The following is a 55749-nucleotide window of genomic DNA, read 5'->3' on the forward strand; positions in this document are numbered from 1 at the left end:
CTCTGCAGGAGAGCCTCGGCCTCCTCGCGCTCCTGGCGCTCGATCTCCTCGCGCACGCCGCTCCAGTGTTCGAACTGGGCGGGCGCGATGACCTTCAACAGCGCCACGTGGCCGCCGGTCGAGCGGGCGCGGCGACAGGCGTATTTGAGGGCGGCCGAGAATTCCGGGGTGTCGTCGGCGACCACCAGGAACTTGCGGCGGCTAGAAGGCGCGGCGTCTGTCATCGCCTGACAAGACGCCGCTTCAGAACCAACCTCAAGCCCAGTTTCTAGGCGCCCCAGAAGCCGACCAGCTTCTTGACCTCGGCCAGGGTCGGAGCAGCGGCCTCGCGGGCCTTTTCCGCGCCCTTGGCCAGGATGGCGTCCAGCACCGCAGGATCGCCCAGCAGACCACGCATGCGCTCGCCGACCGGGGCCAGCTTCTCGACCGCCAGCTCGGCCAGGGCCGGCTTGAACGTTCCGAAGCCCTTGCCGGCGTATTCGGCCAGCACCTCGGCCTTCGAGCGCCCGGACAGGGCCGCGAAGATCCCCACCAGGTTGTCGGCCTCGGCGCGAGCGGCCAGCTCTTCCAGGGTCTCGGGCAGCGGTTCCGGGTCGGTGCGGGCCTTCTTGACCTTGGCGGCGATGTCGTCGGCCGTGTCGGTCAGGTTGATGCGCGAATAGTCCGAGGGATCGGACTTGCTCATCTTGGCCGAACCGTCGCGCAGGCTCATCACCCGTGCCCCCGGGCCCTGGATCAGCGGATCGGGCTGCGGAAAGAAGCCGGGCGCGTTGAAGTCGTGATTGAACTTCTGGGCGATGTCTCGGGTCAGCTCCAGGTGCTGCTTCTGGTCCTCGCCGACCGGCACGTGGGTGGCCTTGTAGACCAGGATGTCGGCCGCCTGCAGCACCGGATAGGTGTAGAGGCCCACCGAGCTCCGCTCCTTGTGCTTGCCGCTCTTCTCCTTGAACTGGGTCATGCGGTCGAGCCAGCCGAGGCGGGCCACGCACTGGAAGATCCAGGCCAGTTCGGCGTGCTCGCGCACCGCCGACTGCGGGAAGATCGTCGCCTTGTCCGGGTCCAGGCCCGAAGCGATGTAGGCGGCCGCGATCTCGCGGGTCTGCTGGGCCAGGGCGGCCGGATCCTGCCAGACGGTGATGGCGTGCAGGTCGGCCACGAAGATGAAGGTGTCGATCTCGTGCTGCAGGCGAGCGAACTTCACCAGCGCGCCCAGATAGTTGCCCAGGTGCAGGGCGCCGGAGGGCTGGACGCCCGAGAGCACGCGGGCGGGGCCCGTGTAGGTGACGGGGGCTTGGTCGGTCATGGGTTCAGCCTTGGCTGTAGAATTTCAAGAGATTGGCGGGCGCGGAAGGGCGCGAACCGCATCGCGGAGATGCGGTGATCAGGGTCAGTTAGAGCCGCGCCATCGCGACGCGAGGAGACCGATCGGAGCCATGGCCCGCTGGTTATCCCTCCCCGCGACACGGATCAAGCCTTGCCCCGCTTGAGCGCCGCCCTCAGCTCGGCCGGCTTGACCCCGCCGAACAGGAACAGCAGCGGCGGATAGACCGCGACGCCGGCCAGGCAGGTCAGGGCCAGGGCGAATTCCTTGGCGCCGATCGCGTGGCCCGTCAGGCCCAGGCTCCGCAGCGGCGCCTCGATCAGGTCGCGATAGTGCGAGGCGGCGGCCATCAACAGGCCCATGCCCAGGCTGGCGACCAGGATCCGGGCCAGGCGCGACCAGGTCTGACCGGTCGGACCGTATTCCTTCTTGGCGGACAGCGCCCAGGCCATCTGGCCGACATTGATCCACGAGGCGATCGCGGTGGCGGCCGCGATGCCCTTGACCCCGACCAGCTGGAACAGGGCGACGCCGAAGACGATGTTCACCGCGACCGAGATCAGGGCGAAGCGCATCGGGCTCTTGGTGTCGCCGCGCGCGAAGAAGGCCCGCGAATACAGCTGCTGCAGCACGAAGGCTGGGGTGCCCAGGCCATAGAAGAACAGCGCCGCCGCCGTCTGGCTGGCGTCGAAGGCGGTGAACTGGCCGCGCGTGTAGAGACCGTCCGACAGGAAGCCCGGCATGGCCACCAGGGCCGCGGCGGCCGGCAGGGTCAGGGCCATGGCCAGGGTCACGCCCTGGTCCATGGCGCTCTGGGCGTCCTCGCGGTCGCCCGAGTGCACGGCGCGCGACAGGCGCGGCAACAGGGCGACCCCGATCGCCACGCCCACCAGGCCCAGCGGCAGCTGGTACAGGCGGTCGGCGGTGGCCAGCCAGGTGCGGCCGCCGGGGACGTGGCTGGCCAGGTTGCCCGAGATGAAGATGTTGACCTGGGTGGCGCTGGCCGCCAGGGCGCCGGGGATGGCCTTGCCGATCAGCTCTCGCACCTCCGGCGTCAGGCGCGGCAGCCGCCAGTGGACCTTGGCCCCCGACTTGTTGACGCCCCAGGTCAGCAGGGCCGCCTGGGCCACGCCCGCCACGACCACGCCGATCGAGCCCCAGGTCGCCGCGCCCACCGCCGAGCTCTGGGGCAGGATGAAGGCCAGGGTGAAGATGTTCAGCAGGATCGGCGCCCCGGCCGACAGGATGAAGCGGTCGCGGGCGTTCAGCACGCCCGACAGGTGGGCGACGATGGCCATGCACGGCAGGTACGGCATGGTGATCTGGGTCAGCAGCACCGCCAGCTTGTACTTCTCGGTGCCCCAGCCAAAGCCCGGGCTGATCAGCATCATCAGCCACGGCATGGCCAGCTGGCAGACGACGGTGATGACGATGGTCGAGGCCGCAAGGGTGGCCATGGCGTCCGCCGCCAGGATGTCGGCCTTCTCCTCGCCGTCGCGCTGCAGCGACTTGGCGTAGGCCGGCACGAAGGCGGCTGCGAAGGCCCCCTCGGCGAAGAACCGACGGAACAGGTTCGGGAAGGCCAGGGCGGCGTTGTAGGCGTCGGCCGCCGGCGTGGCGCTGGCCCCCATCCGGTACGAGACCGCCAGGTCCCGCGCGAAGCCCATGAACCGGCTGACCAGGGTCAGGCCGGAATAGATGGCGGACGACTTGAGCAGGCCCCCGCCCTTCTTGGGCGCAGGCGTGATGTCTTCGGCGGGAGCGGGGGGGACGGCGTCGGTCACTCGCGGCTTCTGAGGTCTCGGCGGGGAAGCGTCAAGGGCGGCGTCGAACACCCCTCCCCTCGCCGGACGACGCCCCCTTGCGGGAGACCGCTCGGCGCGCTAAACACTGAACTAGATGGTTCAGTTTATGACAGCCCGCCTCGACGCCTCCTTCGCCGCGCTCTCGGACGCCACGCGACGCGGCGTGCTTGAGCAGCTCGGCCGAGGTGACGCCTCGATCACCGAGCTCGCCGGCCGCTTCGACATGACCCTGACAGGGATGAAGAAGCACGTCGGCGTCCTGGAACAGGCGGGCCTGGTCACCACCGAGAAGGTCGGTCGCGTGCGGACCTGCAGGCTCGGCCAGCGCGGCTTCCAAGAGGAAATCGCCTGGATCGAGGAGCGCCACCGAATCTGGAGCATGCGCTTCGACGCGCTGGACGAGGTCATCGAGGCCTTGAAGCGAAGGGAGAAAGCCGATGGGTGAACGCGTGAGTGACGGCCGCACGACGGTCGAACGGACCTCCGATCGCGAACTGGTCGTGACGAGGATCTTCAACGGCCCGGTCCGGATGGTATTCGACGCCTGGACCAAGGCCGAGCTGTTCCAACTGTGGTGGGCCCCGAAGTCCAGCGGCGTGCCGATGCTGTCCTGCGAGATGGATGTGCGCACCGGCGGCGGCTATCGCGTCGTCTTCGGGAAGGACGCCGACAATTCCATGGCCTTCTACGGCAAGTACCTGGAGGTGACGCCGCCGTCGCGGCTCGTCTGGACCAATGACGAAGGCGAAGAGGGCGCCGTCACCACGGTGACCTTCGAAAACGAAGGCGACGACAGGACGCTGCTGGTCCTGCAGGAGCTCTATCCCTCCAAGGAAGCGCTCGACGAGTCCTTCGTCGGGATGGAAGACGCGATGCCCGAGCAGTTCGCGCAGCTGGACGACCTGCTCGCCACCCTGGGCGCGAGGTAGCGCCGCCCCGCCGGGCGCGGACCCTAGCGCGCCACGCTGGCGCGCGCCCGGCGCAAGCCCGCGCGCGCCGCCGGGGCGGTGGCCTCGTTCTGCTCCAGCGCCGCCAGCAGGTCGGCCTTCAGGGCGTTGACCTTGCGGGTCTCGGTGACCTTTCCGCCCTGCGAGGTCTGGACGTAGAAGGCGTCGACGGCCCGCTCGCCATAGCCGTCGATATGGGCCGACTGGATCGAAAGGCCGCTCTCGGCGAGGGTCTTGGCCAGGGCGTGCAGCAGGCCCGGCCGATCACGGCCCGAGGCCTCAACCACCGTGGCGTCGTTGGAGGCCTCGTTGTCGACCACCACGGTCGGGGCGATCGCGAAGGCGGCGGCGCGCGACTGCTCGGCGCCCCGGCGCGGCTCGACCGCCAGGGTCTCGCCTCGGCCGGCGGCCTCCAGCGCGTCGGCCAGGCGGCGCAGAGCCCGGGGATTCTCGCAGCCCAGCGGCGCGCCGGTCACGTCCTGCACATAGAACACGTCCAGAGCCTGGCCCTGGCGGGAGGTGAAGACCCGCGCCCCGACGACATTGCCGCCCAGCGACGAGATGGCCAGGGCCAGATCGGCGAACAGGCCGCGCCGGTCCTTGGCCGCGACGACGATCTCGGCGGCGTTCTGGCCCGAGCGCACCCGCCCCTCGGCGGCGGCCCCGCCCTGGATGGCCGCGCGGCGCGCCAGGGCGGCGTGCTCGAACAGGTCCTCCTGGCTGAAGGCGCTGAAATAGGCGTTTTCCATCGCGGTCGCCCAGCCCATGGCGGCCGGATCGGTCTCCAGCAGCGCCGCGCGGGCGGCCTCGGCGGCGCTCTCCTGGTGGCGCAGGACGTTGGCCGCGGCGTCGCTGCCGCGCCCGCCCCGGAACACCGCCTCGGTGGCGTTGTAGAGCTCGCGCAGCAGCTGGCCCTTCCAGCCGTTCCAGACCCCCGGCCCGACGGCGCGGATGTCGGCGACGGTGATGACCAGCAGCAGGCGCAGGCGTTCGGGGTTCTCGACGATCCGCGCGAAGGCCGCCACGGTGCCGGGATCGGAAACGTCGCGCTTCTGGGCGAAGTCGCTCATGACCAGATGGTTCTCGACCAGCCAGGCGACCAGCTCGACCTTGGTGCGCTCGACGCCCAGGCGCTCGCAGGCGCTGCGGGCGCTACGGGCCCCCGCCTTCTCCTGGCCGCCCACCCCGCCCTTGCCGGTGTCGTGCAGCAGCATGGCCAGGAAAAGCGCTTCGCGGTCCTCGATCAGGGGCATGATCGAAACCGACAGCGGATGATCCTCCACCAGCCGCCCGGCGGCCATGTCGCCGATCACGCCGACGGCCCGCAGGGTGTGCTCGTCCACCGTGTACGAGTGGTACATGTTGAACTGCATCTGGGCCACGACCCGGCCGAACTCCGGCACGAAGCGGCCCAGAACCCCGGCGTCGTTCATCAGGGTCAGGGTGCGATAGCTGCGCTTGCCGCGCGCCAGCAGGTCCAGGAACGCCCGGCAGGCGTCCGGATGGCGACGCACGCGCGAGGTGATCAGCGACAGCGACCGCGTCACCGCCGTGAAAGCGTCGGGATGCAGATCAAGGTCACGCTCGTCGGCGATCTTGAACAGGCGGATCAGGTTGACCGGATCGGCCTCGAAGATCTCCTGGCCGGCGATGTTCAGGCGGCCGTTGTCCTCGAAGAAGCCTTCGACCTCCAGCGCCTTGCGCTTGGGTCGTCCGCCGGGAAGGAACCGCGAGATGCCCTTGGGCTCGTTCTTGAAGTGCTCGGCTTCCAGCTTGGCCGAGAAGGCGCGGGTCAGGGCCCCGACCTCCTTGGCGATCAGGAAGTAGCGGCGCATGAACCGCTCGACCGCCGGCGCGTCGCCCCGGTCGCCATAGCCCATGCGGCGGGCGATCTCGGGCTGCAGGTCGAAGGTCAGCCGCTCTTCCGGCCGGCCCGTCGTGAAGTGCAGGTGGGCGCGCACGGCGTGCAGGAAATCGAAGGCGCGGATGAAGGCCTTGGTCTCGCGGCTGGAGAACACCTCCATCTTGAAGACGTCCTCGGGCCGGTCGACTGGGTGCAGATATTCGGCGATCCACATCAGGGTGTGCAGGTCGCGCAAGCCGCCCTTGCCCTCCTTGACGTTGGGCTCGACCATGTAGCGGCTGGCCCCAGCGCGAGCCTGGCGGTCGTCGCGCTCCTTCAGCTTGGCGGCGACGAACTGGGCGCCCGTGCCCTTCATGACGTCGTCGCGGAAGCGCTTCTTCAGGTCATCGGCCAGGCGCTCGTCGCCGGTCAGGCGACGGGCCTCCAGGATCGAGGTGCGGATCGTGTAGTCTTCCTTCGAGAGGCGCACGCACTCCTCGATGGTCCGCGAGGCGTGGCCGACCTTGAAGCCCAGATCCCACAGCGCATACAGCATGAACTCGATCACGCTCTCGGCGTGCGGCGTCTGCTTGTAGGGCCGCAGGAACAAGAGATCGATGTCCGAGAACGGCGCCAGGGTGCCGCGCCCATAGCCGCCGACGGCCAGCAGGCACAGGCGCTCGCCCTCGGTCGGGTTGCGGGCCCGGAAGACGTGGACCGTCGTGAAGTCATAGAGGGCGGTGATCACCTCGTCGGTGACGCCGCTGATCAGGCGAGCGGTCTCGACGCCGCTGGCCCCGTTCTCCAGCCGCTCTTTGGCGATCATCCGGCCGCGAAACAGCGCCTGCTTGAGGATCTCGATGGCGCGGGCGCGCTGCTCGGCCTCGTTGCCGATGGAATCCAGGGCGGCGGCCGAAAGGCGCGCTCTGAGCGCGTGACCGTCGACGACGTGTTCCAGGCGGGTGGGGCGAAGGCGACGGGGCATGTTGACTATATGGGTACCACAGCGTGACAGCGAAAAGTGGAAGCCGGTTTTCGCGACCGTCACGCTGCCACTAATGACTCTAGGTCTTCAGCAGACCCTTAAGACGATAGAGTGCTTCCAGGGCCTCGCGCGGGCTCATGCCGTCAACGTCGAGGTCGCTCAGCGTGTCCTCGACGACGCTGGGCGCCGCTTTGGCGGGCGCCGGAGCCGCCGCCTGGCTGACGGCGAACAGCGGCAGGTCGTCCAGCTTGGCCGGCGACTGGTCCTTGCTCTCCAGGCGATCCAGAACCTCGCGGGCGCGGTGGACGACCGGACCGGGCACCCCAGCCAGCTTGGCCACCTGCACGCCGTACGAGCGGTCGGCCGGGCCGGGCGCGGCCTCGTGCAGGAAGACGAGGTCGCCGTTCCACTCCTTGGCCCGCAGGGAGAGGTTAGAGACGAAACTCATCCGCTCCTCCAGGGTCGCCAGCTCATGATAGTGCGTGGCGAACAGGGCGCGGCTCTTGTTGGTGTCGTGCAGGGCCTCGGCGCAGGCCCAGGCGATGGCCAGGCCGTCATAGGTGGCCGTGCCCCGGCCGATCTCGTCCAGGATGACCAGGCTGCGTGGGCCGGCCTGGGTCAGGATGGCGGCCGTCTCGACCATCTCCATCATGAAGGTCGAGCGGCCCCGGGCCAGATCATCGCCAGCCCCGACGCGGCTGAACAGGCGATCGACCACGCCCAGGCGGAAGCTGGCGGCAGGCACATAGCAGCCCGACTGCGCCAGGATCGCCAGCAGGGCGTTCTGGCGCAGGAAGGTCGACTTACCGGCCATGTTCGGGCCGGTGACGATCGACAGCCGCGCGCCGGTCTCGCCGGACGCATCCAGGCAGCAATCGTTGGGGGTATAGGGATCGCCGGCGCGCTTGACGGCGGCTTCGACCACCGGGTGGCGGGCGCCCTTGGCGTCGAAGGCGTAGGAGGCGTCGACGATCGGCCGCACCGCGCCGGCGTCCTCGGCCCATTCGGCCAGCGCCGAAGCGACGTCCAGGCGGGCCAGGGCCTCGGCCGCGATCTGGATGGCGTCGGCCAGCATGCGGGCCTGTTCGCGCCAGTCCTCGAAGGCGGCGACCTCCATGGCCAGGGCCCGCTCGGCGGCCTGGGCGATGCGGGCGTCCAGGTCGGCCAGCTCGACCGTAGTGAAGCGCACCTGGTTGGCCAGGGTCTGGCGGTGGATGAAGGTGGCGTTCAGCGGCGGCTGGAACAGTGGGTCAGCCTTGCCGGCCGTGGCCTCGACGAAATAGCCCAATACACCGTTGTGGCGAATCTTCAGCGGCACGCCGCTCTCGGCGGTCAGCTGGGCCTCCAGGGCGACGATGATCTTGCGGCTGTCGTCGCGCAAGCCCCGGGCCTGGTCCAGCTCCGGACGGATCCCGGCGGCGACGAAGCCGCCGTCGCGGGCCAGGGCCGGCAGGTCGGGGCCCAGGCCCTGCTCCAGGATGTTCAGATATTGCGACAGGCCCTCGTGAAGCGACGGGGTCAGGGCCTTGAAGGCGTGCTCGAGTTCGAACGGCGGCGGCGACAGCGGATCGGGCGAGCCGCCCGCCATGCCGGCCAGGCGCTCGCCGACTTTCAGGGTGTCGCGCAGGCAGCCCAGATCGCGCGGCCCGCCCCGGCCGAGGGCCAGACGGGACAGCGCGCGGGCCATGTCGCCGGCGCCCTTCAGCACCTCGCGCAGGCGCTGGCGCAGCTGGCGATGCTCGACGAACCACTCGACGGCGTCCAGGCGCTGGTCGATGGCGGCCACGTCCAGCAGTGGCCGCGCCAGACGCGAGGCCAGCATCCGCGCGCCGCCGGCCGTCACCGTGCGGTCGATGCAGGCCAGAAGCGAGCCATTACGGTCGCCGGTCTGGGTGCGGTCGATCTCCAGGCTGCCGCGCGTGGCCGGGTCGATGGCCATGACGTCGGCGTCGGCGGCCCGTCGGGGCGCGCGCAGGGCCGGCAGCTTGCCGGCCTGGGTCATCTCCAGGTGGGCGGCGATCAGGCCCAGGGCCCCGATCTCGGCCGGGGTCAGCCCGCCGAAGCCGTCCAGGGTGTCGACGCCGTAGAGGCGCTTCACCCGTTGCTCGGAGGCCTGCGGTTCGGACAGCGCCGAGGGCATCGGCTGCACCAGCCCGCCGCAGATCTTCAGGGTCTGGGAGAGGCTGTCATCCGACAGCAAGCGGTCGGCGACCAGGGTCTCGGACGGCGCCAGGGCCGCCAGGATCGGCGCGACGGCCTCCTTGGCGAGCGCAAAAACCTCGACCTCGCCGGTCGACAGCTCGACCGAGGCCACTGCGGCCTGGCCCGCGCGCACGGCCACGGCGGCGAGGCGATTGGCGCCGCGCGCGTCCAGCAGGCCGTCCTCGGTCAGGGTGCCCGGCGTCACGACGCGGACGATGTCGCGGCGAACGACCGACTTGGAGCCGCGCTTCTTGGCCTCGGCCGGGTCTTCCATCTGCTCGCAGACGGCGACCTTGAAGCCCATGCGGATCAGCTTGGAGAGATAGGCCTCGGCCGCGTGCTGCGGCACGCCCGCCATCGGGATCGGCTGGCCGGCATGGGTGCCCCGGAACGTCTGGCTGATGCCCAGGGCTGCAGCGGCCTTGTAGGCGTCCTCGAAGAACAGCTCGTAGAAGTCGCCCATGCGGAAGAAGATCAACGCATCGGGCTGCCGCGCCTTCATCTCGAAGAACTGCTGCATCACCGGCGTCGCGCCGGTGGGATCGAGCTGAGCGGCCGGGGTCGGCGTCGTGTGCGCGTTCATGACGCGCGAAAGTACAGAGCGTCGCGCCTCGCGTTAAGAGTCGGCGTTAAGGAAATCGGGGGATGAAGCGCCTAAATCCGGGGCTTTCACCCGCTTGACCCGCGCCGACGACCGGCTGAGCCTGTTCGCATGACGGAAGCCCAGCGCCCCAAACCGCCGCCGCCGAAGACCGAGAAGCCAAAGGCGACGTTGGTGGACATTCCAGGCGTCTTTACGGTCAGCATCGAACGCGTGGAAACCGTATCGCTGCCCAGACCCAAACCGGCGCCGGGACACTACGCGCCTGGCGCACTTGCGTTGGTCGCCTTGATCTCGGCGATCCTGCTGCTTGGACTGTTCCTTGGCTTAGGACGGCGGAAACGACGGAAGCCCTAGCTCCCCGTGACCTCTTCCCAGAAGCGCTTGGCCTTGCCGACGAAGTTGGCGGACTTGGGATTCTGCTTCTCGCCGCACAGGCCCGCCAGTTCGCGCATCAGTTCCTTCTGACGGGCGGACAGGTGGGTCGGGGTCTCGACGAAGAGCTCGACCACCAGGTCGCCGCGCTGGCGGCTGCGCAGGGACGGCATGCCCTTGCCCTTGAGGCGGACGGTCTTACCGGTCTGGGCGCCTTCCGGCACCGAGACACTGATCTTGCACTGGCCGTCGCAGGTCTCGCCGCCCAGCAGGCAGGGAGCCTCGATCTCGCCGCCCAGGGCGGCCGTGGTCATCGGCACCGGCACGGTGCACAGCAGGTCGAGACCGTCGCGCTCGAACAGCTCGTGCGGGGTCACCGACAGGAAGATGTAGAGGTCGCCGCGCGGACCGCCGCGCGCGCCCGCGTCGCCCTCGCCCGCCAGACGGATGCGGGCGCCGTCGTCGACGCCGGCCGGGATGCGAACCGACAGGATGCGCTCGCGGCGCACCTGGCCGTGGCCGTTGCAGTTCTGGCAGGGATCCAGCACCAGGCGGCCGGAGCCGCCGCAGCGCGGGCAGCCGCGCTCGACCGCGAAGAAGCCTTGCGTCGCCCGGACGCGGCCGGCGCCGCCGCAGGTGCCGCAGACGGTGGGGTTGGTGCCGGGCTTGGCGCCCGAGCCCTCGCAGACCTCGCAGGTCATGGCGGCGGGCACCTTGATCTCGACCTCGGCGCCGGCATAGGCCTGCTCGAGAGAGATCTCCAGGTCGTAGCGCAGGTCCTGGCCGCGCTGGGGACCGTTCGACTGGCGGCGACCGCCGCCGAACATCTCGCCGAAGACGTCCCCGAACACATCATTGAAGATATCGCTGGCGTCGAAGCCCTGCTGGCCACCGAAACCGCCCGCGCCGCCGCCGTTGACGCCGGCATGGCCAAAGCGGTCATAGGCCGCGCGCTTCTGCGGATCGGAGAGGACCGAATAGGCCTCGTTGATTTCCTTGAACCGACCGGTCGCGTTCTCGCAACCGCCGTTGCGATCGGGGTGATGTTCCATCGCCAGCTTGCGGAACGCGGACTTCAGACCAGCTTCATCGATGGTCCGGGTCACGCCGAGAATTTCGTAATAGTCGCGCATCGTCAGCGTCTGGCGCCCAAAAGGCCCACGAAAGTGGCGTTGATAGGGGAAGAGGTGGGATAGCACGCGGCCCGGCGCAAGGCGTCCTCGGGCGGCGAGACAAGACGTCGCGGCCGCGGAACAGGTCTGTCGAGCATGTTCCGCGGCGCGCGCATGGCGATTAGTTCGCCGGCTTGTTGTCGTCGACTTCTTCGAACTCGGCGTCGACGACGCCATCGTCCGCGGATTCGGCGGATTCACCGCCTTCGGCCGAGCCCTGCTGGGCGGCGTACATCGCCTCGCCCAGCTTCATCGAAGCCTGGATCAGGGCCTGGGTCTTGGCCTGGATAGCCTCGACGTCCTCACCTTCCAGAGCGGTCTTCAGCTCGGCGATGCCGGTCTCGATCGCGGTCTTCTCGGCCGCGCCGACCTTGTCGCCGTGCTCAGCCAGGGCCTTCTCGGTCGAGTGCAGGATCGCCTCGCCCTGGTTCTTGGCCTCGACCAGCTTCTTCTTTTCCTCGTCCGCGGCCTTATTGGCCTCGGCTTCCTTGACCATGCGCTCGATGTCGCTGTCCGAGAGGCCGCCATTGGCCTGGATGCGGATCGAGTGCTCCTTGTTGGTCGCCTTGTCCTTGGCGTGGACCTGGACGATGCCGTTGGCGTCGATGTCGAAGGTGACCTCGATCTGCGGCACGCCGCGCGGCGCCGGCGGGATGCCGACCAGGTCGAACTGACCCAGGATCTTGTTGTCGACGGCCATCGGGCGTTCGCCCTGGAACACGCGGATCGTCACGGCCGACTGGTTGTCGTCGGCGGTCGAGAAGGTCTGCGAGCGCTTGGTCGGGATCGTGGTGTTGCGTTCGATCAGCGGAGTGAACACACCGCCCAGGGTCTCGATGCCCAGGGTCAGCGGGGTCACGTCCAGCAGCAGAACGTCCTTGACGTCGCCTTGCAGCACGCCAGCCTGGACCGCCGCGCCCAGCGCCACGACTTCGTCGGGGTTCACGCCCTTGTGGGGCTCGCGGCCGAAGAAGTCCTGCACCGCCTGCTGGACCTTGGGCATGCGGCTCATGCCGCCGACCAGGATCACTTCGTCGATGTCGCTCTTCTTCAGGCCGGCGTCCTTCAGGGCCTGTTCGCACGGACCGATGGTGCGCGAGATCAGGTCGTCGACCAGGGCTTCCAGCTTGGCGCGCGACAGCTTGATGTTCAGGTGCAGCGGACCCGAGGCGTTCATGCTGATGAACGGCAGGTTCACTTCGTACTGAGCGGTCGACGACAGTTCCTTCTTGGCCTTTTCGGCCTCTTCACGAAGGCGCTGGAGAGCCAGCTTGTCCTTGCGCAGGTCGACGCCCTGCTCCTTCTTGAACTCGTCGGCCAGGTAGTCGACGATCCGCAGGTCGAAGTCCTCGCCGCCCAGGAAGGTGTCGCCATTGGTCGACTTCACCTCGAAGACGCCATCGCCGATTTCCAGGATCGAGACGTCGAACGTGCCGCCGCCCAGGTCGTAGACCGCGATCTTCTTGCCGTCGTTCTTGTCCAGGCCGTAGGCCAGGGCCGCCGCGGTCGGCTCGTTGATGATGCGCAGGACTTCGAGGCCGGCGATCTTGCCGGCGTCCTTGGTCGCCTGACGCTGGGCGTCGTTGAAGTAGGCCGGAACCGTGATGACCGCCTTGGTCACCGGCTCGCCCAGATGGGCTTCGGCGGCTTCCTTCATCTTCTGCAGGATGAAGGCCGAGACTTCCTGCGGGCTGTAGTCCTTGCCGTGGGCCTTGACCCAGGCGTCGCCGGTCGGGCCCTTGACGATCTCGTAGGGCACCATGCCCTTGTCCTTCTCGACCACCGGATCGCTGGCGTTGCGGCCAATCAGGCGCTTGATCGCGAACAGCGTGTTGGTCGGGTTGGTCACGGCCTGACGCTTGGCGGGCTGACCGACAAGGCGCTCGCCGTCTTCCAGGAAGGCCACGACCGACGGCGTGGTGCGAGCGCCCTCGGCGTTCTCGATCACCTTCGGGTTCTTGCCGTCCATGATGGCCACGCACGAATTCGTGGTGCCAAGGTCGATGCCGATAATCTTGCTCATCTTCGTACCTGTCGCTCCTTTAGGCGGACGGCGGTGACAAGGGCCTTCTCGGAAGCGCCCCGGTTTTTCTCGTGACCGTCCCCAGTGGGTTCGCTCTCTCTAGGTTCCAGTTCCACATCCGTCCCACTGACAAAAAAGTCAGCGGGCGAAATGCGTTGTTCGAAGTTGACGAGCCCGTCAACCCCGCTTCGCAGCCGGATATGGGGGATAGGCGTCGGCGCGCAAGACCATAACCCCATGCCAACAAGGGGAAATTGCCGCGAAACCGCGAAAAAATGGCCGCGCCCCAGGAGAGCGCGGCCACGAGAAACATAATGCCGGCCGGGTTTTAGCCCGCCTTGGCGACCCAGGCCGTGATCGCCGGGAGGCGTTGCTGACGGATCTGGGCGCGGTTCAACACCGCCGCCGCGGCCTTGTCGGCCTCCTTGCGCGAACCCTCGGCCAAATTGGCCGCGGCATAGGCCTTGATCTTCTCGGCCGTGGCCGGGGTCGACGAGGCCGCGCCCAGCCCGGGGATGAACCGGGTGCGGGCGCTGTTGTCGACCTTGTCGTTGACCGCGTCCTTGTTGGCCACAGCCCAGTCGAAGGTCAGGTCCGGATGGTTGCTGGCGACCTTGGAGATCATGGTCGACGACAGGGTCTCGCCCGGCTCGGGGGTCAGGGCCAGGGCCAGGGCCTTGCGGGCCAGGGCCTCGTCCTCGGTGGAGGCCAGCAGGGTGTAGAGCTGATTGCGGACCAGCGGCGTCTTCTCGGCCTGGGCCTGGGCGTGGATGGCGTCCCAGGTCGCCGCGTCGGCGTGCTTGGCCACGACGCCCAGGATGGTCTTGCGCAGCGGGCCGGGGATGGCCGACGGATCGGTCTTGTCGGCGTTGAACCGGCGCGTGGCCTCAGCCACCACCTCGGGGTCGCCCAGGCCGCCCTGGGCCCCGATCAGGTCGGCGCGCAGGATGGCGACGTTGTCGGCCTCGCCCGGCTTGGCCGCCCAGCCGGCCTTGGCCAGCAGCGGCCGCAGCTGGGCGATGGCCAGCTTGCGGAACGCGGCGCGCTCGGCCGGCATGCCCTCGTAGAGGCCGTCGATGGCCGAGAAGGTGCTGGCCACCTTCGACAACACCTGAGGATCGGTGTCGGACGGCGTGGCCTTGGCCAGATCGAGGAAGTCGGTGGCGGGCTGGTAGCCGGCCAGGCCCATCGACCAGGCGTCGCTGATCACGCCCAGCTGATCGATCGCCGGCAGCTTGGCGAAGTTCTGGACGATGCCGGCGAAGCGCTCAGGGCCATACTGGGTGCGGAAATAGCCGCTCTGGCCCGCGTTGACGACGACCGGGCCGCAGCCGTCGACCGTGACCGCCCCCTTGCCGCCGACGACCAGGGTCTTGGCCGTCCCGCCACCCAGCGCTTGCACCGTGACCGGCACACGCCAGGCCAGGGGCGTCTTGCCCTGCAGGTCCTTGCTGAACTCGCCCTGGGTCAGGGCCAGGGTGGTCTTGCCGGCCGCGCAGGTCGCGCTCGTCACCGTGATCAGCGGCACGCCCGGCTGCAGGGTGAAATCGTGGGCGATGGCCTTGATCGGCTTGCCGGCCGAGGCCTCGACGGCGCTCCACAGGTCGTCGCTGACCGTGTTGCCGTGGGCGTGCTTCTTCATGTAGGCGCGCACGCCGTCACGCCAGGCGTCGTGGCCCACATAACCTTCCAGCATGCGGATCACGGCCTCGCCCTTCTGGTAGGTGATGCCATCGAAAGCCTGGCTGGCCTGCTCGACCGTCTCGACGTGCTGCACCACCGGGTGGGTGGTCTGCAGGGCGTCCAGGTTCATGGCGTATTCGCGTGAACCGACGGCGGTCAGCGAGGCGTTCCATTCGGGGTGGAAGTGCTCGGTCGCCCGGCCTTCCATCCACGAGGCGAAGCCCTCGTTAAGCCACAGGTCGTCCCACCAGGCCATGGTCACCAGGTCGCCGAACCACTGGTGAGCCATCTCGTGGGCCACGGTCGTGAAGACGTTCTGCTTGTCGGTCTCGGTCGAGATCTTCGGGTCCAGCAGCAGGGCGTACTCGAAGTAGAAGATCGCGCCCCAGTTCTCCATGGCGCTGAAGAACTGGCTGCGGCCCGGCGCGGCGATGTTGTCCAGCACCGGCAGCGGGTACGGCGTGCCGAAATAGTCGTTGTACCAGGGCAGGATGTCGGCGGCCGACTTCAGGGCGAAGTCGGCCTTGGCCGTGTCACCCTTCTTGGTGACCACGCCGACGTCGGCGCCGCCCGACTTGACCGAGGCGCGGTCGAACTCGCCCAGGCCGAAGAACAGCAGATAGGTCGACATCTTCGGCGAGGTCGCGAACTTCACCAGGGTCTTGCCGCCGCCCAGATCCTTGGAGGACGCGATCGGCATGTTGCCCAGGGCCACCTGGCCGGTCGGGATCGTCGCCTCGACGGTATAGGTGGCCTTGTAGAACGGCTCGTCCCACGAGGGGATGAAGCGGCGGGCGTCCGAGTTCTCGAACTGGGTGTAGAGCGCCCGCTTCTTGCCGGCCTCGGTCTCGTAGTCGAGGGCGAACAGGCCAGCGGCCTGCTTGTAGATCTTGCCGGCATAGTCGATCGACAGGACGTACTTGCCCTTCGGAAGCGCCTTGGCGAACGTGAAGGCGGCGGTCTGGGCCTCGTCGTCGACCTTCACCTTCGCGGCGCCAAACCCGGCGATCTCGGCTTTCGAGAAGGTCAGGTCGGCGGCTTGCAAGGTGATGGTGCTGGTCGGCTCGACCACCTCGATGGCGATCTTCACGCGCGCCGTGAAGGTCAGCTTGTCGGCGTCGGGCGTGAAGGCCACATCATAGTGCGAGGGGCGGACGTTGCGCGGCAGCTGGGTCGTCACGGTCGCGAAGGTCGCGCCCTTGGTCCCGACTTGAGCCGCGACGGCGGGCTTGGGCTTGCTCTTGGCGGCCGGGGCGGCGGAAACGCTCCCGGCGGCGAACAACATCACGGCCACGGCCGCGGAGGACATAAGACGACGCATGTTCGGTCCTAGAATGGAAAATTCATCCGGCCCCCTCAGCCGGCGGCGCAAACCAACACCTTCCGTTCCTAAGGCGCGCGTTAAGTTTCAGTAATGTTTCAGCCCCTGTCAGTCATTCCGGGTTTCGATCTCTGGCCGGGTCTTCTGGACGCCCAGGCCCAGAAGGGCTTGCTCGAAGCGGTCCTCGCCGCCGCCGATAGCGCGCCGTTCGCGAACTACGCGACGGCCTATGGCAAGCCGATGAGCGTGGCGATGACGGCGTTCGGCCCGCTGGGCTGGACCAGCGACGCGGCGGGATACCGCTATGCCGAACGCCATCCCGGCACGGACCAGGCCTGGCCCGCCATGCCGCCGGCGCTACTAGACCTCTGGGCCCGCCTGGGCGACCCGGAGACGCCGCCGGACTCGTGCCTGGTCAACCTCTATCGAGAGGGCGCCCGTATGGGCCTGCACCAGGATCGCGACGAGGCCGACCCGCGCTTTCCGGTGCTGTCGATCTCGCTGGGCGACACGGCGGTGTTCCGCATCGGCGGGACCAGCCGCAAGGACCCGACCCGCAGCCTGAAACTGAGCTCGGGGGATGTGTGTCGGCTTTCTGGCCCGGCGCGCCTGGCGTTCCACGGGGTGGATCGGATCGTGGCGGGCTCGTCCAGCCTGGTTCCCGGCGGCGGCAGGATCAACCTGACCCTGCGCCGCGCACGGTAGACGAGGCTATTCCGCCGCGACTGCCAGGCCTTTGGCGGCGGACAAGGCCTGGTCCAGATCGGCCAGGATGTCGTCGATGTGCTCCAGGCCGATCGACAGCCGGACATAGCCGTCCGAAACCCCGGTCGCCAGCTGGTCCTCGGCGCTCAGCTGCGAGTGCGTGGTCGAGGCCGGATGAATGGCCAGGCTGCGGGCGTCGCCGATATTGGCCACGTGGTAGAACAGCTTCAGCCCGTCGATGAAGCCGCGCCCCGCCTCGCGCCCGCCAGCCAGCTCGAAGCCGACCAGCCCGCCGTAGCCGCCCGACAGATAACGATCGGCCCGCTCGCGGCGCAGGCCGTCCTGGGCCGACGGATAGATGACCTTGGTCACTTCGGGGCGGGCGGCCAGGAAGTCGGCCACGGCCCGGGCGTTCTGCGAATGGCGGGTGATCCGCAGCGGCAGGGTTTCCAGCCCTTGCAGGATCTGGAAGGCGTTGAACGGCGACAGCGCCGCGCCCAGGTCGCGCAGCAGCACCGTGCGGGCGCGCAGGATGTAGGCGATGGGGCCCAGCGGCTTGGCCGCCTCGGCCCAGACCGCGCCATGATAGCTAGGGTCGGGGGTGTTCAGAGTCGGCTGGCGCTCGGGATGGGCCGACCAGTCGAAATTGCCGCCGTCGATGATGACCCCGCCGATCGAGGTGCCATGACCGCCGATGTACTTGGTGGTCGAATAGACGACGATCGCCGCGCCGTGCTCCAGGGGCCGGGCCAGCAGCGGGGCCGCGGTGTTGTCGACGATCAGCGGCACGCCCAGCTTGCGGCCGATCGCGGCGACCTCGGCGATCGGGAAGACGGTCAGCTTCGGATTGGGCAAGGTCTCGGCGTAATAGGCGCGGGTGCGATCGTCGGTGGCGCGGGCGAAGGCCTCCGGATCCTCGGGATCGACGAAGCGGACCTCGATCCCCTGGTCGCGCAAGGTGTTGGCGAACAGGTTCCAGGTGCCGCCGTAGAGGTCGGTCGAGCTGACGACGTTGTCGCCGGCCCGCGCCAGGTTCTGCAGGGCGAAGGCCGAGGCCGCCTGGCCCGAGGCCACGGCCAGGGCCGCGGCCCCGCCCTCCAGCGCGGCCAGGCGCTGCTCCAGGATGTCGATCGTGGGGTTGCCGATGCGGGTGTAGATGTTGCCCAGCTGGCGAAGCGCGAACAGGTCGGCGGCGTGCTCGGTGCTCTGGAACTGATAGGACGTCGTCTGGTAGATCGGCGGCGCCACCGCGCCCGTGGCCGGATCGGCCCGCCAGCCCGCGTGCAGGGCCAGGGTCTCGGGGTGGAGCTTGCGATCGGACATCAGGGGTCTCCTTTGAACGGCTGGCCGAACCCTAGCCTCGACCTTACGTCCCGGCGCGCGCGATAATCTCGTCCAGCGGGCAGAAAACCTCATGCGGGAGCCGCAACGAAAAAGGCCGCCCCTTCGGAGCGGCCCTTCCCGTTGGAAACTCGCGGAAACCGGTGTCCCGGCCGCCCCTGGATCAGCCGCGCAGCTTGCGGGTGATCACTTCCAGGTCATGGCTCAGGGCGTTGTCCTCGGCGCGCAGCGCCTCGATGCGACGCACGGCGTGCAGGACGGTGGTGTGGTCACGGCCCCCGAAGCGACGGCCAATGTCCGGCAGCGACCGGGTGGTCAGCTGCTTGGCCAGCCACATGGCCGCCTGGCGCGGACGGGCGATGGCGCGGTTACGGCGCTCGCTGAGCAGGTCGGCCTGCTTCATGCCGTAGTGGTCGGCGGTGGCCTTCTGGATGTCGTCGATGGTGATGCGCTTCTCGCCCGTCCGCAGGTGCGGACGCAGGATCGCCTGCACCTCGTCCAGGGTCAGGCGCGACAGGCCCTCGCCGGCGCGGGCCGACAGGGTGTTCAGCGCGCCTTCCAGCTCGCGGACGCTGTCGGTGAAACGATCGGCCAGGAACTGCAGCACGTCCGGACGCATGGTCGGGTCGAAGCCCTGGGCGCCCGACAAGGTCTGGATCTTGCGCTCCAGGATGCCCAGGCGCAGCGAGCGGTCGGCCGGCTCCAGGCCGCAGACCAGGCCCGCCGACAGGTGCGAGCGCAGGTGCGGGTCCATCTCGGTCATGGCCGACGGCGGACGGTCCGCCGAGAACACGACGCGGCCGCCTTCGCCCACGAGGGCGGTCAGGGTGTGGAACAGCTCCTCCTGGGTCGACTGCTTGCCCGCGATGAAGTGGACGTCGTCGATGATCAGCAGGTCGGCCGCGCGCAGCTCTTCCTTGAAGGCCGCCGTCTGGCGATCCATCAGGGCGCGCACGAAGGTCGACAGGAAGCGCTCGGCGGTCAGGTAGACCACGCGCTTTTCAGGCGCGTTGCGCATGGCTTCCCAGGCCAGGGCGTTCAGTAGGTGGGTCTTGCCGAAGCCGTAGGGGCCATGGAACAGCACGGGATTGAAGTGGCCGTCGGCCCAGTTGGCGATCCGGCGCGCCACGGCGTGGGCGAACTCGTTGGCCGGACCCGGGACGAAGGTCTCGAAGGTGAAGCGTTCCTGCAGGCCTTGGGTGCGGGGCGACTTCGCGCTCGGGGCCACGATGGCCGGCGCGTCGGTCGACACGGGCAGGACGATCTCGATCGGCTCGGCCGACGAGGCTTTCGGAGCGGCCTCGACATAGACGCCCGTCGAGGCTTCGAATTCCAGGCGCGACTTCAGGTCGATGCGACGACCGGTCGCGTCATTGGCGGCCCACAGCTCGCCGATGCGACGCCAGGCGCTGCGACGGATCCAATCGCGGGCGATGCCGGTCGGCGTAACCAGGACGACATCGCCGGTCGCGGCCTCGCGCAGCATCGCCGGCGCGATCCATGATCCGAACGCCGCGTCGCCCAGTTCGCGTTTCAGGGCCACGGTCACCTTCGACCACACGCCCGCCGCCGGCTCGCAAGCCGTCGCGATCGCTGCCGGAAAGTCCTGGCTGGCCACCCCACCCTTCATCGTCATTCGTCCACCGCCTCGCACAAAAACAACCGCCGCAACCCACATCAGCCGCCCGCCCCCCATGGCGTACGGCCGGTCTTCTCAACGCACACAGGTTCTTACCCGGCGAACACGTTCGGTCCGCCGCCGCCTTGTTTTTTCCAAGACTGGAGAAGCGCTGAGACGCTTAAACTAGCCAGCGGCGGGGGCCGGTCAAACGGAAAACTTGCGTCCGATCGCGGATATTTCTGTTGACTCGCGAGAGCCCCTCGCCCCGCAAGGGAATAGTAAAGCCAAGCGTTCAGATCACAGATTGCAACGGCAGGAACAGAACGTTGGATTCAAAGCAAAAGCCGGCCAGGCGAACCTGACCGGCTTTCGTAAATACTTGAATTCATTGGACGAACGACGTTCGTCCGAATTCTGGACTAGGCGGCGGCCTTATCCAGCTTCTTCAGACGAGCGGCCAGACGCGACACTTTCCGCGAGCCCGTGTTCGGATGAACAACGCCCTTCGAAACCGCGCGCATCAGCTCCGACTGAGCTTCCACGAAGGCGGCCTTGGCGACGGCCACGTCGCCCTTGGCGATGGCGTCTTCGAACTTGCGCAGGAAGGTGCGCACGCGCGAGCGGCGGGCGGTGTTGACTTCGGTGCGGCGAGCGATCTTGCGGATCGCTTTCTTGGCGCCGGGATTATTGGCCATAGGTCGGACCTTCAAACGGACAGCCGCGCGGGCGGCCGCGAAGCAGGGAAAATAGAGCGCGCGGATATACGGGAAGCGCTCGCCGGGGTCAACGGTCCACAGGCATGAATCCTGCGGCCATTTTGGCGCAATCGATTATTGGCCCCGGAATGCCGGCTTACGTTTCTCGACGAAGGCCGCCATGCCCTCCTTCTGGTCCTCGAACGCGAACAGCGAGTGGAACAGGCGCCGCTCCAGAGCGACCCCCGTCGTCAGCGTCGTCTCGTAGGCGGCCTCGACCAGTTCCTTGTTCATGGCCACGGCCAGGGGCGACTGGCCGGCGATCTTGGCGGCCACGGCCAGGACCTCGTCGACCAGGCTGTCGGCCGGGAAGATCCGCGACACCAGGCCCGAGCGCTCGGCCTCGGCGGCGTCCATCATCCGGCCGGTCAGGATCATGTCCATGGCCTTGGACTTGCCGACGAAGCGGGTCAGGCGCTGGGTGCCGCCGATGCCGGGCGCGACGCCCAGATTGATCTCGGGCTGGCCGAACTTGGCGGTGTCGGCGGCCAGGATGAAGTCGCACATCATCGCCAGTTCGCAGCCGCCGCCCAGGGCGTAGCCGGAAACGGCGGCGATGATCGGCTTGCGACACTGCTCGATCGCCCGCGCCCCGGCGGTGAAGAAGTCGGCCTTGAACATCTGGGCGTAGGTCTTGTCCGACATCTCCTTGATGTCGGCGCCGGCCGCGAAGGCCTTGGTCGAACCGGTCAGCACGATACAGCCCACCGCGTCGTCGGCCTCGGCGATCGCCAGCGCCTGGGCCAGCTCGCCCAGCAGTTGGGTGTTCAGGGCGTTCAGGGCCTCGGGCCGGTTCAGGCGGATCAGCGTCACGCCCGGCGCGCTCTCGGGGGCTTCGACGATCAGGGTCTGGTAGTCGGCCGGCTGTTGAGCCATGGGGCGGTCTCCTGCTTGAGCCCGTCTTTATAGAGGGGCCGACGGCCTTGGGCAGCCCTACCCTGCGTCAGGCCGAGGCGCGCTCGACCAGATGATGGGCCTCGAGCACGTCCATGGGCGCGACCTCCCCCGGCGGACGGCGCAAGGCGTCCAGCAACAGGTCCAGGGCCCGGCCGGTCATCCGGTCGATGGGCTGGCGCACCGTGGTCAGGGGCGGCCAAACGCGCGTGGCAAGGAGCGTGTCGTCGAAGCCAGCCACCGCCAGGTCGCGCGGCAGGCTCAGGCCTCGCCGATGCGCGCACCACAACGCCGCGGCCGCCATGTCGTCATTGGCCGCGACGATGGCGTCGGGCGGCGCGGGCAAGGCCAGCAGCCGTTCGGCGGCGGCCAGACCGGATTCGAAGGTGAACCGGCCTTCGATGACCCGTTCGTCGGGCAGGGTCAGGCCGTGCGCCGCCAGGGCGTCGCGACAACCCGCCAGCCGGTCGAGACTGTCGGAGTGGTCGGCCGGTCCCGCGATGACGCCGATGCGCCGCCGGCCTTTGGCGATCAGCAGTTCGACGACGGCGCGCGAGGCGGCGCGGTTGTCGATGCGAACCGTGAACATGTCGGGCAGCGGCGCGGCCGTGGCGATGGCGGCGGTCGCCAGGCCCAGAGCCAGGAATTCCGGCGAACCGCTCAGGGCCAGCTCGAACGGCGGCAGCACCAGCAAGGCGTCGGCGCCCGACGCCTGCAGCGCGCGCGCTGTCGCCAGGGCGTGCTCCGGCCCGTCCGCCTTGCGGGCCATCAGCTGCAGACCGCGCTCGGCGGTGGCCACGGCGGCGGCGGCCAGCACGCCGTCGATGAACATGCTGTCGACGCCCGCATACAGCAGGCCGATGCGGGCCGGCGTCGCCCCGACCAGGCGCCGGGCGGCCGAGTTGGGCACGTAGCCCAGGGACGCGATGGCGGCCAGCACGCGCTCGCGGGTCTCGCGGCTGAACTTGCCGGTGTTGTTGAAGACGTTGGACACCGTCATGGCCGAGACGCCGGCCTGTGCGGCCACCGCCTTGATCGTGACGCGGGCGGTCTCGCGGGACCGTCGGGAGCGCTGCATCCTGGGTTTCCGAAGCCTATTGCGATTTAACGATAAACCTCGCAACCCTGCCACGCGATCTGATTTGGTCGCCAAGCATGATCTGGGTTGGGGAGCCCGCACTTCGCATGACCGTTTCCGTCGCGGCGACCTCGACCGACGCCACCGCGCCCGTCCACACCTCTTCGGGCAAGAGCCACTACGTCATCCTGGACGGACTGCGCGGCGTGGCCTCGCTGATGGTGGTGGTCTTTCACGTGTTCGAGGCCTGGGCGGGCGGTGATCCCGAGCGGCAGATCATCAACCACGGCTATCTGGCGGTGGACTTCTTCTTCCTGCTGTCAGGCTTCGTGATCGCCTACGCCTATGACGACCGCTGGGCGGCGGGCATGGGCCAGTGGGACTTCTACAAGCGACGGCTGGTGCGGCTGCAGCCGATGATCATCATCGGGGGCCTGATCGGCGTGGCGATGCTGGGCCTGCAGCACTGGTCGCTGTTTCCGAAACTGGAGACCGTTCAGGCGTGGCAGATCGCCGGCGCGCTGCTGCTGGGCTCCCTGATGATCCCGCTGACCCCGTCGACCGAGATCCGCGGCTGGAGCGAGATCTACCCACTGAACGGTCCTCAATGGTCCCTGTTCTACGAGTATATCGGCAACATCCTGTACGCCGTGGGCCTGCGGAAGCTGCCTGTCCGCTGGCTTGGCGCGCTGGTCGGCGCATCGGCCCTGGCGCTGGTCTGGTTGCTGGTGCGGGGGCCGCGCGGCGACGTGATCGGCGGCTGGGCGCTGGACGCCAGCGGGATCCAGATCGGCATGACCCGGGTGATGTTCCCGTTCTTCGCCGGCATCCTGCTGATGCGCCTGGGCAAGCGGATCAAGGTCAAGAACGCCTTCGCCGTCTGCAGCCTGCTGCTGATCGCCGCCCTGTCGCTGCCGCGCTTCGGAGTCGGCGACCAGCGCTGGATCAACGGCCTCTACGAGGCGGCCTGCATCATCGTGCTGTTCCCGCTGATCGTGGCCATCGGCGCCGGCGAGAAGGACGTTGACGGCCCCAGCGTCCGGATCGCCCGCTTCTTCGGCGACCTCTCCTATCCGCTCTATATCACCCACTATCCGCTGATCTACGCCTACACCGGCTGGGTCGTGGACAGGAAGCCGACCCCGGCCCTGGGCGCCTTGATCGGCGCGGGCCTGTTCGTCGCCGCCGTCGCGATCGCCTGGGCCTGCCTCAAGCTCTACGACGAACCCGTCCGTCGCTGGCTGGCGGGCAAGGTGCTGGCGCGACGCGCCTAGGCCTCACACCTGGCAGACCGGACAGAAGAAGGTCGACCGCCCCGCCTGGACCTCGCGGGCGATGACGCCTTTGCAGCCGGAGGTCGGGCACGGCTCGCCCTCGCGGTCGTAGACGCGGAAGCGGTGCTGGAAATAGCCCAGCGCCCCATCGGCGGCGGCGAAGTCCTTCAGCGACGAGCCGCCGACCTCGACGGCCTCGGCCAGGACGTCCTTGATCGCCGTGGTCAGGGGCGGCAGGCGTTTCGGCGCGATCCCGCCCGACGGCTTGAACGGCGAGATGTGCGCGCGGTGCAGGGCCTCGCACACATAGATATTGCCCAGGCCCGCGACGGTGCGCTGGTCCAGCAGCAGGGTCTTGGGTCCCTGCTTGCGATTGGCGAAGGCCTTTTCCAGGGTCTTGGCGTCGAAGCCCTCGCCCAGCGGCTCGGGACCCATGGTCGCGAACCAGGGATGATGGCTGACCCGGTCGGTCTGGATCAGGTCCATGAAGCCGAACCGGCGCGGGTCGTAATAGGTGACGGTGGCCCCTGCTTCGGTCTCGAACACCACGTGGGCGTGCTTGTCGTCGGGCTTGACCTCGCGGGCGAAGTCGCCGGGCCTCACGGTCCCTTCCGGGGCGGCGATCTCGAAGCGGCCAGTCATGCCCAGGTGCATCACCAGGGTGTCGCCGCGATCCAGCGGCGCCAGGATGTACTTGGCCCGGCGGTCGAGTTGCAGGATCTTCGCCCCGGTCAGCCGCTGGACGAAGCCGTCGGGCAGCGGGAAGCGCAGGTCGGGGCGGTTGGCGCGCACGCGGACCAGGCGCGCGCCGGACAGGACGGGCTCGAGACCGCGTCGGACGGTCTCCACTTCGGGCAATTCGGGCAACGGCGAACCCTTAAGACGATGACGCGGCGCGTGACGCGGGCTAATAGCGGACGTTCATATAGAGAGTTCGGCCCAAAGACGTCATGAGCAACACCTCCGCCAGCTTCGGTTTCACGGATGTCGACGCCTCGCTGAAGGCGGGCCTGGTGCGCGGGGTCTTCGACCGCGTCGCCAAGAACTACGACATCATGAACGACCTGATGAGCGGCGGGGTGCACCGGCTCTGGAAGGACGCCGTGGCCGCGCGCCTCAATCCGCAGCCGGGCGAGGTGATCATCGACTGCGCCGGCGGCACCGGCGACATGGCCCGCCGCTTCGCCAAGATGGCCCGGAACGCCCAGGAGCGGCGCGGCGGTCCGGACGCCACCATCAACATCGTCGACTACAACGCCGAGATGATCATGGCCGGCATCGAGCGCGGCGGCGAGCCCGAGATCACCTGGACCGTCGGCGACGCCCAGCGCCTGCCGCTGCCGGACAACTACGCCAACGCCTATGTGATCAGCTTCGGCATCCGCAACGTCACCGACATCGACGCGGCCCTGCGCGAGGCGCGCCGGGTGCTGAAGCCCGGCGGCCGCTTCCTGTGCCTGGAGTTCTCGCGGCCGGTGACCGAGGCCCTGGCCAAGGCCTACGACGCCTACAGTTTCAAGGTCATTCCGCAGGTCGGAGAATGGGTCGCCAAGGACCGCGACGCCTATCAGTACCTGGTCGAGAGCATCCGCCGCTTCCCCGACCAGCGCACCTTCGCCGGCATGATCGAGACCGCCGGCTTCAAGCGCGTGACCTACACCAACTTCACCGGCGGCGTGGCGGCCCTGCACCAGGGCTGGGCGCTCTGAGTGATCGCGGTGACTTTTCATTCCGATTTCCCCGGCGAAAGCCGGGGCCCAGATCGTAAGGCCGAGCGAGGCCAGGACTTGCTATCGCTCAGGCTGGATCTGGATCCCGGCTTTCGCCGGGAGGATCGGGGTGAGGTAAAAGGCGCTCGCCTTGCCTAGCCTTTCCGCATTTCTCCGCCTGACCGGCGCGGGCTGGGCCCTGGTCCGGGCCGACGCCCTGATCCCGCGCGAGGTCGAGCCTCAGCTGCCGCCGGCCGCCAAGCTGGCCGGCCGGCTGCTGCGCATGTTCGCCGGTGGCGCGGCCAAGCGCGGCCGGCCGGGCCAGCGGCTGGCCGACGTGCTGGAAAAGCAGGGTCCGGCCGCGATCAAGATGGGCCAGTTCCTGTCGACCCGCGCCGACATCTTCGGGACCGCCTTCGCCGAGGACCTGGCCCATCTGAAGGACCGCCTGCCGCCGTTCCCTCTGGCCATCGCCGAGGCCGAGATCCAGCGCAACCTCGGCAGGCCGCTGGGCGAGATCTACGCCGAGATCGGCGAACCGGTCGCCGCCGCCTCCCTGGCCCAGGCCCATCCGGCCGTGCTGCTGGACGGCCGCAAGGCGGCGGTGAAGGTGCTGCGCCCCGGCGTCGAGCGCCAGGTGGCCCGCGACAGCGCCGTGCTGCGCCTGGCCGCGCGCCTGGCCGAGCAACTGGCTCCCGCCTCGCGCCGCCTGAAGCCCACCGAGTTCGTCGAGGTGGTGATCCGGGCCCTGGACCTGGAGATGGACCTGCGCTTCGAGGCCGCCGGCTGCGCCGAGCTTGGCGAAGCCATGGCGACCGATCCCTACATGCGCGCGCCGCTGGTCTGCTGGGAGGGCGTCGGCAAGCGCGTCCTGACCCTGACCTGGGCCGAGGGCGTGGCGCTATCGGACCCCGCCGCGCTGGAGCTGCCCGGCCTGGATCGCAAGGCCCTGGCCGAGAACATCACCCGCGGGTTCCTGGCCCAGGCCCTGGACCACGGCCTGTTCCACGCCGACCTGCACGAGGGCAACCTGTTCGTGGCCGCGCCCAGCGCCGTAACCGCCGTCGACTACGGGATCATCGGCCGCCTGGGCCCGGGCGAGCGCCGCTACCTGGCCGAAATCCTGTACGGCTTCCTGAACCGCGACTACGCCCGCGTGGCCAAGGTGCATTTCGACGCCGGCTATGTGCCCGCCCACCAGGACGTGGACGCCTTCGCCCAGGCCCTGCGCGCCGTGGGCGAGCCGGTGTTCGGCCGCAACGCCCGCGAGGTCTCGATGGGCCGCCTGCTGGCCCAGCTGTTCGAGATCACCGCCCTGTTCGACATGGCCCTGCGGCCGGAACTGGTTTTGCTGCAGAAAACCATGGTCACCGTCGAGGGCGTGGCCCGCCGCATCGATCCGACTCACGACCTGTGGGCCGCCGCCGACCCGGTGGTGCGCCGCTGGATCGGCCGCGAGCTGTCGCCCGCCGCCAAGGCCCGCGACTTCGCCGAAGAGGCCCTGCGCGCCATCAAGGCCCTGGCCCGCCTGGCCGAGGCCCCGCCCCCAGCGCCCGTCGTGGTGGCCGAGCGCCAGCACAGCTGGCCGCTGCTATGGTTCCTGGTCGGGGCGGCGACGGCCGGCGCGGCCTTCGTCACCGGCCTGCTGCTGGCGCCGCATCCGCCCCTCTAGCCTTCGGCCTGTTCGCGCTTCCTGGCCGCCGAGGTCCGGCGGTCCTCGCGGGTCTTCTGCTCGTCCCAATAGGCCGCGCCCTCGTCGGGCTTGAACATCGTGCGCGGCGCGCCCTCGCGCGAGACCACCGCGAAGACGTTGTCCTTGGGGTCGTAGATCAGCAGGTCGCCGTTCGCGCGCTTCAGAGTCTGCGCGCCCTTGGGTGGGTCGCTGACGAAAGCGTGGACCTTGGCGACATAGTCGTCGGCCGTCTTGGCCCCGAACGTCTCGCCGTTGCGCTCGAAAGAACGCTGGGCGTTCTCCTCGGCCGTGCGCGTGCGGTTGGCGGCCCAGTAGGGCTTGCCGGCGATCAGCTTGACCGGCGCGTCGCGCGGATCGGCCGCCCGGCCGCCGCCGTTCGCCCCGCCTTCCGGCGGCGGCGCGATATCGTTGCTGGCCCGCTCGCTGGCCTTGGGCGCCTTCACGGCCGAGGCGCCGCTGTCGCAGGCCGAAAGACCCGCCAGCAGCATGAGCGCCGTCGCGCCCGACAAGACGTTTCGCACAATCTTCATGATGGCATCGCCCCGTTGTTCTACTTTTACGTTATTGAACGAAAGCGGAACATGAGTCGAGTCCCTATCTTTAACCCTGGCGCTTTGGCGCGAGGGTGGGCATGTGCAGGGATGAGACGCATGCGGAAGCGGAGTGCGGCGTGAGCGGCCAGAACGTGAAAGACAAGCGGGTTCTTCTGATCGTCGGCGGCGGGGTGGCGGCCTATAAGGCGCTGCTGCTGACCCGGCTGCTGCGCAAGGCCGGGATCGCCGTGCGGCCGATCCTGACCAAGGCCGGGGCCGAGTTCGTGACGCCCCTGTCCCTGGCCGCCCTGGCCGAGGACAAGGTCTATCAGGAGCTGTTCTCGCTAACCGACGAGCATGAGATGGGTCATATCGAGCTGTCGCGCTCGGCCGACCTGATCGTGGTCGCGCCCGCGACCGCCGACCTGATCGCCAAGGCGGCCGGCGGCTTCGCGGGCGACCTGGCCTCCACCACCCTGCTGGCCACCGACAAGCCGGTGCTGATGGCCCCGGCCATGAACGTGCGGATGTGGCTGCACCCGGCCACCCAGCGCAACATCGCCACCCTGAAGGCGGATGGCGTCAGCTTCGTCGGGCCCGACGAGGGCGCGATGGCCTGTGGCGAGTTCGGGCCCGGACGCCTGGTCGAGCCGGAAGAGATCTTCGCGGCCATCGTGGCGATGCTGGAGGGCCCCGCCGCCCGCCCGCTTCAGGGCAAGCGCGCCCTGGTCACGGCAGGCCCGACCTTCGAGCCGATCGATCCGGTGCGAGGCATCACCAACCGCTCCAGCGGCAAGCAGGGCTTCGCGATCGCCGAGGCGCTGGCGAAACTCGGCGCGGAGGTCACCCTGATCGCCGGTCCCGTGGCCCAGCCCACGCCGGTCGGCGTCAAGCGGGTCGATGTCGAGACCGCTCGCCAGATGCTGGCCGCCAGCCAGGCCGCCCTGCCCTCCGACGTCGGGGTGTTCGTGGCCGCCGTCGCCGACTGGCGCGTCGACGAGGCGTTCGGGACCAAGCTGAAGAAGGAAAAGGGCGGCCCGCCGGCCCTGACCTTCGTCGAGAACCCCGACATCCTGGCCACCCTGTCGGCCAGCGGCCCCCGGCGCCCCAAATTGGTCATCGGCTTCGCGGCCGAGACCGACCATGTCGAGGAGCACGCCCGCGCCAAGCTGGCGCGAAAGGGCTGCGACTGGATCATCGCCAATGACGTGACCGAGCCGGGCGTGATGGGCGGCGGCGAGAACGCCGTGCTGCTGATCACCCAGGACGGGACCGAGCGCTGGGACCGCGCGGCCAAGGACCAGGTGGCCGGCCAGATCGCGGCGCGGATCGCGAAGGCGCTCGGGTAAGGCGCCCTGGCCTGAGGCACTGGCCTGTAGGGGCGCAAATCAGCTACAGCCGGGCGATCCCAAGAAGGAACCGCCCGCATGTCCGCCATTCCCGCCGGTCTCGCCATCCGCTTCAAGCGTTGGGAAGGCAATGCCGACCTGCCGGTTCCGGCCTATGCGACCAGCGGCGCGGCGGGCTTCGATCTGCGGGCCCACGTGCCGGAGAACGAACCTATCGTTCTGAAACCGGGCTCGCGCTGCATGGCCCCGACCGGCTTTTCGGTGGCGGTGCCGGACGGCTGGGAGATGCAGGTTCGCCCGCGCTCGGGCCTGGCCTTCAAGAACGGCGTCACGGTGACCAACGCGCCGGGCACCGTCGACAGCGACTATCGCGGTCAGGTCTGCGTGCTGCTGATCAATCTGGGCGAAGAGGACTTCACGATCCGCCGGGGCGACCGCATCGCCCAGGGGGTCATCGCGGCGGCCCCGCAATGGCCGCTGGTCGAGGTCGACGACCTGGACGCCACCGATCGCGGCGCGGGCGGCTTCGGCTCGACCGGCTCGAAATAGTCTAGAGCGGGGCGGCCGCCTGAAGCGCCTTCAGGCCGATGACCAGATAGCCGCCGAACCCGGCGGCGAAGGCGGCCGCCGCCATCCAGAGCGTCGGACGCAGCAGGTCGAGGACGGAAAGTCCCGCGATCGGGGGTCGCGACTTCATCGGAACCTCATCTCCTGACGACGTATGCGTCGGAGGAAATACGCGCGCCCACGCTTTAGGTTGCGCGACCCGCCGCGTCGAAACCGCGACGCCAAGCGCCCGCGTGAAAAAACTTCGTCGGCGTTAATTGAAAGTTGGACGACTGCGTCCATTTATCCCTTGCCGAGCGCGCTGGACCCGACTATCCGGCGCGCTTGAAGCCTTTCGACAGGGATCTGGGTGCATGGCGACGCCGGGTAACAAGAAGCTGGTTCCGATGATCGTCGGCGGGGTCGTCCTCGTCGGCGTGGTCGTCGGCGGGACGCTGTGGTTCATCGACAAGCAGCGCTACGAGGCGACCGACAACGCCTTTGTCCAGGCCGACACCGTGCAGGTCAGCCCGCAGGTCTCGGGCTATGTCGCCGAGGTGCTGGTGGCCGACAACCAGCGGGTCGAGGCCGGCCAGGTGCTAGCCAGGATCGATCCGTCGACCTTCCAGGCCCGCCTGGACCAGGCCATCGCCAATGCCGGCGCCGCCGACGCGGCCATCCGCGCCGTCGACGACAAGAACAGCCTGGAACAGGCGATGATCGCCCAGAAGGCCGCCGGCGTGACCAGCGCCCAGGCCGACGCCGGCCGCGCCAGAGCCGACCTCGATCGCTACGACGCCCTGGCCAAGCAAGGCTGGGTCTCGCAGCAGAAGGTCCAGACCGAGCGCGCCGCCGCCACCCAGACCACCGCCAGCGTCGCGAGCGCCCAGGCCGCGCTGGAAGCCGAACGCCGCGCCGCCCAGTCGCTGGGCTCGGCCAAGGCCCAGGCCGTGGCGCAGTCCGCCGCCGCCCATGCCGCTGTCGAGCAAGCCAAGCTGGACCTGGAGCGCACCACGATCCGCGCGCCGGTCGCCGGCGTGGTCGGCGCCCGCTCGGTCCGTCCGGGCCAGCTGGTCCAGCCGGGCGTCGCGCTGATGTCGGTGGTGCCGCTGGGCCGCGCCTTCATCGTCGCCAATTTCAAGGAAACCCAGGTCGCCCGCATCCGCGTCGGCCAGCCGGTCGAGATCAAGGCCGACGCCTTCGGCAAGCAGAAGATCGTCGGCAAGGTCGACAGCTTCGCCCCCGCCACCGGCCAGGAGTTCGCCCTGATCCCGGTCGAGAACGCCGTCGGCAACTTCACCAAGATCACCCAGCGCCTGCCGGTCAAGATCGTCGTCGACCGCAGCCAGTTGGGCCAGGCCCTGCGGCCGGGCCTGTCGGTCGAGATCAAGGTCGACGTCCGCGACCGCTCGGGCCCCTCGTTCGCCGAGGCGGCCCAGGTCACGCCGCAGGTCGCCCGCCAGGGCGTGGATCGCTAGACGGAGCGACGCGTCATGACCGACGCCGCCCTCCCCGCCAGCGAAGCGCCCAAGACCGCCCCCGCCAAGCCCGAGGTCGACTGGGGCAAGCTGTTCCTGGGCTTCGGGGCCATGGTCATCGGCCAGTTCATGGCCATCCTGGACATCCAGATCGTCGCGGCCTCGCTGCCGCAGATCCAGGCCGGCGTCGGGGCCAGCACCGATCAGATCAGCTGGATCCAGACCGCCTATCTGATCCCCGAGGTCGTGATGATCCCGCTGTCGGGATATCTGTCACGGCTGTGGGGCACCCAGCGGCTCTACCTGATCTCGTGCACCGGCTTCATCGTCATGAGCGTGCTGACGGGCCTGAGCTCGTCGATCGACATGATGATCCTGACCCGGGCGCTACAGGGCTTCATCGGCGGGGCGATGATCCCGACGGTGTTCGCCGTGGCCTTCACCGCCTTCCCGCCCGAGCGGCGGGTGACGGCCAGCGTGATCATGGGCCTGATCGTCACCCTGGCCCCGACGGTCGGCCCCACCCTGGGCGGCCACTTGACCGAGGCTCTGTCCTGGCGCTGGCTGTTCTTCATCAACGTCCCGACCGGACTGATCGTGCTGTTCGGCGTGGCCCGCTGGGGCGAGTTCGACAAGGGCGACCCCAGCCTGGCCAAGGGCTTCGACTGGTTCGGCCTGGCCGTGATGGCGATCTTCCTGATGAGCATGCAGTACGTGCTGGAGGAAGGCGCCAAGGACGACTGGTTCGACGACACCGGCATCCTGTGGCTGACCGTGGTGGCCGTGCTGGGCGGAACCCTGTTCATCTGGCGACAGCTGACCTATCGCAACCCCATCGTCGAGCTACGGGCCTTCGCCAACCGCAACTTCACCGTCGGCGTGGCCATGACCGCCGTCTCGGGCGCCAGCCTGTTCGGGGGCACCTTCCTGCTGCCGCAGTTCCTGGGCCGGGTGCGCCACTATTCGGCGTCGGAGGTCGGCACCACCATGGTCGTCTCGGGCCTGTCGATGTTCCTGACCGGGCCCATCGCCGGGCGACTGGTGCGCAAGACCGACCCGCGCGTGCCGATGTTCATCGGCTTCGTTCTGGCCGGCTGGGGCATGTACATGGCCCACGGCGTGACCAAGGACTGGGGTTTCTGGGAGTTCGCCGGGGTTCAGGCTTGCCGTGGCGTCGGGGTCATGATCGCCATGATCGCGACCCAGCAGATCACGATGAGCACCCTGCCGCCGCACATGGTCAAGAACGCCTCGGGCCTGGTGAACCTGTCGCGCAACACCGGCGGGGCGATCGGCCTCGCCCTGCTGGCGACCTCGATCACCCAGCAGACGGCGCTGTACTACGACGACATGACCTCGAAGGTCACCCAGGGCGGGGCCACGGCCAACATGATGGCCGGCCTGACCGAGCGGATGATGCAGCTGGGCGTCGCCGACCCCGGCGGCGCGGCGCGCAAGGCCATCGGCGGCATGATGCAGCAGCAGGCCACGGTGATGGCCTTCGGCGACAGCTTCACCCTGCTGGCCATCGGCTGCTTCGTCGCCGCGGGCGTCTCGCTGCTGGCCGCCCCCGTCAAGAACGCCCCCCCGCCGCCTTCGGACGCTCACTGATGCCGCGCATTCCCGGACAGATCGATGTCGCCAAGACCGAAGCGATCCTCGACGCCGCCGTCGAGGTGATCGGCGAGCGCGGCCTGGCGGCCCCGATGGAGGCCATCGCCCGCCGCGCCGGGGTCTCCAAGCAGACGGTCTACAACCACTACGGCTCGAAGGCCGACCTGATGCGGGCCCTGATGACCAGGCGGGTGGAGAGCATCACCGCCTCGCTGCGCGAGCCCGGCGCGGTCGACAATCCGACCGAGGCCCTGGAGGCCTACGCCCGTTCGATGCTGGAGACCGTGGTCACCAACAAGAGCTATTCGATGATGCGGGTGATCATGCTGGGCGCGGGCGAAATGCCGGACGTGGCCCAGGAGGTCTTCGAGGCTGGCCCCCGCGCCGCCCGTCGGCAGCTGGCGGCCTTCCTGCAGATGGAGACCGAGCTGGGTCGGCTGAAGGTCGAGAACTTCGAGGAGGCCGCCGAGTTCTTCTCCGGCATGGTCATGGGCCACAGCCAGATGCGCTCGATGCTGCGCCTGCCGTCCGACAAGACCCCGGAAGAGTACGGCCGCCTCGCGCGGGAGGCGGCCGTCCGTTTCATGAGAGCTTACGCGCCCTAGCCTTGGTGGGACCTGGCTTACGCTTCCTCGGCGTCCGGCATGCCCATCATGTGGAAGCCGGCGTCGACGTGGACGACTTCGCCCGTGGTCGACTTGCCGAGGTCCGAGGCCAGCCACAGGGCGCAACCGGCGACGCCTTCCATCGAGGTGTCTTCCTTCATCGCGCTGAACGCGCGGCCTTGGGCGATCATGCCGCGGCCGCCCGAGATGCCGGCCAGGGCCAGGGTGCGCATGGCGCCGGCCGAGATGGCGTTGGCGCGGATGCCCTTGGGCCCCAGGTCGCGGGCGATGTAGCGGGTCGAAGCTTCCAGAGCCGCCTTGGCCACGCCCATGGTGTTGTAATTCGGGATGGTCCGCTCCGACCCCAGATAGGTCATGGTGATCAGCGAGCCGCCGTTCGGCATGATCTTGCTGGCGCGCTTGGCCACGTCGACGAAGCTGAAGGCCGAGATGTTCATGGCCAGCAGGAAGCCCTCGCGGGTCGTGTTGTCCACGAACGAGCCCTTAAGCTCGTTCTTGTTGGCGAAGGCCACCGAGTGGATCACGAAGTCGATCGTCCCGAAGACCTTCTCGATCTCGGCGAAGGCGGCGTCCATCGAGGCGTCGTCGGTGACGTCGGCCGGGATCAGCGTCTTGACGCCGATGCTCTCGGCCAGCGGGCGCACCCGGCGCTCCAATTCCTCGCCCTGGTAGGTGAAGGCCATCTCGGCGCCCTGGGCGGCCAATTGGCTGGCGATGCCCCAGGCGATCGAGTTGTGGTTGGCCACGCCCATGACGAGGCCCTTCTTGCCCCGCATCAGCTCGCCCTTGGGGAACGCGTAATCGTCGGCCATGTGTCGGGCCCTCTTTCGCAAATCGTTGACCGCTGGTTAGCAGGGGCCGGCGCCCGGCGGAACCCTTCAGCGGTCTTTCAGCGTCGGACCCTGTCGGCCAAGGCCGCTTCCAGCGACCGGGCGAAGGCTGAGGGATCGAACACGGCGGACGCCTCGACGGCCGCGCGGACACGGGTTTTCAGGGCCGCCAGGCCCGCGCGGTCATCGGCCAGGGCGACGGCCTTGGCGACATAGCGGGCGCGGTCAGCCGCGATCAGCTCAGGCAGGTCCAGGGCCGTCAGCAGGCTGGCCCCGACCCGGCTGGCGAAACTCTTGCCCGGCAAGCTCAGTATCGGAATCCCCATGCGCAGGGCGTCGCTGGCGGTCGTGTGGGCCCCATAGGGCCAAGTGTCGAGCACGAGATCGGCCAGGGCGTGGCGGGCCAGGTGCTCGGCGTGCGGCGCGGGCTGAGCAAAGACCAGCCGCTCCAGCTCGATCCCGCCGGCGACCGCATGGGCGCGCAGGTTTTCCGCCGCTCCCGGCGCGCCGGCATAGAGCCAAAGCACGCTCCGCGGCGCGGCCTTCAGGATCGCCATCCAGGTCGCGAACACCTCGGGCGTGATCTTGGCCGGATTGTTGAAACAGCAGAAGACGAAGACGGCCTCGGGCAGCCCCTCGGCGGCGCGGCTCGGCGGCGGCGGAAGTTCGGTCAGGCGGTCATTGGGCTGGTAGAGCGGCAGGCGGACCACCGCCTCGGACCAGAACCCTTCCGCGCCCGGCGGGATGGTCACGGCGTCGGCCAGGACGATGTCGGCATGTCGGCCCAGCGTGCCTGGATAGCCTAGCCAACTGACCTGCACCGGCGCGGCGCGATGAGCCAGGATCCCCGGCCGGCCGTCCTGGGTATAGCCCTTGAGGTCGACGACGATGTCGACGCCGCGCGCACGGCAAAGCTCGGCGATCGCCGCGTCCGACAGGCTGCGGACCTCGATCCAGTGCTCACAAGCGGCCTTCAGGCGCTCGCGCATCGGGCCGCCCGTGTCCGGACCATACGAAACGGCGAAGATCTCGAACCGGGAGCGGTCGTGCGCCTCCAGCACGCCCGCCAGCAGGCGAGCCGTGGCGTGCGCGTGCAGGTCGGACGACAGATAGGCCACGCGGATCCTGTCGCCCGGCGGCCGAACCGGCCATGTCGGCGCTGGGCGCTCGGGCGGCGCGGCCAGTTCGGCGCAGCGGCGGTGCAGGGCCGGCTCGTCGAACATCGCCAGGGCGGCGAAGGGCGAAACACCCAGCCGACCCAGCTTCAGGTCCGCCTTGACCAGCATGTCCAGCGCCGCGTCCTCGCGCCAGTCGCAGGTCTGGCGGCGCGCCCACATCAGGTCGCCCGAGACGCGGGTGTGCAGCGGGTCGATCTCCAGCACCGCTTCCAGATCGCGCGCCGCCTCGGCCGGTCGGTTCAGCAGCGACTTCAAGGCCGCGCGGCTGGCCAGCGTCTTGGCGTCGCCTGGCGAGAGCTGGACAGCGCGATCGAGCACCGCCAGCGCCTCCTCGAAGCCGCCCAGTCTTTGCAGCGATACGGCCAGGGCGCCGAGAACCGGCGGGTTGTCGGGATCGACCGCCAGAGCGGTACGAGCGGCGGCGACCACCTCGGCATCACGCCCTAGGCTATTGAGAACCAAGGCCTTTGCGGACAGCAAGCCAGGTCGCTCACTATCCAGCACCAGCCCTTCGTCAAGGGCGACGAGCGCCGCTTCCGCCTGGTCCAGCCCCAGTCGCGCCACGCCCAGCAGGTGCCAGGCCTCGACGCTGGGCGCTTCGAGGACCAGCCGCTCGCACAAGGCGGCGGCCTCGGCCAATCGGCCGGCTCTGTACAGATCGAAAGCCTCGCGGGCGGTCGTCAAACGCGCCCCCGAGATCCGCTAGTCGACGCGGCTGAAGATCAACGTGCCGTTGGTGCCGCCGAAGCCGAAGCTGTTGGACATCACCGTGGTCAGCGGCGTGTCGGCGCGCTGGCGCAGGATCGGCAGGTCGGCGAACTCGGGGTCCAGCTCCTCGATATGAGCGCTCTCGGCGGCGAAGCCGTTGTTGAGCATCAGGATCGAGTAGATGGCCTCCTGCGCGCCGGCCGCGCCCAGGCTGTGGCCGGTCAGGGACTTGGTCGACGAGATCATCGGCGGCTTGTCGCCGAACACCTCGCGCACCGCGCCCATCTCCTTGCTGTCGCCGACCGGCGTCGAGGTGCCGTGCGGGTTCAGGTAGTCGATCGCGCGATCGCCGGCCTGCGCCATCGCCAGGCGCATGCAGCGCGCCGCGCCCTCGCCCGAGGGCGCCACCATGTCGTAGCCGTCGGAGTTGGCGGCGTAGCCGACCACTTCACCGTAGATCTTGGCCCCGCGCGCCTTGGCGTGCTCGTACTCTTCCAGCACCACGATGCCCGCGCCGCCGGCGATCACGAAGCCGTCGCGGTTCTTGTCGTAGGCCCGGCTGGCCACCGCTGGACGGTCGTTGAAGTTGGTGCTCATGGCGCCCATGGCGTCGAACAGGTTCGACAAGGTCCAGTCCAGCTCCTCGCAGCCGCCGGCGAAGACGATGTCCTGCTTGCCCATCTGGATCTGCTCGGCGCCCGCGCCGATGCAGTGGGCGCTGGTCGCGCAGGCCGAGCTGATCGAATAGTTGATCCCGCGGATCTTGAACCAGGTCGACAGCACCGCCGACGGGCCCGAGCTCATGGCCTTGGGCACCGCGAACGGGCCGATCCGCTTGGGACCCTTCTCCATCGTGGTGGCGGCGGCCTGGACGATGATGCTGGTCGAGGGACCGCCCGAACCGACGATCAGGCCGGTGCGCTCGTTCGAGATCTCGCCCTCCGCGAGCCCGGAGTCGGCGATCGCCTGCTCCATGGCGACGTGGGCATAGGCCAGGCCGGGCGACAGGAAGCGCGCCGCGCGGCGATCCACCAGCGACTCCCACTCGATCTGGGGCGCGGCATGGACCTGGCAGCGGAAGCCGCGCTCGGCGTATTCCGGTGCGAAGATCACGCCGGACTTGGCTTCGCGCAGGGAAGCCAGCACCTCATTGGCGTTGTTGCCGATGGACGAGACGATCCCCAGTCCGGTGACGACGACGCGACGCATGTCTCTAATTCCTCTTCTCCCCCCAAACCCATCAGGGGGCCGGCTCTCTAACGTCCGGTCTCGTCCAACGGATCTCTGCTTCTAACGGATCAAGACGCCATCTGCTCGGCCGTGAACAGGCCGACCTTCAGGTCCTTGGTTTCGTAGATCACCTTACCATCGGCTTCCAGGACGCCCTCGCCGATTCCCATGACGAGCTTGCGCATGATGACCCGCTTCAAGTCGATCTTGTAGACGACTTTCTTGACGGCGGGCGTGACCTGGCCGGTGAATTTCACCTCGCCGACGCCCAGGGCGCGGCCCCGGCCGGGCGCGCCCGACCAGCCCAGGAAGAAGCCGACCAGCTGCCACATGGCGTCCAGGCCCAGGCAACCCGGCATGACGGGGTCGCCGATGAAGTGGCAGCCGAAGAACCAGAGATCGGGATTGATGTCGAACTCGGCCTCGACATAGCCCTTGCCGTACTTGCCGCCGTCGGACTCGATCCGCACGATCCGGTCGAACATCAGCATCGGCGGGGCCGGCAGCTGGGCGTTGCCCGGACCGAAAAGCTCGCCGCGACCGCAAGCCAGGAGTTCTTCGAAGGTGTAGGCGTTCTTCTGCATGGGGGACGCCCTAGCACGGCGGCGGGTCAGGCCTCAACGTTTCCCTGATCCCGTATGTTCCTGGAGCTTGACTATCCCTTGCGGCACTGGATGGCCGGATCGGTGCCCCAGATGTCGGTTTCCCGCGCCCAGCCGGATGATCCGTCCGCCCGCAGGCGGCACCAGCCCTTCTCGCACTTGTCGAGGTTGGCGATCGCATGCCCCTTCAGATAGGCGCTGACCTTGGCCCCGGGCTTGGGCGCGTTCAGCAGCGGCAGATTGCTGGGCTGCACCCGCATGGCCGAGCGGCGGCCGTCGGTGGTGCGCTTGTGGACCCAGGCCAGCCCGCCCTCGGGATCACAGATCCGCCGCCACTCGCGCGTTTCGGCCACGACCTGCACCGGCAGGCCCTTGGCATGGTAGATCCATAGCAGCTGGTGGGCCTCGTCCGGACCGTTGCGCGCATTGACCTCGGCGTATTTCAGCGAGACGTAGCGCGGCACGTCTAATCCCGAAGGGGTGATCCGGGGTCCGTCGGCCGCCGCCGGGCCGGCCAGTAAGGCCGTGCTCGCCGCAATTCCGACGAGACTGGCGGTCAAATGCATCCTGAACGCCCCGCGTGACGAACGATGTTCTATTTTCGACGGCATGTTGCTTGGCCCCCTCGGGCCCCTTTGCTACAGCTTTCAAACGCCCGTCAGTGAGAGCTTTTCAAACCGCCCATGGCCGCCCGCAAGCTCAAAGTCATCGTCACCCGCAAACTCCCCGATCCGGTGGAGACGCGGATGTGCGAACTGTTCGACACCGAACTGAACGTCTCCGACAAGCCCTTGACGGCCGATGAACTGGTCGACGCCATGAGCCGCGCTGACGTGCTGGTGCCGACGATCACCGATCGTATCGACTCCCGCCTTCTGTCGCGATCCGGCGATCAGCTCAAGTTGATCGCGAATTTCGGGGCCGGCGTGGACAATATCGACGTCGCCACCGCCAACGCGCGCGGCATCATCGTCACCAACACGCCCGGCGTCCTGACCGAGGACACCGCCGACCTGACCATGACCCTGATCATGGCCGCCTCGCGCCGGATCGTCGAAGGCGCCGAGGTGGTTAAGGCCGGCGGCTTCCACGGCTGGTCGCCGACCTGGATGCTGGGCCGCCGCCTGTGGGGTAAGCGCATCGGCATCATCGGCATGGGCCGCATCGGCCAGGCCGTCGCCCGCCGCGCCAAGGCCTTCGGCATGCAGGTGCACTATCACAACCGCAAGCCCGTCAGCCCGCGCATCGCCGAAGAGCTGGGCTGCACCTACTGGGAAAGCCTGGACCAGATGCTGGCCCGGATGGACTTCGTCTCGATCAACTGCCCGCACACCCCGGCCACCTACCACCTGCTGTCGGCCCGCCGGCTGAAGCTGCTGCGACCGCACGCCGTCGTCGTCAACACCGCCCGCGGCGAGGTGATCGACGAAGGCGCCCTGGCCAACATGCTGGCCAAGGGCGAAATCGCCGGCGCCGGCCTCGACGTCTACGAGCACGAGCCGGCCATCAACCCCAAGCTGCTGAAGCTGCCCAATGTCGTTCTGCTGCCCCACATGGGCTCGGCCACGGTCGAGGGCCGCATCGACATGGGCGAGAAGGTCATCGTCAACGTGAAGACCTTCATGGACGGCCACAGACCGCCGGACCGGGTCATCCCGTCGATGCTTTAAGGCGAAGCTTGACCTGAAGTTCAGAACCGAGCACCTGTCGCGAAGGTTGCATCGGGGGCTTTGCATGATTTCCAGACGCGCAATCCTGGCCGGCGGCGTGGCGACGCCAGGCTTGCTGTCGGTTGCGCGCGCCGCGACGTCACCACCCTCCGCCTCTGAACTGACCGCACCCCCGACGGTCCTGGGAGCGGCCCTTTCGCCGAACGGCGCCCAGCTGGCGGTGCTGCACGTCGAACACGCCGGAGAAGGCTTGAAAGCCTATGTCCTGCTGCAGGACGTCAACAAGCCCAAGGGGCAGCCCACGGTGGTCCTGATCGGCGACTACGACGTACAGAAGATTCAGTGGGCCAATGACGAACGGCTGTTGATCTGGGTGAATATCCACAAGGAATTGGACGGCACGCCCACCCGCCTCCGTTTCGGTGACCTCTATTTCGATGCACCCAAGCAGCGCATCTTGTCGATGAATCTCGATGGATCCGAATCTGCTCTGCTGTTTGGACAGGAAGAACTGCTGCTCCGCGAGTTCGATCTGGCCACAGTCGTCGATACCCTGCCCGAAGATCCGAACCTGATCCTGATGCAGGCCTGGGACGGACAGAAGCTTCGCTACATGCTCTACAAAGTCGACGTGCGCACAGGTGCCGTGGCGGCGTTCGAACGCGGAGAGCCGTCGACTTACGGCTGGTTCACCCAGAATGGCGTGCCGGTGGTGCGCTTCGACAGCAACCGCCGGGGCACCGTGGTGTCGCTGTTCACCCGCGCGCCCGGCGCTAAGGACTGGACACTCTATCGCAAACTCCGGCGCGACGAGATGCGCCGTTTCTCGGATCTCGAGATTGTCGGCGCCACGACCGAGCCCGGCATCCTGTTAGCCTCTTCCCAACGCGAAAACGACGATGGGCACGTGCTACGGCGTTTCGATCTCAACACGTTGGAACTGGGTGAGACCGTGGCGTCCCGTCCGGAGCGCGACATCGTCGATGTCTTCCAGGACGATCGCGGCAAGCTGCTGGCGGCGGTCGTCGCCGAGGATCGCCGCGATTATGTCTTCTTCGAGCCGGCGCTCAAGGCCAGTTTCGAGCAGCTGTCGACGGTGTTCAAGCACGACGTCAACCTGACCTTCGTCGACGTCAGCCTCGATCATCGGCGGTTTGTTCTGCACACCAGCAGTCCCACCGACCCCGGCTCATACTGGTTTTATGACGCCGCCGGCTTCCTGAGCCTGTTGGGCCAGGCCTATCCGTGGTTGAATGGCCGCTTGGCTCCGATGAGCATTCTGAAGCTCAAGGCGCGGGACGGCCTGGACCTGACCGCCTATCTGACTCTGCCAGCCAACGCCACGGGACCGTGCCCGCTGATCGTCTACCCCCACGGCGGTCCGGAGTTGCGCGACAACTACAGCTTCGATGTCTTTACCCAGGCCTTCGCCGCGAAGGGCTGGGCGGTGCTGCAGGTCAATTTCCGAGGATCGGGCGGCTATGGCCGGGCCTTCGCCGACGCTGGTCGCAAGCGCTGGGGCGTCGAAATGCAAAACGACATCGAGGACGCTCTGGCCACCGTCCTGTCCAGCGGCAAGATCGATCGCAACCGCATCGCCATCTGCGGCGCCAGCTATGGCGGCTACGCGGCCCTGATGGGCGCGGTGAAGACGCCCGACGCCTACCGCGCTGTCGTCTCGATCGCCGGCGTCACACACCTGGACGACTTCATCGCCAGCGTGCGCCGCGAGGATGGCGCTGACGCGCCGAGCTATCAGTACTGGCTCAAGACGATCGGTGATCCCGTCGCCGACAAGGCGCTGCTGGCCTCGAGCTCGCCCGCGCTGCGGGCTCGCGAGATCCGCGCCCCGGTCCTTCTGATCCATGGCGCGGCCGACTCCGTCGTGCCGGTCGAGCAGTCGAAGACCATGTCCCGAGCCCTGAAGGCCGCGGGCCGTTCAGCCAAATATGTCCAGATGGACTGGGTCGGGCACCGCGGCTGGGACCGGTTCACGCTGACCAGCATCCTGACTCAGGCCGCCGACCACATCGCCAAGGCCTTCGCCTAGCCCCGCATGTCTCCCGTCTCCACGAAGCGCTGGTGCCAGGCGAAGGCCTCGTTCAGCAGGGTCGGGGACTGCTGGCCGTAGGAGTCGCGGCGGGCGCGGGCCAGGTAGTCCTTCAGCGCCGGGCGATAGTCCGGGTGCGAGCAGTTCTCGATGATGACCTCGGCCCGCTGGCGGGGCGACAGGCCGCGCAGGTCGGCCAGGCCCTGTTCGGTGACCAGGATCTGGACGTCCTGGTTGATGTGATCGACGTGCGGGGCCTTGGGCACGATCGTCGAGATCTTGCCGCCCTTGGCCGTCGAGGGGGCCATGAAGATCGAGACATAGGCGTTGCGGGCGAAGTCGCCGCTGCCGCCGATGCCGTTCTGGATGCGCGAGCCCATCAGGTGGGTCGAATTCACCGCCCCGTGGATGTCGGCCTCGATCATGCCGTTCATGGCGATGCAGCCGAGACGGCGGATCACCTCAGGGTGGTTGCTGATCTCCTGCGGGCGCAGCACCAGGCGGTCGCGGAAGCGGGCCATGTCGGCGTTGAGGGCGGCGGCGGCCTGCGGGCTCAGCGAAAAGGCCGTGGCCGAGGCGGTCAGCAGCTTGCCGGCCTCCATCAGCTCCAGCATCCCGTCCTGCAGCACCTCGGTATAGGCGGTCAGGTTGTCGAACGGACCGTCGACCAGGCCCGACATCACCGCGTTGGCGATGTTGCCCACCCCCGACTGCAGCGGCAGCAGGCTGGCCGGCAGGCGGCCGCGCGCCACCTCGTGACGGAAGAACTCCAGCAGGTGGCCGGCGATGGCGCGATGGTCTTCGCCGGGGGCGTCGAACGGCAGGTTGCGGTCGGGGGAATCGGTCTCGACCACCGCGACCACCTTGGCCGGATCGCAGCGGAAATAGGCTTCACCGATGCGATCGTCGGGGCGAACCAGCGGGATCGGCACCCGGTTCGGCGGCAGGGCCGTGCCGTAGTAGATGTCGTGCATCCCCTCCAGCGCCGGGTTCTGCCAGCGGTTCACCTCGAGGATCACCTTCGAGGCGCGGTCGATCCAGGTCTTGTTGTTGCCCACCGACGAGGACGGGATCAGCGAGCCGTCGGGCCGGATCCCGCTGACCTCGATGATCGCCGTGTCTAGCGGGCCCAGGAACCCTTGCCAGGCCATCGGCGCGACCTGGGACAGGTGCATGTCGAAATAGTCCATCTCGCCGCGATTGATCTTGTCGCGGGCGATGGGGTCGGAATTGTAGGGCAGGCGGAACTCTATGCCGTCGGCCTTGGCCAGGGCCCCGTCCAGCTCCGGTCCCGTCGAGGCGCCGGTCCAGACCCGCAGGCGGAAGGGGTTTCCGGCGGCGTGCTCGGCCTCGATCCGGCTGGCCAGGGCCATCGGCACGGCCTTGGGATAGCCCGAGCCGGTGAAGCCGCTCATGCCGACCGTGCTGCCCGGGTCGATCAGGGTGGCGGCGTCCTCCGCCGACATCACCTTGGCCCGCAGGCTGTCCAATCCGATCCGCGATGCGCTCATCACCCGATGTCTCCGTCTGGGATGACGGGGGCATAGCCAGCCGCGACGACGGAGTCTGTTCCGTAATATCCCGAGGAGCGCGTTATTTGGCCGGATGGGCCGCTAGCCAGGCCCTCAGGTCGGCGACGGAGCGTTCGGGGATCTGCTCCATCGGCACATGGCCGACGCCGGGATAGAGGATCAGGGTCGCGCCCGGGATGGCCTTGCGGAATTTCTCGCCGTCGGCTGGCGGGATCACACGGTCGTCCTGGCCAAAGATCACCAGGGTCGGAACGCGGATGGTCGACAGGTCCGGCGCCGTGGCCACCCGGCGCGGCCGCTGGCCCAGCAGGATCACGCGGTGGCCGGGCGCCCGCGCCAGGTCGACATAGCGGTCTATCAGCGCCGGCGTCACCAGCTTGGGGTCGACATAGGCCGAACGCAGGGCCTGGGTCATCAACGGCCGGATCTCGATCTCCTTCAGCACCTGGCGGCCGACCGGATTGGCCAGGAACTTGAAGATCATGCCCCCGCTCCGGCCGGGCGTCGGCCAGCCGGCGGCGTCGACCAGCACCAGGCGCTCGACCCGATCCGGATGGTCCAGGGCGTAGGTCCAGGCCACCTCGCCGCCCATCGAATTGCCGCCCAGGGTGAAGCGCGACAGGCCAAGGCCCCGAGTCACACCGTCGACCGTCGCCTCGAAACTATCTGGACGAACCACATAGGCGTCGCTGGTCCGGGTCAGGCCATGGCCCGGCAGATCCAGCATGACCACGCGATAGTCCCTGGACAGCGCCTCGACCCAGCCGTCCCAGGCGTGGGTCGAGGCCGCGAAGCCGTGCACCAGCACGATGGCCGGCGCGCCGCGCGGGCCGACGTCGCGATAGTGCGCGCGCACGCCGCCGGGCAGATCCATGTAGCGGGAGTCCGCATAGCCATACCGCGCCTCGAGCGTGGCGTAGGGTATGTCCGGCCGCCGCATCAGCAGCCAGCCGATGCTGGCCAACACGGCGATCAGCAACAGGGCGGTCGCCAGACCGCGCGCCAGCGTCTTCATCCCGCCCTCCCCGACGCACGGAACACCCTAACTCGAAGGTTGAACGAACGACGTTCTTTCAACGCCGTCAAGCGCCGCACGCTGGACAATGGGGATCGGCCCCGATCCGCACCGTGCGGGTCTCGGCGGCCAGGGCGTCGTGGATCAGGAGCTTGCCGGACAAGGGCTGGCCGGCGCCGACGATCAGCTTGACCGCCTCCAGCGCCATCATCGATCCGATCACCCCCGCCAGGGCTCCCACCACGCCGACCAGGGCGCAGGTCTCGGCGTCCGGCGGGATTTCGGGCACCAGGCAGCGATAGCAGGGCTTGCCGTGGAACACGCCGACCTGGCCCGTCCAGCGGCCCAGGGCTCCGCTGACCAGCGGCTTGCCATGGGCCAGGCACGCGTCGCTGACGGCGAAGCGGGTGGCGAAGTCGTCGGTGCCGTCCAACACCAGGTCATACCGCGCGACGATGTCGCCGGCGTTGGCCGCGTCCAGCCATACCTTATGCGTCTCGACCGCCGTGTGCGGGTTCAGGGCCGACAGCCGCTCGACCGCCGCCTCGACCTTGGGCCGGCCGACATCTGCCGTGGCGTAGAGCACCTGGCGCTGCAGGTTCGACAGCGAGACGTCGTCCGGATCCACGAGGCCTATGGTCCCGACGCCCGCCGCGGCCAGGTACAGCGCGGCCGGCGCGCCCAGCCCCCGGCCCCGACCACCAGCACCCGCGCGGCCTTCAGCTTCTGCTGCCCGGGACCGCCGACCTCGCGCAGGACCAGATGGCGGGCGTAGCGCTCGACCTCTTCCTGCGAGAAGCTCATCCTTGATCTCCGCGTTGAACCTCGCCACATGCGAGACCATGCAAAACAGCTCTTCCTTCCCCGACTGGCACGGCACGACCATTCTGGCGGTGCGCAAGAACGGACAGACCGTGATCGCCGGCGACGGACAGGTCTCCATGGGCCCAACCGTCGTCAAGGGCAACGCCCGCAAGGTGCGCCGACTGGCCGGCGGTAAGGTGGTGGCGGGCTTCGCCGGCGCGACGGCCGACGCCTTCACGCTCATCGAGCGTTTGGAAGCCAAGCTGGAGCAATACCCCGACCAGCTGGCCCGCGCCTGCGTCGACCTGGCCAAGGACTGGCGCACCGATCGCTACCTGCGCAAGCTGGAAGCCATGCTGCTGGTGGCCGACAAGACCGCCATCTACACCGTCACCGGCGTCGGCGACGTGCTGGAGCCGGGCGAAAGCGCCGACGGCAATGCGGTGGCCGCCATCGGCTCGGGCGGAAACTACGCCCTGGCGGCCGGCAAGGCCCTGATCGACCAGGACCTTTCGGCCGAAGCGCTGGCCCGCAAGGCGATGGGCATCGCCGCCGAGATCTGCGTCTACACCAACGGCAACCTGACGGTCGAAGTCCTCTAGGGCGAAGTCTCGTAGGCTTTCGTCGCAAACGGGATGCGCGGCGGACTCTCTCGGCGCTTGGCTGGGCGCAGGGAGGGTCCCGCCATGCTGAAGACCGTTTTGACCGTTTGCGTGGCGCTGATCGGCGCCAGCGCCGCCTTGGCCGACCCCAAGACTCCCGCCGACCAGGTAGAGGCCGCGGAACGCGCCTTCGCCGCCGACGGCCTGGCCCTGGGGATCAAGGCGTCGTTCCTCAAGCACATGGCCGACGACGCCATCATCTTCACCCCGGCGCCGACCAACGCCCGCGCCTTCTACGGCGGGCAATCGGGCGAGGGCGAGCCGAAGCTGGAATGGTGGCCGGCCTGGGTTGTCGCGGCGCGGTCAGGCGACCTGGCCTTGTCCACGGGTCCGTCTTTCTTCGACGGCAAGCCGAGCGGCTGGTTCTCCAGTATCTGGCGCAAGGACGCCGACGGCGTCTGGCGCTGGATCTATGACGGCGGCGGCGCGGCTGATCCGGTCTTGGCGCCAGTCCAAACGACGCCAGCGGCGAAGGGTCCCGTGGCAGCCTTGGGCGAAGGCTCGCCGGCCAAGGCCTTCGATGCGGTTCGCGCGGCCGAAGCGATGCTGAGCCGATCGGCTGAGCATGACGCCGCCCAGGCCTACAAGGCGTTTCTGGCATCGGACGCCCGCCTGATCGGACCACGCGGGACCCGCGCCCTGCTTTCGACCGCGATCCAGGCGCGCCTGCAACGGCTTCCGAGCGCCATGAGGCTGACCCTGCGCGGCGGCGGCGCGTCCAAGGCCGGCGACCTCGTCTGGACCCACGGCGAGGCGACTTGGCGCCAGACGGGTCAAAATTTGGTCCAAGCCCACTATATGCATGTCTGGCAAAGGCGGCCGGAAGGCTGGCGCCTGATCTTCGAGACCCTGATCAACGACCGATGACCGAGTTTTCCCCCCGCGAGATCGTTTCCGAACTGGACCGCTACATCGTCGGCCACGCCGAGGCCAAGAAGGCCGTCGCCGTGGCCCTGCGCAATCGCTGGCGCCGACGGCGCGTGCCGGCCGACCTGCGTGACGAGGTGACGCCTAAGAACATCCTGCTGATCGGCCCCACGGGCGTCGGCAAGACCGAGATCGCCCGCCGCCTGGCCAAGCTGGCCCAAGCGCCGTTCCTCAAGGTCGAGGCCACCAAGTTCACCGAGGTCGGCTATGTCGGCCGCGACGTCGACCAGATCGTCCGCGACCTGGTGGAAAGCGCCCTGGCCATGGTCCGTGACAAGCGCCGCGCCGCCGTCCGCGCCAAGGCCGAGGCCGCCGCCGAGGACCGCATCCTCGACGCCCTGACCGGTCCTGGCGCCACGGCCGCCCGCGACAGCTTCCGCAAGAAGCTGCGAGCCGGCGAGCTGGACGACAAGGAAATCGAGCTGCAGCTGGCCGATACCGGCGGCGGCCAGACCTTCGAGATCCCCGGCCAGCCCGGCGCGGCGATGTTCAACCTGTCGGACATGATGAAGTCGCTAGGCGGCGGTCGCAGCAAGACCCACAAGACCACCGTATCCGGCGCCTGGGCCCCGCTGATCGCCGAGGAGAGCGACAAGCTGCTCGATCAGGAAGCCCTGACCCAGGAAGCCCTGGAGCTGGCCGAGAACCACGGCATCGTCTTCCTGGACGAGATCGACAAGGTCGCCAGCTCGTCGCAACGCTCGGGCGCGGACGTGTCCCGCGAGGGCGTGCAGCGCGACCTGCTGCCGCTGATCGAGGGCACGACGGTCTCGACCAAGTATGGCCCGGTGAAGACCGACCACATCCTGTTCATCGCCTCTGGCGCCTTCCACGTGGCCAAGCCCAGCGACCTGCTGCCCGAGCTGCAGGGCCGCCTGCCGATCCGCGTCGAGCTGAAGGGCCTGTCGCGCGACGACATGCGCCGGATCCTGACCGAGCCGGAAGCCAATCTGATCCGCCAGCACCAGGCCCTGATGCTGACGGAAGGCCTGACCCTGACCTTCACCGACGAGGCCATCGACGCCGTCGCCGACGCGGCGGTGGCCGTGAACGGCTCGGTCGAGAATATCGGCGCCCGGCGTCTGCAGACCATTCTGGAAAAGGTGGTCGAGGAGATCAGCTTCACCGCCGCCGATCGCGGCGGCGAGACGGTGACGGTCGACGCGGCCTATGTGCAGGACCGCGTCGGGGCGCTGGCGGCGAACGCGGATCTGAGCCGGTTTATTTTGTAGCGGTTACTTGCCCCCTCCGCGCTTCGCGCTCCTCCCCCAAAGGGGGAAGAAGGATCGCGGCGCACCTTCCGCCCCCTATGGGGGCGGACGACCTGCGAAGCAGGTCAGGTGGGGCAAGTATCACCCCGCCTTGGCCACCGCCTCCATCCCCAGGATCGCCGCCTTCCGCGCGAGGCCCCAGTGGTAGCCGGTCAGCTTGCCGCTCTTGGCGATGGCGCGGTGGCAGGGGATCAGCAGCGAGATCGGATTGGCCCCGATGGCGCCGCCAGTGGCCTGGAAGGCCTTGGGCTTGCCGGCCCAGCCGGCGACCTGGCCATAGGTGGCCGTCTCGCCCGCCGGGATGTTGAGCAAGGCCTTCCAGACCTGAATGTGGAACGGCGAGCCGATCAACACCACCGGCAGCGGCCCCTCCCCGCCCGTAAAGGCGTGCAAGGCCGTGGCCTGAGCGGCTTCGTCGTCGCGGATCCAGTCGGCGGCCGGAAAGCGGCGGTGCATGTCGGCGAAGCTCACCGCGTCATCGCCGTCCGAGAACGCCAGGCCCGCCAGGCCGCGATCGGCCATCACGAACAGGCCCTTGCCGAACGGCGTCGGAGCCCAGCCCCAGCGCAGCCGCATGCCCGCCCCGCGCCGACGCACCTCGCCCGGGGTCACCGCCTCCTGGGCGATGAACAGGTCGTGCAGGCGCGAGGGGCCGGAGAGGCCGGCGTCGAAGGCCGCGTCCAGCACCGTGCCGCCGGCCTCCAGCGAGCGGCGGGCCTCGGCATGGGCGATGGCCGAGACGAAGCTCTTGGGGCTGACCCCGGCCCAGCGGGTGAAGATGCGCTGGAAGTGGAACGGCGACAGGCCCACGGCCTGGGCGGCCTCGTCCAGCGAGGGATGATCGGACCACCGCTCGGCCAGCCAGTCCAGCGCCTTGGCCATGCGGTGATAGTCGACCGAGCGTTCGGCCAGACGGACCAGCTCTTCGTTCCCGGTCGGAAAGGGATTTGCGTCGTATGCCATGCTCATAGGCTACGGCCCACGCCGAACAGTGTCCGCCCGGTTCTTGCTGTCATGACCAGCGCTCGTTGCGGGCGGCGCGGATGGCCTCCTGCAGGTCGCCGGCGAAGCTCATCCGCTCGTCCGGCCCAAGCGACCGGGCCAGGGTCAGGCGTCGACGGTGGATCATCAGCCGCACGCGGGTCTCGTGCTCGCCCGGATGGTCGACCCCGACGCGGGTGAAGGCGGTCGGCGAGGTCCAGACCGTGCGCGCGCCCTTCTCGTCCTCGCGGCTGACCGTGACAGCCTCGGCGGTGACCTGGACGCGTTCGACCCGGCGGGCGGCGCGATCCGAAGCGCGCAGCGCCAGCCATAGGGCCAGGACGTCCAGCCCCAGGAACGGCAGCACCGGCGGCGCTCCGAGCACCAGCAGGAAGATCGCCACCAGGGCGTTGAAGGCCATCATCACGCCCAGCAGCACCGCCGCCCCCTGCGGGCTCAGCGAGCGATGCGGCGCGATCACGCGGTCCATGTAGATCGGCAAGGCCATGGCCGGAGAATTTAGGCCCGCGCCCCGCGCTTGGCGAGCCGTCCTTGTTGGCGTTTCAGGCGCATCACGGCATGGTCCGGCCCATGGTCAAGCCCGCTCTCAAGAAGAAGAAGCCCGCCACGAAGCGGATCAGTCCCGCCGAGCGCGAGCGGGTCGAGATCCTGTTTGCGCGCTTCGAAAGCCTGGAGCTGCATCCCAAGACCGAGCTGAACTACGCCAACCCCTACGAGCTGGTCACCGCCGTGGCGTTGTCGGCCCAGGCCACCGACGTCCAGGTCAACAAGGCCACGGGCCCGCTGTTCCAGGTCGCCGACAGCGCCGAAAAGATGCTGGAGCTCGGCGAAGAGGGGCTGATCAAGCACATCGCCTCGATCGGCCTGTTCCGCACCAAGGCCAAGAACGTCATCGCCGCCGCCCAGATCCTGATGGACAAGCATGGCGGCCAGGTCCCGCTGAACCGCGCCGACCTCGAGGCCCTGCCCGGCGTGGGCCGCAAGACCGCCAGCGTGGTGCTGAACGAGCTGGACATCGAACCGGCCATCGCCGTCGACACCCACGTCTTCCGCGTCTCGCACCGGCTGAAGCTGTCGGCGGGCAAGACCCCCGACGCGGTCGAGCAGGACCTGATGCGGATCGTGCCCCCGCCCTACCAGACCCGGGCGCACCACTGGCTGATCCTGCACGGGCGGTATGTCTGCGTGGCGCGGAAACCGAAGTGCGAGATCTGCAAGATCAGCGATCTTTGCCCGTCGCGGGAGCTGTTCCTGGGGGCCTAACTTGCTCCCTCCGCGCCTTCGGCGCTCCTCCACCAGAGGGGGAAGACGGAACGCGCGAACCTTCCGCCCCTTTTGGGGGCGGACGACCGCGAAGCGGTCAGGTGGGGGCCTGCTGAGCTAGCCGATCGCCCTAACCACCGCCGCCGCGAAGGCCGCGCCGTCGTCGTGGGCGTGTTGCAGGAAGAGGTCCGGCTCGATCACCTCCAGCTCCATCAGCTGCGGGGTGTGCTCTAGGCCCCGGATCAGGTCGACCCGCGCATAGGTCAGCGGCGCGCCGGCGGCTTCCAGCACCATCTGCGCCGCGCGCAGGGCCTCGGGCTCGGGCGCGATCTCGCTGACCAGGCCGCCGAATTGCGGCTGGACCCGGAAGTCGCCCTGGACGGCGACCTTGGTCACCGCGTGGCTGAAATGGCCGTCGAAATAGAACAGCGACAGCTCGCCCTCCTCGCCCACCGCCGGCAGGAACGGCTGGATCAGGGCCGGGCCGCTGGGGCCGCCCTCGAGCGAACCGTGCCGCTTGACCCGGATCGTCTCGTGCGAACCGCCGGAGATCTGCGGCTTGACCACCACCTCGTCGACCCCGAAGGCGTCGAAGGCGGCCTGGACCGCCTCCGGCGTCAGTTGGTCGTGGGTGTGGGTCGGCACCACGGGCGCGCCCTTGCCGGCCAGCTCGACCAGATAGGTCTTGATCGAGTTCCAGCGCATCACCGCAGCCGGGTTGGCCACCCGGATCCCGTCGCGCTCCAAGCCGTCCAGGAACGCGAACCACTCGGCCTCGCGGCCGTGATAGCCCCAGGCCAGAAGCGGCATGACCAGACGGGCCTGATCCTTCTCGACCGGATCGGTCCACGGCTGGGCCGCCACGACCAGGCCCCTGGCGCGCAGCGGCGCGGCCAGCCGCTCGAACAGCGGACGCCAGCTGTCGGCGAAGCGCGCCTCGTCGCGGGCGGGGACCAGGATCAGGACGTCGACCATCGGTTTACTCGTGCTGGCTAGGGTCTGGGAGCTAGGATGTCGCAGGCCTGGGGGCAACCCTTACGTTGCCTTAGGGCCCCACATCCTTTAATCGCCGTGTCGTTTGGGCTTTTGGCCCTGCTCTTTCAAAGGTTTGCTCCGCCCCATGACCGCGCTCTACGACGTCGCCGGCATCGGCAACGCCATCGTCGACGTCATCGCCCAGTGCGACGACGCCTTCCTCGCCCAGGAAGGCCTGACCAAGGCTTCGATGGCCCTGATCGACCCGGCGCGCGCGGCGACCCTGTACGACGCCATGGCGGCGGGCATCGAGGCCTCGGGCGGCAGCGTCGCCAACACCATGGCCGGCATCGCCAGCTTCGGCGCCAAGGCCGCCTATATCGGCAAGGTCGCCGACGACCAGCTGGGCCGCGTCTTTCGCCACGACATGAAGGCGATCGGCTGCACGTTCACCACTCCGTCGCTGGCCGAAGGCCCGGCCACGGCCCAATGCCTGATTAACGTCACGCCCGACGCCCAGCGCACCATGTCGACCTATCTGGGCGCCTGCGTGGAGCTGAACTCGGCCGACGTCGATCCCGAGATCATCGAGGCGGCCCAGATCTCGTATCTGGAAGGCTATCTGTTCGACCCGCCAGAAGCCCGCCGCGCCTTCGCCAAGGCCGCCGCCCTGGCCCACGGCGCGGGGCGCAAGATCGCCATCACCCTGTCCGACAGCTTCGTGGTCGAGCGCCACCGCGCCGGCCTGCTGGGCTTCATCGAGACCCAGTGCGACATCGTCTTCGCCAACGCCTCGGAAGTCTGCGCCCTGTTCGAGACCGACGATTTCGACGCGGCCGCCCAGGCCCTGGCCGACCGGGTCGAGATCGCCGCCGTCACGCGCAGCGAAAAGGGCTCGGTGGTGATCTCCAAGGGGCAGTTGCACGAAATCTCGGCCTATCCCGTGGAAAAAGTCGTGGACACGACCGGCGCGGGGGACCAATACGCGGCCGGTTTCCTCTACGGTCTGAGCCAAGGCCGCCCGCTGCCGGTGTGCGGTCAGCTGGGCAGTCTCGCCGCCGCCGAGGTGATCGACCACTATGGTCCGCGCCCGCAGGTTTCCCTGCGCGAGCTGGCCCAAAAGAACGGCCTCTAGAGCAGAACGGACTGTAAAAGAGCATGGCCCGCACCGCTGAAGTGGTCCGCGAGACGAAGGAGACCCAGATCCGGGTCTGGATCGATCTCGACGGGACCGGCGTCTCGACGATCTCCACCGGCATTGGTTTCTACGACCATATGCTGGAGAGCTTCGCGCGCCACGGCGGCTTCGACCTGAAGGTCGATACCAAGGGCGACCTGCACATCGACATGCACCACACGGTCGAGGACACCGGCATCGTGCTGGGCCTGGCGATCAACAAGGCGCTGGACGGCTTCAAGGGCATCCGGCGCTTCGGCGCGGCCTATATCCCGATGGACGAGACCCTGACGCGCTGCGCCATCGACCTGTCCAACCGCCCGTATCTGATCTGGAAGGTCGACTTCAAGCGGCCCAAGGTCGGCGAGATGGACACCGAGCTCTTCAAGGAGTTCCACCACGCGTTCGCCATGAACTGCGGGGCGTGCGTCCACCTGGAGACCCTGTACGGCGACAACACCCACCACGTCGCCGAAAGCGGCTTCAAGGCCCTGGCCCGGGCGCTGCGTCAGGCGGTCGAGCTCGACCCGAAGACCGGCGGCCAAGCCCCGTCCACCAAGGGCGTGCTGTAGGAACCTTCCATGCAGACCCTCGCCCTGATCGACTACGGGTCGGGCAATCTGCGTTCGGCCGAGAAGGCCCTGCGTGAAGCGGCCCGCCGAAGCGCGCTGGACGCCGAGATTGTCGTCACCGCCGATCCCGACCTTGTCGCCAAGGCCGATCGCGTCTTCCTGCCCGGCGTCGGCGCCTTCGCCTCGTGCCGCGCCGGCCTGGACGCCACCGGCGTCTATGAAGCGATGAACCAGGCCGTGCACGGCCGCGGCGTGCCGTTCATGGGCATCTGCGTCGGCCATCAGCTCCTGGCCACCGAGGGCCTGGAGTTCGGCGTCACCCCCGGCCTCGACTGGATCGCCGGCCAGGTGAAGAAGCTCGAGCCCAACGATCCCGCGCTAACCATCCCGCACATGGGCTGGAACGCCATCACCTTCGTCCGCCCGCACCCGCTGTTCGCGGGGATCGAGGACGGCGCCCACATGTACTACGCCAACTCGTTCGCCCTGAACGCCGCCGACCCCGCCGACGTGGTCGCGACCACGGACCACGGGGGTCCGTTCACGGCGGCGGTGGCCAAGGGCAATGTCGCGGGCGTACAGTTCCACCCCGAAAAATCACAAAGTGCCGGGCTCGCCCTGCTCGCCAACTTCCTGGAATGGCGCCCATGATCCTCTATCCCGCCATCGACCTGAAGGACGGCCAGTGCGTGCGCCTGCTGCACGGCGACATGGAGAAGGCCACGGTCTTCAACACCTCGCCCGCCGACCAGGCCCAGCGCTTCGTCAAGGACGGCTTCTCGTGGCTGCACGTCGTCGACCTGAACGGCGCCATCGAGGGCAAGTCGGTCAACACCGCCGCCGTGGAGTCGATCCTGGAGTCGATCTCGATACCGGTGCAGCTGGGCGGCGGCATCCGCACGCTGGAAGGCGTCGAGGCCTGGATCGAGGCGGGCGTGTCCCGCGTCATCCTGGGCACCGTGGCCGTCCACGATCCCGACCTGGTCAAGAAGGCCGCCCGCCTGTGGCCCGAGCAGATCGCCGTGGCCGTCGACGTCCGTGACGGCAAGGTCGCGGTCGACGGCTGGACGGGCCTCTCGGACCTGTCGGCGATCGACCTGTCGCGCCGCTTCGAGGACGCCGGCGTCGCCGCCCTGATCATCACCGACATCAGCCGCGACGGCGCCCTCACGGGGGTTAATGTCGAGGGCGTGGGCGAGCTGGCCGACGCTGTCTCGATCCCCGTCATCGCCTCGGGCGGCGTCGCCGCCGTGGCCGACATCGAGCGCCTCAAGGCGCGCGAGGGCGTCGAGATCGCCGGCGCCATCCTGGGCCGCTCGCTCTACGCCGGCACGATCAAGCCGGCCGAAGCCCTGATCGCGGCGGCCGCCTGATGCTGAAGACCCGGATCATTCCCTGCCTCGACGTGAAGGACGGGCGGGTGGTCAAGGGGGTCAACTTCGTCTCCCTGCGCGACGCCGGCGACCCGGTGGAGCAGGCGCGGGCCTATGACGCCGCCGGCGCCGACGAGCTGATGTTCCTGGACATCACCGCGTCGAGCGAAGGCCGGGGCCTGATCCTGGACGTCATCTCGCGCACCGCCGAGGTCTGCTTCATGCCCGTCTCGGTGGGCGGCGGCGTGCGCCAGGTGTCCGACATGCGGCGCCTGCTGCTGGCCGGGGCCGACAAGGTCTCGACCAACACCGCCGCCGTGGAAAATCCCGACCTGATCGCCGCCGGCGCCGACGCCTTCGGGGCCCAGTGCGTGGTCGTGGCCATCGACGCCAAGGCGCGCGAGGATGGCTCGGGCTGGAACGTCTGGACCTATGGCGGCCGCAAGGACACCGGCATCGACGTGGTCGAGTGGGCCGCCAAGGTCGTCGAGCGCGGCGCGGGCGAGATCCTGCTGACCTCGATGGACCGCGACGGCGCCAAGATCGGCTACGACATTCCGCTGCTCAAGGCCGTGACCGGCGAAGTGTCGGTGCCGGTGATCGCCTCGGGCGGGGCCGGCAAGACCGAGCACCTCGTGGAAGCCGCCCGCGACGGCCACGCCGCCGCCGTGCTGGCCGCCTCGATCTTCCACTTCGGCGAGATCTCGATCGGCGAGGCCAAGCAGGCCATGGCCGACGCCGGCATCCCGGTGCGCCTGGACAGCCTGAAGGGGGCCGCATGAGCCAGCGCCTGACCGCCGTCCTGGAACGTTTGGCCGCGACGATCGAGGCCCGCAAGGGCGGCGATCCCTCGGTGTCGTACACCGCCAAGCTGCTGAACGATCCAGCCTTGGCCGCCAAGAAGCTGGGCGAGGAAGCCGTCGAGACGGTGATCGCGGCGGTGGCTCTTAAGTCTCAGGAAGGGGGTCCCGAGGCCCTGGCCGCCGAGAGCGCCGACCTGCTGTACCACTGGCTGGCCCTGATGGCGGCGTCGGGCGTCTCGCTGGACGCCGTGGCCGAGAAGCTGGAAGCCCGCGAGGGCACGTCCGGCATCGCCGAGAAGGCGTCCCGGACGCGCTAGCCCAGCAGCTTACTCATAAAGGCCGAATGCAGGCTCCAGCCCAGGAAGCCGGCCAGGCCCATCACCACGCCCAGCGCCCCGAACCCCCACGACGCCCAAAGCGCCACCGGGATCTCGACCAGCGCCGCCACCGCGGCGATCGACACGGCGATCGAGATCAGGGCGTCCGAGGCGTCGAACTGGTCGTCATGGACATTCAGCGCATCATACTGCGCCGAGAAGCCTTCGGCCTTGGCCTTTAGGGCCGGAACTTCCGCCCGGTACTTGGCGATCTCGGCCCGCAACCGCAGGGTC

At 68.6% G+C, this 55749-nt stretch carries 51 protein-coding genes and 1 pseudogene (2 of these 52 running past the window's edge); 24 read left to right on the plus strand and 28 right to left on the minus strand.

The genetic code is table 11. The features are described 5' to 3' along the window. The 3 genes from MZV50_RS26060 to murJ all read right to left on the minus strand — a co-directional run. Nucleotides 1-224, minus strand: partial view of a universal stress protein gene (locus tag MZV50_RS26060; protein ID WP_252632261.1) — the 5' portion only. 268 nt of this gene lie to the left of the window's left edge; the window shows 224 of its 492 coding nt (coding positions 1-224); its start codon is at nt 222-224; its stop codon lies off the left edge, out of view. A gap of 44 nt (nt 225-268) precedes the next feature. Then, nucleotides 269-1303 (minus strand): tryptophan--tRNA ligase, encoded by a 1035-nt coding sequence (gene trpS / locus MZV50_RS26065; RefSeq protein ID WP_252632262.1) that lies wholly within the window; start codon nt 1301-1303, stop codon nt 269-271. Between the two features lie 164 nt (nt 1304-1467). After that, nucleotides 1468-3105 (minus strand): murein biosynthesis integral membrane protein MurJ, encoded by a 1638-nt coding sequence (gene murJ, locus MZV50_RS26070; protein WP_252632263.1) that lies wholly within the window; start codon nt 3103-3105, stop codon nt 1468-1470. A 115-nt stretch (nt 3106-3220) separates the two neighbouring features. Here murJ and MZV50_RS26075 point away from each other — a divergent pair, with 115 nt between their 5' ends. Further along, complete coding sequence (locus MZV50_RS26075) at nt 3221-3571, plus strand: ArsR/SmtB family transcription factor (RefSeq protein ID WP_252632264.1); 351 nt, start codon at nt 3221-3223, stop codon at nt 3569-3571. Then, the gene (locus MZV50_RS26080) at nt 3564-4055 is read left to right on the plus strand and encodes an SRPBCC family protein (protein ID WP_252632265.1); all 492 of its coding nucleotides are present in this window, start codon (nt 3564-3566) and stop codon (nt 4053-4055) included. The genes MZV50_RS26075 and MZV50_RS26080 overlap by 8 nt, the downstream gene beginning before the upstream one ends. Nucleotides 4056-4078: 23 nt before the next feature. Here the strand turns inward: MZV50_RS26080 and MZV50_RS26085 are convergent, their stop codons facing one another. Together MZV50_RS26085 and mutS are read right to left on the minus strand one after the other, a co-directional pair. Then, the gene (locus tag MZV50_RS26085) at nt 4079-6901 is read right to left on the minus strand and encodes a [protein-PII] uridylyltransferase (protein WP_252632266.1); all 2823 of its coding nucleotides are present in this window, start codon (nt 6899-6901) and stop codon (nt 4079-4081) included. 79 nt (nt 6902-6980) lie between these two features. Beyond that, nucleotides 6981-9686: a DNA mismatch repair protein MutS gene (gene mutS / locus MZV50_RS26090; protein ID WP_252632267.1), complete on the minus strand. Its 2706-nt coding sequence runs from the start codon at nt 9684-9686 to the stop codon at nt 6981-6983. 129 nt (nt 9687-9815) lie between these two features. On the opposite strand from mutS, the gene MZV50_RS26095 reads away from it, so the two are divergent. Next, nucleotides 9816-10061, plus strand: coding sequence for a hypothetical protein (locus tag MZV50_RS26095; RefSeq protein ID WP_252632268.1), 246 nt, complete (start codon nt 9816-9818; stop codon nt 10059-10061). On the opposite strand, the gene dnaJ is transcribed toward MZV50_RS26095, so the two are convergent. The 3 genes from dnaJ to MZV50_RS26110 all read right to left on the minus strand — a co-directional run bounded on the left by dnaJ (nt 10058) and on the right by MZV50_RS26110 (nt 16278). Then, nucleotides 10058-11212, minus strand: coding sequence for a molecular chaperone DnaJ (gene dnaJ, locus MZV50_RS26100; RefSeq protein ID WP_252632269.1), 1155 nt, complete (start codon nt 11210-11212; stop codon nt 10058-10060). The genes MZV50_RS26095 and dnaJ overlap by 4 nt on opposite strands. Nucleotides 11213-11372: 160 nt before the next feature. Next, nucleotides 11373-13274: a molecular chaperone DnaK gene (gene dnaK, locus MZV50_RS26105; protein ID WP_252632270.1), complete on the minus strand. Its 1902-nt coding sequence runs from the start codon at nt 13272-13274 to the stop codon at nt 11373-11375. 328 nt (nt 13275-13602) lie between these two features. Continuing rightward, a complete protein-coding gene (locus tag MZV50_RS26110) occupies nt 13603-16278 on the minus strand; it encodes a M1 family metallopeptidase (RefSeq protein ID WP_252632271.1) in 2676 nt (891 codons plus the stop codon). A 93-nt stretch (nt 16279-16371) separates the two neighbouring features. Here MZV50_RS26110 and MZV50_RS26115 point away from each other — a divergent pair, with 93 nt between their 5' ends. Next, nucleotides 16372-16983 carry an alpha-ketoglutarate-dependent dioxygenase AlkB gene (locus MZV50_RS26115; protein ID WP_252632272.1) on the plus strand — a complete coding sequence of 204 codons (612 nt, stop codon included), beginning with the start codon at nt 16372-16374 and terminating at the stop codon, nt 16981-16983. Nucleotides 16984-16989: 6 nt separating this feature from the next. On the opposite strand, the gene MZV50_RS26120 is transcribed toward MZV50_RS26115, so the two are convergent. From MZV50_RS26120 to MZV50_RS26140, 5 genes are all read right to left on the minus strand, one after another. Then, on the minus strand, nt 16990-18306 hold the full coding sequence (locus tag MZV50_RS26120) for an O-acetylhomoserine aminocarboxypropyltransferase/cysteine synthase family protein (RefSeq protein ID WP_252632273.1): 1317 nt from the start codon (nt 18304-18306) through the stop codon (nt 16990-16992). A gap of 181 nt (nt 18307-18487) precedes the next feature. Continuing rightward, nucleotides 18488-19960 carry a chromosomal replication initiator protein DnaA gene (gene dnaA, locus MZV50_RS26125; protein WP_252632274.1) on the minus strand — a complete coding sequence of 491 codons (1473 nt, stop codon included), beginning with the start codon at nt 19958-19960 and terminating at the stop codon, nt 18488-18490. Nucleotides 19961-20364: 404 nt separating this feature from the next. Then, nucleotides 20365-20640 (minus strand): 30S ribosomal protein S20, encoded by a 276-nt coding sequence (gene rpsT / locus MZV50_RS26130; RefSeq protein WP_004617408.1) that lies wholly within the window; start codon nt 20638-20640, stop codon nt 20365-20367. Between the two features lie 135 nt (nt 20641-20775). Then, nucleotides 20776-21576, minus strand: coding sequence for an enoyl-CoA hydratase (locus tag MZV50_RS26135; RefSeq protein ID WP_252632275.1), 801 nt, complete (start codon nt 21574-21576; stop codon nt 20776-20778). Nucleotides 21577-21643: 67 nt separating this feature from the next. After that, nucleotides 21644-22672 (minus strand): LacI family DNA-binding transcriptional regulator, encoded by a 1029-nt coding sequence (locus MZV50_RS26140; RefSeq protein WP_252632276.1) that lies wholly within the window; start codon nt 22670-22672, stop codon nt 21644-21646. 107 nt (nt 22673-22779) lie between these two features. Here MZV50_RS26140 and MZV50_RS26145 point away from each other — a divergent pair, with 107 nt between their 5' ends. Further along, nucleotides 22780-23946: an acyltransferase family protein gene (locus tag MZV50_RS26145; protein WP_252632277.1), complete on the plus strand. Its 1167-nt coding sequence runs from the start codon at nt 22780-22782 to the stop codon at nt 23944-23946. Nucleotides 23947-23949: 3 nt separating this feature from the next. Here MZV50_RS26145 and mutM read toward each other — a convergent pair whose 3' ends face one another. Then, a complete protein-coding gene (mutM, locus tag MZV50_RS26150) occupies nt 23950-24813 on the minus strand; it encodes a bifunctional DNA-formamidopyrimidine glycosylase/DNA-(apurinic or apyrimidinic site) lyase (protein ID WP_252632278.1) in 864 nt (287 codons plus the stop codon). Nucleotides 24814-24896: 83 nt separating this feature from the next. On the opposite strand from mutM, the gene MZV50_RS26155 reads away from it, so the two are divergent. Continuing rightward, nucleotides 24897-25655 (plus strand): class I SAM-dependent methyltransferase, encoded by a 759-nt coding sequence (locus tag MZV50_RS26155; RefSeq protein WP_252632279.1) that lies wholly within the window; start codon nt 24897-24899, stop codon nt 25653-25655. Nucleotides 25656-25806: 151 nt separating this feature from the next. Then, the gene (ubiB, locus tag MZV50_RS26160) at nt 25807-27327 is read left to right on the plus strand and encodes a 2-polyprenylphenol 6-hydroxylase (protein ID WP_252632280.1); all 1521 of its coding nucleotides are present in this window, start codon (nt 25807-25809) and stop codon (nt 27325-27327) included. Here ubiB and MZV50_RS26165 read toward each other — a convergent pair. Beyond that, the gene (locus MZV50_RS26165; protein WP_252632281.1) at nt 27324-27878 is read right to left on the minus strand and encodes a hypothetical protein; all 555 of its coding nucleotides are present in this window, start codon (nt 27876-27878) and stop codon (nt 27324-27326) included. The two genes, ubiB and MZV50_RS26165, sit on opposite strands and share 4 nt — an antisense overlap. Nucleotides 27879-28033: 155 nt before the next feature. Between MZV50_RS26165 and coaBC the strand changes: the two genes are divergently transcribed. Continuing rightward, a complete protein-coding gene (gene coaBC / locus MZV50_RS26170; RefSeq protein WP_252635316.1) occupies nt 28034-29230 on the plus strand; it encodes a bifunctional phosphopantothenoylcysteine decarboxylase/phosphopantothenate--cysteine ligase CoaBC in 1197 nt (398 codons plus the stop codon). 78 nt (nt 29231-29308) lie between these two features. Further along, nucleotides 29309-29779, plus strand: a complete 471-nt coding sequence (gene dut / locus MZV50_RS26175) for a dUTP diphosphatase (RefSeq protein ID WP_252632282.1) — start codon at nt 29309-29311, stop codon at nt 29777-29779. Between the two features lies 1 nt (nt 29780). Here the strand turns inward: dut and MZV50_RS26180 are convergent, their stop codons facing one another. Next, complete coding sequence (locus tag MZV50_RS26180) at nt 29781-29927, minus strand: hypothetical protein (protein ID WP_252632283.1); 147 nt, start codon at nt 29925-29927, stop codon at nt 29781-29783. 223 nt (nt 29928-30150) lie between these two features. Here MZV50_RS26180 and MZV50_RS26185 point away from each other — a divergent pair, with 223 nt between their 5' ends. The 3 genes from MZV50_RS26185 to MZV50_RS26195 are packed head-to-tail and all read left to right on the plus strand — an operon-like array spanning nt 30151 to nt 33473. After that, nucleotides 30151-31254: an HlyD family secretion protein gene (locus tag MZV50_RS26185; RefSeq protein WP_252632284.1), complete on the plus strand. Its 1104-nt coding sequence runs from the start codon at nt 30151-30153 to the stop codon at nt 31252-31254. 15 nt (nt 31255-31269) lie between these two features. Then, nucleotides 31270-32865 (plus strand): DHA2 family efflux MFS transporter permease subunit, encoded by a 1596-nt coding sequence (locus MZV50_RS26190; RefSeq protein WP_252632285.1) that lies wholly within the window; start codon nt 31270-31272, stop codon nt 32863-32865. Then, the gene (locus MZV50_RS26195; RefSeq protein WP_252632286.1) at nt 32865-33473 is read left to right on the plus strand and encodes a TetR/AcrR family transcriptional regulator; all 609 of its coding nucleotides are present in this window, start codon (nt 32865-32867) and stop codon (nt 33471-33473) included. Before MZV50_RS26190 ends, MZV50_RS26195 begins: the two co-directional genes overlap by 1 nt. 17 nt (nt 33474-33490) lie before the next feature. On the opposite strand, the gene MZV50_RS26200 is transcribed toward MZV50_RS26195, so the two are convergent. From MZV50_RS26200 to MZV50_RS26220, 5 genes are all read right to left on the minus strand, one after another. Continuing rightward, nucleotides 33491-34306 (minus strand): enoyl-ACP reductase FabI, encoded by an 816-nt coding sequence (locus MZV50_RS26200; protein WP_252632287.1) that lies wholly within the window; start codon nt 34304-34306, stop codon nt 33491-33493. A 77-nt stretch (nt 34307-34383) separates the two neighbouring features. Then, nucleotides 34384-36186, minus strand: a complete 1803-nt coding sequence (locus MZV50_RS26205; RefSeq protein WP_252632288.1) for an O-linked N-acetylglucosamine transferase, SPINDLY family protein — start codon at nt 36184-36186, stop codon at nt 34384-34386. A gap of 18 nt (nt 36187-36204) precedes the next feature. After that, the gene (gene fabB / locus MZV50_RS26210; protein WP_252632289.1) at nt 36205-37419 is read right to left on the minus strand and encodes a beta-ketoacyl-ACP synthase I; all 1215 of its coding nucleotides are present in this window, start codon (nt 37417-37419) and stop codon (nt 36205-36207) included. 89 nt (nt 37420-37508) lie between these two features. After that, nucleotides 37509-38024, minus strand: coding sequence for a 3-hydroxyacyl-[acyl-carrier-protein] dehydratase FabA (gene fabA / locus MZV50_RS26215; RefSeq protein ID WP_252632290.1), 516 nt, complete (start codon nt 38022-38024; stop codon nt 37509-37511). Between the two features lie 71 nt (nt 38025-38095). After that, nucleotides 38096-38653, minus strand: a complete 558-nt coding sequence (locus MZV50_RS26220) for an SH3 domain-containing protein (protein ID WP_436792194.1) — start codon at nt 38651-38653, stop codon at nt 38096-38098. Nucleotides 38654-38725: 72 nt separating this feature from the next. On the opposite strand from MZV50_RS26220, the gene MZV50_RS26225 reads away from it, so the two are divergent. Continuing rightward, the gene (locus MZV50_RS26225) at nt 38726-39712 is read left to right on the plus strand and encodes a 2-hydroxyacid dehydrogenase (RefSeq protein WP_252632291.1); all 987 of its coding nucleotides are present in this window, start codon (nt 38726-38728) and stop codon (nt 39710-39712) included. Nucleotides 39713-39776: 64 nt separating this feature from the next. After that, nucleotides 39777-41762: an alpha/beta hydrolase family protein gene (locus MZV50_RS26230; RefSeq protein ID WP_252632292.1), complete on the plus strand. Its 1986-nt coding sequence runs from the start codon at nt 39777-39779 to the stop codon at nt 41760-41762. On the opposite strand, the gene MZV50_RS26235 is transcribed toward MZV50_RS26230, so the two are convergent. The 3 genes and pseudogenes from MZV50_RS26235 to MZV50_RS26245 form a co-directional block, all read right to left on the minus strand. After that, nucleotides 41759-43273, minus strand: coding sequence for an acetyl-CoA hydrolase/transferase family protein (locus MZV50_RS26235; RefSeq protein WP_252632293.1), 1515 nt, complete (start codon nt 43271-43273; stop codon nt 41759-41761). The two genes, MZV50_RS26230 and MZV50_RS26235, sit on opposite strands and share 4 nt — an antisense overlap. Nucleotides 43274-43355: 82 nt before the next feature. Beyond that, nucleotides 43356-44309: an alpha/beta fold hydrolase gene (locus tag MZV50_RS26240; protein ID WP_252632294.1), complete on the minus strand. Its 954-nt coding sequence runs from the start codon at nt 44307-44309 to the stop codon at nt 43356-43358. A gap of 67 nt (nt 44310-44376) precedes the next feature. Continuing rightward, a pseudogene (locus MZV50_RS26245) lies at nt 44377-45113 on the minus strand (HesA/MoeB/ThiF family protein). A 38-nt stretch (nt 45114-45151) separates the two neighbouring features. Here MZV50_RS26245 and hslV point away from each other — a divergent pair. From hslV to hslU, 3 genes are all read left to right on the plus strand, one after another. Continuing rightward, on the plus strand, nt 45152-45715 hold the full coding sequence (hslV, locus tag MZV50_RS26250; protein WP_252632295.1) for an ATP-dependent protease subunit HslV: 564 nt from the start codon (nt 45152-45154) through the stop codon (nt 45713-45715). Between the two features lie 84 nt (nt 45716-45799). Further along, on the plus strand, nt 45800-46642 hold the full coding sequence (locus MZV50_RS26255) for a nuclear transport factor 2 family protein (RefSeq protein WP_252632296.1): 843 nt from the start codon (nt 45800-45802) through the stop codon (nt 46640-46642). Continuing rightward, on the plus strand, nt 46639-47934 hold the full coding sequence (hslU, locus tag MZV50_RS26260; RefSeq protein WP_252632297.1) for an ATP-dependent protease ATPase subunit HslU: 1296 nt from the start codon (nt 46639-46641) through the stop codon (nt 47932-47934). Before MZV50_RS26255 ends, hslU begins: the two co-directional genes overlap by 4 nt. Nucleotides 47935-48054: 120 nt before the next feature. On the opposite strand, the gene MZV50_RS26265 is transcribed toward hslU, so the two are convergent. Both MZV50_RS26265 and MZV50_RS26270 read right to left on the minus strand, forming a co-directional pair. Further along, nucleotides 48055-48942: a methylated-DNA--[protein]-cysteine S-methyltransferase gene (locus tag MZV50_RS26265; RefSeq protein WP_252632298.1), complete on the minus strand. Its 888-nt coding sequence runs from the start codon at nt 48940-48942 to the stop codon at nt 48055-48057. A 43-nt stretch (nt 48943-48985) separates the two neighbouring features. Then, on the minus strand, nt 48986-49462 hold the full coding sequence (locus MZV50_RS26270) for a DUF2244 domain-containing protein (protein ID WP_252632299.1): 477 nt from the start codon (nt 49460-49462) through the stop codon (nt 48986-48988). A 71-nt stretch (nt 49463-49533) separates the two neighbouring features. On the opposite strand from MZV50_RS26270, the gene nth reads away from it, so the two are divergent. Further along, nucleotides 49534-50238 (plus strand): endonuclease III, encoded by a 705-nt coding sequence (gene nth / locus MZV50_RS26275; protein WP_252635318.1) that lies wholly within the window; start codon nt 49534-49536, stop codon nt 50236-50238. Between the two features lie 117 nt (nt 50239-50355). On the opposite strand, the gene MZV50_RS26280 is transcribed toward nth, so the two are convergent. After that, entirely contained in the window at nt 50356-51213 is an 858-nt protein-coding gene (locus MZV50_RS26280; RefSeq protein ID WP_252632300.1) for an ATP-grasp domain-containing protein, read from the minus strand. A gap of 145 nt (nt 51214-51358) precedes the next feature. On the opposite strand from MZV50_RS26280, the gene MZV50_RS26285 reads away from it, so the two are divergent. The 6 genes from MZV50_RS26285 to MZV50_RS26310 are packed head-to-tail and all read left to right on the plus strand — an operon-like array spanning nt 51359 to nt 55455. After that, entirely contained in the window at nt 51359-52348 is a 990-nt protein-coding gene (locus MZV50_RS26285; protein WP_252632301.1) for an adenosine kinase, read from the plus strand. Between the two features lie 23 nt (nt 52349-52371). Beyond that, a complete protein-coding gene (gene hisB, locus MZV50_RS26290) occupies nt 52372-52962 on the plus strand; it encodes an imidazoleglycerol-phosphate dehydratase HisB (protein ID WP_252632302.1) in 591 nt (196 codons plus the stop codon). A gap of 9 nt (nt 52963-52971) precedes the next feature. Further along, complete coding sequence (gene hisH / locus MZV50_RS26295) at nt 52972-53613, plus strand: imidazole glycerol phosphate synthase subunit HisH (RefSeq protein ID WP_252632303.1); 642 nt, start codon at nt 52972-52974, stop codon at nt 53611-53613. Beyond that, on the plus strand, nt 53601-54335 hold the full coding sequence (gene hisA / locus MZV50_RS26300) for a 1-(5-phosphoribosyl)-5-[(5-phosphoribosylamino)methylideneamino]imidazole-4-carboxamide isomerase (protein ID WP_252632304.1): 735 nt from the start codon (nt 53601-53603) through the stop codon (nt 54333-54335). Before hisH ends, hisA begins: the two co-directional genes overlap by 13 nt. After that, nucleotides 54335-55117 (plus strand): imidazole glycerol phosphate synthase subunit HisF, encoded by a 783-nt coding sequence (hisF, locus tag MZV50_RS26305; protein WP_252632305.1) that lies wholly within the window; start codon nt 54335-54337, stop codon nt 55115-55117. The genes hisA and hisF overlap by 1 nt, the downstream gene beginning before the upstream one ends. Continuing rightward, on the plus strand, nt 55114-55455 hold the full coding sequence (locus MZV50_RS26310) for a phosphoribosyl-ATP diphosphatase (RefSeq protein WP_252632306.1): 342 nt from the start codon (nt 55114-55116) through the stop codon (nt 55453-55455). The genes hisF and MZV50_RS26310 overlap by 4 nt, the downstream gene beginning before the upstream one ends. Here MZV50_RS26310 and MZV50_RS26315 read toward each other — a convergent pair. Next, nucleotides 55452-55749 carry the 3' portion of a DUF4337 domain-containing protein gene (locus tag MZV50_RS26315; protein ID WP_252632307.1) on the minus strand. It continues 275 nt past the right edge of the window, so the window shows 298 of its 573 coding nt (coding positions 276-573); the start codon falls outside the window, past its right edge; the stop codon is at nt 55452-55454. The genes MZV50_RS26310 and MZV50_RS26315 overlap by 4 nt on opposite strands.

The organism is Caulobacter segnis, from assembly GCF_023935105.1.
Classification (GTDB): Bacteria; Pseudomonadota; Alphaproteobacteria; order Caulobacterales; family Caulobacteraceae; genus Caulobacter; species Caulobacter segnis_B.

Excerpts from the sequence above, each read along its gene's own strand:
- trpS (WP_252632262.1), bottom strand. The coding sequence starts at position 1,303 with ATGACCGACCAAGCCCCCGTCACCTACACGGGCCCCGCCCGCGTGCTC.
- MZV50_RS26075 (WP_252632264.1), top strand. The coding sequence starts at position 3,221 with ATGGTTCAGTTTATGACAGCCCGCCTCGACGCCTCCTTCGCCGCGCTC.
- MZV50_RS26080 (WP_252632265.1), top strand. The coding sequence starts at position 3,564 with ATGGGTGAACGCGTGAGTGACGGCCGCACGACGGTCGAACGGACCTCC.
- MZV50_RS26085 (WP_252632266.1), bottom strand. The coding sequence starts at position 6,901 with ATGCCCCGTCGCCTTCGCCCCACCCGCCTGGAACACGTCGTCGACGGT.
- mutS (WP_252632267.1), bottom strand. The coding sequence starts at position 9,686 with ATGAACGCGCACACGACGCCGACCCCGGCCGCTCAGCTCGATCCCACC.
- MZV50_RS26095 (WP_252632268.1), top strand. The coding sequence starts at position 9,816 with ATGACGGAAGCCCAGCGCCCCAAACCGCCGCCGCCGAAGACCGAGAAG.
- dnaJ (WP_252632269.1), bottom strand. The coding sequence starts at position 11,212 with ATGCGCGACTATTACGAAATTCTCGGCGTGACCCGGACCATCGATGAA.
- dnaK (WP_252632270.1), bottom strand. The coding sequence starts at position 13,274 with ATGAGCAAGATTATCGGCATCGACCTTGGCACCACGAATTCGTGCGTG.
- MZV50_RS26110 (WP_252632271.1), bottom strand. The coding sequence starts at position 16,278 with ATGCGTCGTCTTATGTCCTCCGCGGCCGTGGCCGTGATGTTGTTCGCC.
- MZV50_RS26115 (WP_252632272.1), top strand. The coding sequence starts at position 16,372 with ATGTTTCAGCCCCTGTCAGTCATTCCGGGTTTCGATCTCTGGCCGGGT.
- MZV50_RS26120 (WP_252632273.1), bottom strand. The coding sequence starts at position 18,306 with ATGTCCGATCGCAAGCTCCACCCCGAGACCCTGGCCCTGCACGCGGGC.
- dnaA (WP_252632274.1), bottom strand. The coding sequence starts at position 19,960 with ATGACGATGAAGGGTGGGGTGGCCAGCCAGGACTTTCCGGCAGCGATC.
- rpsT (WP_004617408.1), bottom strand. The coding sequence starts at position 20,640 with ATGGCCAATAATCCCGGCGCCAAGAAAGCGATCCGCAAGATCGCTCGC.
- MZV50_RS26135 (WP_252632275.1), bottom strand. The coding sequence starts at position 21,576 with ATGGCTCAACAGCCGGCCGACTACCAGACCCTGATCGTCGAAGCCCCC.
- MZV50_RS26140 (WP_252632276.1), bottom strand. The coding sequence starts at position 22,672 with ATGCAGCGCTCCCGACGGTCCCGCGAGACCGCCCGCGTCACGATCAAG.
- MZV50_RS26145 (WP_252632277.1), top strand. The coding sequence starts at position 22,780 with ATGACCGTTTCCGTCGCGGCGACCTCGACCGACGCCACCGCGCCCGTC.
- MZV50_RS26155 (WP_252632279.1), top strand. The coding sequence starts at position 24,897 with ATGAGCAACACCTCCGCCAGCTTCGGTTTCACGGATGTCGACGCCTCG.
- MZV50_RS26165 (WP_252632281.1), bottom strand. The coding sequence starts at position 27,878 with ATGAAGATTGTGCGAAACGTCTTGTCGGGCGCGACGGCGCTCATGCTG.
- dut (WP_252632282.1), top strand. The coding sequence starts at position 29,309 with ATGTCCGCCATTCCCGCCGGTCTCGCCATCCGCTTCAAGCGTTGGGAA.
- MZV50_RS26180 (WP_252632283.1), bottom strand. The coding sequence starts at position 29,927 with ATGAAGTCGCGACCCCCGATCGCGGGACTTTCCGTCCTCGACCTGCTG.
- MZV50_RS26185 (WP_252632284.1), top strand. The coding sequence starts at position 30,151 with ATGGCGACGCCGGGTAACAAGAAGCTGGTTCCGATGATCGTCGGCGGG.
- MZV50_RS26190 (WP_252632285.1), top strand. The coding sequence starts at position 31,270 with ATGACCGACGCCGCCCTCCCCGCCAGCGAAGCGCCCAAGACCGCCCCC.
- MZV50_RS26195 (WP_252632286.1), top strand. The coding sequence starts at position 32,865 with ATGCCGCGCATTCCCGGACAGATCGATGTCGCCAAGACCGAAGCGATC.
- MZV50_RS26200 (WP_252632287.1), bottom strand. The coding sequence starts at position 34,306 with ATGGCCGACGATTACGCGTTCCCCAAGGGCGAGCTGATGCGGGGCAAG.
- fabB (WP_252632289.1), bottom strand. The coding sequence starts at position 37,419 with ATGCGTCGCGTCGTCGTCACCGGACTGGGGATCGTCTCGTCCATCGGC.
- fabA (WP_252632290.1), bottom strand. The coding sequence starts at position 38,024 with ATGCAGAAGAACGCCTACACCTTCGAAGAACTCCTGGCTTGCGGTCGC.
- MZV50_RS26220 (WP_436792194.1), bottom strand. The coding sequence starts at position 38,653 with ATGCCGTCGAAAATAGAACATCGTTCGTCACGCGGGGCGTTCAGGATG.
- MZV50_RS26225 (WP_252632291.1), top strand. The coding sequence starts at position 38,726 with ATGGCCGCCCGCAAGCTCAAAGTCATCGTCACCCGCAAACTCCCCGAT.
- MZV50_RS26230 (WP_252632292.1), top strand. The coding sequence starts at position 39,777 with ATGATTTCCAGACGCGCAATCCTGGCCGGCGGCGTGGCGACGCCAGGC.
- MZV50_RS26235 (WP_252632293.1), bottom strand. The coding sequence starts at position 43,273 with ATGAGCGCATCGCGGATCGGATTGGACAGCCTGCGGGCCAAGGTGATG.
- MZV50_RS26240 (WP_252632294.1), bottom strand. The coding sequence starts at position 44,309 with ATGAAGACGCTGGCGCGCGGTCTGGCGACCGCCCTGTTGCTGATCGCC.
- hslV (WP_252632295.1), top strand. The coding sequence starts at position 45,152 with ATGCAAAACAGCTCTTCCTTCCCCGACTGGCACGGCACGACCATTCTG.
- MZV50_RS26255 (WP_252632296.1), top strand. The coding sequence starts at position 45,800 with ATGCTGAAGACCGTTTTGACCGTTTGCGTGGCGCTGATCGGCGCCAGC.
- hslU (WP_252632297.1), top strand. The coding sequence starts at position 46,639 with ATGACCGAGTTTTCCCCCCGCGAGATCGTTTCCGAACTGGACCGCTAC.
- MZV50_RS26265 (WP_252632298.1), bottom strand. The coding sequence starts at position 48,942 with ATGAGCATGGCATACGACGCAAATCCCTTTCCGACCGGGAACGAAGAG.
- MZV50_RS26270 (WP_252632299.1), bottom strand. The coding sequence starts at position 49,462 with ATGGCCTTGCCGATCTACATGGACCGCGTGATCGCGCCGCATCGCTCG.
- nth (WP_252635318.1), top strand. The coding sequence starts at position 49,534 with ATGGTCCGGCCCATGGTCAAGCCCGCTCTCAAGAAGAAGAAGCCCGCC.
- MZV50_RS26280 (WP_252632300.1), bottom strand. The coding sequence starts at position 51,213 with ATGGTCGACGTCCTGATCCTGGTCCCCGCCCGCGACGAGGCGCGCTTC.
- MZV50_RS26285 (WP_252632301.1), top strand. The coding sequence starts at position 51,359 with ATGACCGCGCTCTACGACGTCGCCGGCATCGGCAACGCCATCGTCGAC.
- hisB (WP_252632302.1), top strand. The coding sequence starts at position 52,372 with ATGGCCCGCACCGCTGAAGTGGTCCGCGAGACGAAGGAGACCCAGATC.
- hisH (WP_252632303.1), top strand. The coding sequence starts at position 52,972 with ATGCAGACCCTCGCCCTGATCGACTACGGGTCGGGCAATCTGCGTTCG.
- hisA (WP_252632304.1), top strand. The coding sequence starts at position 53,601 with ATGGCGCCCATGATCCTCTATCCCGCCATCGACCTGAAGGACGGCCAG.
- hisF (WP_252632305.1), top strand. The coding sequence starts at position 54,335 with ATGCTGAAGACCCGGATCATTCCCTGCCTCGACGTGAAGGACGGGCGG.
- MZV50_RS26310 (WP_252632306.1), top strand. The coding sequence starts at position 55,114 with ATGAGCCAGCGCCTGACCGCCGTCCTGGAACGTTTGGCCGCGACGATC.